Origin of the sequence: Vibrio breoganii (assembly GCF_001677275.1) — a bacterium.
Taxonomy (GTDB): Bacteria; Pseudomonadota; Gammaproteobacteria; order Enterobacterales; family Vibrionaceae; genus Vibrio; species Vibrio breoganii.
Window position 1 is genome coordinate 1,497,367 of the sequence record NZ_CP016177.1, and the last position, 57,671, is coordinate 1,555,037.

The following is a 57,671-nucleotide window of genomic DNA, read 5'->3' on the forward strand; positions in this document are numbered from 1 at the left end:
GTCTAGATATTCTAGATGAGCGTATGATTGCTATGGGTATCGACCCTGAGCACATGAGCTGGTACCGCGACCTACGTAAATACGGCACAGTGCCACACGCTGGTTTCGGTCTTGGTTTTGAGCGCTTAGTATCGTACGTAACTGGTATGGGCAACGTTCGTGACGTGATTCCATTCCCACGTACACCACGCAGCGCGAACTTCTAAGTCGACTGCTGTTATAAAAAACCGCCGTTTGGCGGTTTTTTTGTGTCTAGATTTCAGGAAAAGTTGATATCAGACAGGTGTTACGGATTACATTGCTAAATTAATTACAAATCTGTTGTTTTGCCGTTTTTCTACAGGTATAAAAGAAGACAGTCACATTCCATTAATTCACTTTAACACGGACGATTCTCATGTTTGAAAAAGTAGTAGCTGCTCCTGCCGACCCTATCCTAGGTTTAACTGAAGAGTTTAAAAAAGATACTCGTGATACCAAGATCAATCTTGGCGTCGGTATCTACAAGAATGAACAAGGTTCAACCCCTGTTCTAGCCACTGTAAAAAAAGCAGAACAAGCGATTCTTGAGACCGAAACCACGAAGTCTTACCTAACGATTGAAGGCACAGCGGAATACGGCCTAGCAGTACAAAAGCTACTATTTGGTGACAACAGCGCTATTGTTTCTGAAAAACGTGCGAAGACGGCTCAAGCACCAGGTGGTACCGGTGCTCTTCGTGTGGCGGGTGAATTTATCAAGCGCCACCTTAACGGTGCAAAAATTTGGATCAGCAACCCTACTTGGGCGAACCACAAGGGTGTGTTCACCGCTGCAGGTATCGAAATTGCGGAATACCGTTACTACAACGCAGAGACTAAGGCGAAAGACTTTGACGCAATGCTTGCAGACCTTGAGCAAGCAAATGCCGGCGATATCGTTCTTCTGCACGGTTGCTGTCATAACCCAACAGGCATCGACCCTACTGCTGACGAGTGGCAAGCACTGGCTAAGCTAGCAGCAGACAAGAAATTAATTCCATTGTTTGACTTTGCGTACCAAGGCTTTGCTAAGGGCGTAGAAGAAGACGCTGCAGGTCTACGTGCGTTTGCTGAACAAAATAGTGAAATCCTAGTCGCGAGTTCTTTCTCAAAGAACTTCGGACTGTACAACGAGCGCGTGGGTGCCTTTACTCTAGTAGCGGCTAACGCTGAAGTTGCACAGACGGCTTTCTCTCAAGTTAAAGGGATTATTCGTTCAATCTACTCTAACCCACCGGCTCACGGTTCTGCGGTAGTGACTCACATTCTAAACAACGCCGAACTGCGTAAAGAGTGGGAAGCAGAAGTGAAAGAGATGCGTGACCGTATTCAAGAGATGCGTACTCTGTTTGTTGAAACGCTGAAAGCACAGGGCGTTTCTCGCGACTTTAGCTTTATTGAGCGTCAAAACGGTATGTTCTCTTTCTCTGGCCTAACCAAAGATCAAGTAACACGCCTTAAAGATGAATTTGCTATCTACATCGTAGGTTCAGGCCGTATCAGTGTTGCTGGCATGACCAAAGACAACATGTTGCCACTATGCAAAGGCATCGCAGCCGTACTTTAACAGCCGTACTTTAAGTACTCTCAAGCAGACAAAAAGGCTGGTGTTTACCAGCCTTTTTTTATTTCTATAATTGGGTTTCTCTCTCTTACATCAAAAGCGAAGTTTAGCCACTACCCCACCCTGATCTAGTGTTGAGTCATCATTCCAAATAGTTCGGCCATACGCCCCAAGGGAAAAGTTTGTCGTAAAATAATAATCTAAAGAGAGCTCAAAAGAAGACTCATGAGTGAGGTCGTACTCTAGGTACTCAAGAACCATATTCCCTTCTAACGCTTCAGTGAATCCGTAGTTGACCCCAGCAAACAGCCCTAGTAAGAAGTCTTGTTCTTTCGCAATCGTCGAGCCATTACTGTCTCGAATTTTAACGCTAACCCCGCCAAGCTTTACACCCGCATAGAGATCGCCGTTATCCATTACCGCAAAGCGCCTTGCTCCAGACACAGTGACATAGTCAGCCCTGTCGTTCTCATCGCCGTGATGAGTAAAGCGGCCCTTGTATTGAATGTTGGTAATCCAATACTCATTCACTAAAAATCTCAGATTGATATCACTGACCGTGACACCATCCCTGCCCTCAAGCACATCCGAGTTGAGTTTACCTCCACCGATGGCCACACTTATAAAGTTGTAATTTACCGGTGCATCATACGATCGAAAGCCCCAATCGTACGCTTCGCTATCTACAGCGAATAATGAACCTAAACTAAACAGTGCAATCGATGAGTATTTGTTCATGCGCTCTCCCTGTCATGAAAAAAGACAAATAAATGCCGATATTCAACCATAATAGTAGACAATAAATGATGATAGTTTAGTGACTTAACAATGATTTAGCGCCAAACTACTATTTATATCCTCTTTTTTTCGTTTTACGATGAACGATGCACTCAATCGCGATAATTAAGGCGCCTCATGGAAGTTGAACTACTCGAAATAAAACAGTTTCTCGCTCAGTACCCACCCTTCACAGACTTGCCTGATGAAGTACTCAGTCAGATATCACTTGAAACTGAAATATCCTACATCCGTAAGGGCGATGCAGTGGTTTCCTTAGGCGAGGCGATCTCTGATTTCTTCGTGGTGCGCAGTGGCGTCGTTGAGATCTCCAAACGTAACGGTTCTTTGTTCAACCGATTGGATGAAGGGGCGGTATTTGGGCAACTGGCATTATTAAGTAATGGCAAGGTGATGTTTCCAGCCAAGGCAATTGAAGACTGCCTGCTCTATTGCATACCCGCTGAAACCTTTCAAAACCTGTATGACTCTTATGACTCATTCGCTGATTTCGTTGCAGCAGAAGACAGTACACGACTGCGTCAAACCATTGCCAACACCGATGATAATGACCTCACAACGGCAAAAATCACCGCAATGATCAACCGTCCTCCATCAACCATCTCTGAATTTTCTTCTATCCGAGATGCGGCGATACAAATGGACGACGAGAATACTTCTTGCCTTCTTGTCGTCGACGATGAAGCGCACAATAGCGACAAACTGCGCGGCATACTCACAGACCGAGATTTATGCACTCGGGTGGTAGCTCAAGGCGTATCACCCGATGACACGGTGAAATCGGTGATGACCCAAGACGTTATTACATTAGACAGCAACGCTTATGTCTACGAAGCCATGTTAACCATGCAGCGCTTCAACGTTCATCACTTACCTATTCTTAGAAAAAACAAACCCATCGGCGTTATCGAAGCCAGTGATATCGTGCGTTACGAATCGCAAAACTCTTTGCTACTAGTGAGCTCTATCTTCCAACAAAACAGCGTTGATGATTTAGTCACTCTTTCTGAGCAGGTTAATGATAGTTTCGTCAGATTGGTCAACGAAGATGCTAACTCTCACATGGTGGGAAGTGCGATGGCCATCATAGGGAAAAGCTTTAAACAGCGCATCATTGAACTTGCTGAAGAAGAACTTGGTCCCTCGCCTGTTCCCTATTGCTTCCTTGCCCTTGGTTCAATGGCACGTGACGAGCAACTGATTGTGACCGATCAGGATAACGCCATCATTTTATCCAACAGCTTCGATAAAGAAAAACACGATGAATATTTCGCTACCCTTGCTCAGATGGTCAGTGACGGATTGGATCGTTGTGGCTACCCATACTGTACCGGTGACATTATGGCAACCAACCCTATTTGGCGAATGACTCAAACCGAATGGGAAGAGTGCTTTGCAGACTGGATTGACAACCCTAATGCTAAGGCCTTGCTAAATGCGTCAATATTCTTTGATTTAGTGGGCGTTCACGGACAAATCAAGTGGGCAGAAAAGCTCAATCGTTTTATTACTGAACGCGCTAAAAACAATTCGAAATTCCTGTACTGCTTGGCGCGAAATGCACTCAACCGTACGCCCCCATTAGGCTTTTTCAAGAGCTTTGTGATGGAAAAGGATGGTAAGCATAAAAACTCAATAAACCTTAAGCGTCGTGGTACTGCGCCACTGGCCGACCTTATCCGCGTTCATGCGCTGGCTGTGGGTTCAACCCAGCAAAACTCTTTTGAACGCCTAGATGACATCCTTGATGCTGGAATACTGCCAAGAGGAAGAGCCCAAGATCTCAAGGATGCACTCGAATTTATTTCTCTGGTGCGCATACGACATCAAGCCATTGATATCAGTGAAGAGAGAGAGCCCGATAACAACATAGAGCCTGAGAACCTTTCTGATTTTGAAAGACGTAACCTTAAAGATGCTTTCCAGATCTTGAGTAATGCTCAGAATTTCTTGAAATTTCGCTATCAAGGCACATCGTTGAAATAATATTATGTTTAAAAAAACAGATGACAGTCAGGTGCCTGTGACGCCGACCAAAGATTGGCAAGCGCATTTCAATGCCTTGCTCGAGGAGAGTAAACACGGGCATATTAAACGCTTCTACGAGGCGGGCACTATTGACCAAAAAACAGCACTGAAAGACGTACCCTTTTTAGCGTTAGATTTTGAAACCACTGGGCTTAATTCAGACAAAGATGAGATCATCTCCATTGGATTGATCCCTTTTGACTTAAATCGAATCTACCTTAGGCAAAGCAAGCAGTGGCTTATCAAGCCACAAAAAGCCCTTAATGCAGACTCTGTGGTGATCCATGGTATCACTCACTCAGAGCTTCAATACGCTCCCGATATCATGAACGTCCTACCTGAGTTCCTCGATGCAATCGCAGGTAAGGTGTGCGTGGTTCATTATCGACAGATAGAGCGCAGCTTTTTAGACAGTATCCTTAGGCGTAGGGTCAACGAAGGCATTCAATTTCCGGTGATTGATACCCTACAGATCGAATGGGAAGTACAACAAGAATACGCTGCTGGATTTATGAATCGCTTAAAGGGTAAAAGGCCTGGATCTGTGCGTCTTGCTAAGAGTCGCAAGCGCTACAATCTTCCGACGTATACACCCCATGATGCGCTAGTGGATGCCATTGCCACAGCAGAGCTTTTGCAAGCACAAGTGGCTCACCATTTCAGCCCTGATACTGCAGTCGAGGAGTTGTGGCTATAGGGCTTGGGGATTAGGGATTAAGCAATCTCCTTAGCTTAACGCTGTGCATAACACCCAATGCTGAGGCTCAGCGTCAGCGTTGGGTACCGTCTGCCAGCCAAGCCGAGTGTACAGAGTTGGCCGATTCGTGTAGACGTAGAGGTGCTGTTGATTTAGGTCGCCACACTGGCGCGTTGCTTCCTCTATGAGCTTCGAGCCTATCCCGCTGCCCCTGCAATCAGGTTTAACCAAAAGTGCATTTATCCAAACCACTTTCTTATCAGTAAACGGCTGCTCAAAGAGAGAAAATGCCATACCCCCCGCTAGTTCCCCATCACACAAGGCAAATATTGGCTGGGGAACATCAGGTGATGAGATAACAATATCTTGTGACCATTCATTGATACACCAAGATCGAAATTGAGAGCACTGTGGTTTGGATGACTCTACAATCTGCACATGCTTCATCAATCGACCAATTGGTATTCAATCACGAACAACTGGGAAACATCGGGGTAAATATCGGAGATCACCTGTTTAAGCACAGGCAGGGTCATATTCTCTTGAACAGCATGGAAATCCGTAAGGTCTGCAAACTGTATCGGCGTCACCGACTTGATCTGCAATCGACAAAACCCACGCCCCTGTTCAAAGGTTGCCACATCAACGATAGAGCCCGGCGCATAGTCACACTCATTGGCATCTCGGATGGTGATGGTTTTCTTTCCCGCCAAGATGTCATTTTCAAAACGTTCAAAGAACGTCATGGTTGATAAACTCATTTTATTTCCTTTTGTTCACAAAAAAGGCCTGATGAATCAGGCCTTTTACTCATACTTGGTCTTTCAACTGTTAAGCTTAGCGCTCTTCAGTAGCCATACCCATTAGCAAGCTCACACACATGGCAAGCAAGACAAAGGTAAATGGCAGAGCGGTAGAAATCGCACCGGCCTGTAGGGCCTGTACTGCTTCTGAGCCACCAACCCAAAGCATCGCAACCGCGATTGCGCCTTCCATAAATGCCCAGAACACACGTTGTGGCATAGGAGCATCTAGCTTACCACCAGCAGTAATACTATCAATGACCAAAGAACCTGAGTCAGACGATGTTACGAAGAACACCATAACCAAGATAATCGCGATGATAGATAGCATGTTTGCCATTGGCATAGCGTCAAACATCTCAAACATTGCTAGAGAGACGTCGGTTAGACCTTTAGTACCTAGGATACCGACATTGTTGATCACTTGGTCAATCGCCAGGCCACCAAACGTAGACATCCAAATCAGAGTCACTGTTGTTGGTACAATTAATACTGCAGTCATAAACTGACGAACGGTACGGCCCTTAGAAACACGAGCGATGAACATACCTACGAATGGGGACCATGAAATCCACCAAGCCCAGTAGAATACAGTCCAACCTTGGAACCACGCCTCATCATCACGACCGTGTGGGTTACTTAGTGGAATGATGTTCTCAACGTAAGACACTAGCGTTGTAGAGATGCTAGCGAAGGTAACGTGGTAGCCAATGATCAATACAAACACGAGCAATACAAACGCAATGATCATGTTGATGTTAGAAACCAGTTTCACACCACCATGCATACCGCGCATTACCGACACAATAGCAAGCAAGGTAACAAAGCTGATAACCGCAACCTGCATACCAAAGCCAGCTTCAACACCAAACACGTGTTGAATACCACTTGCCGCTTGCTGAGCACCAAGACCGAGCGATGTAGCAAGGCCAAAGAGTGTCGCGAGTACCGCAAGAATATCAACAAGGTGACCAGGCCAACCCCAAGCGCGATCCCCTAAGATCGGGTAAAAGATTGAACGGATAGAAAGCGGCAAACCTTTGTTGTACGCAAAGAATGCTAAAGAAAGCGCTACAACACCATAAATAGCCCAAGGGTGAAGACCCCAGTGGTACATAGTCGCACCTAGAGCTAGCTTCGCGGCTTCTGCCGTGTTCGCTTCCACATTAAGCGGAGTCTCATACCAGCCAGTGAAGTAAGCAACTGGCTCAGCCACGCTCCAGAACATCAGACCGATACCCATACCGGCAGCAAATAGCATTGCTATCCATGACAGAGCAGAGTATTCAGGGACTGCGTCTTTACCGCCTAAGCGGATTTTTCCATAAGGCGAAACGATTAGCGCTAAGCAGAAGACAACAAAAATGTTACCCGCCCAGATAAACAGGGCATCGAAAGAGCCAATGATCTGCCACTTTAAGCCATCAAGTGCTGTCTTTGCGGTATCCGCATCAAGAAACACCATCGCCAGTAGAAAAAGAATGGTTAGGCCGGCACTCGCGGAAAATACCGCATTGTGCACATCAAAACCCCATTTTTGGACATTATCTTGTCCAATCTGATAATCAGTACTATCAATACTGTACTTATCAATTCCCTTGGTCATTCGATCTCCCATGTTTGTACAAAAAGCGTACCGATTACGATTACATCATGTAATTAACTTTCAATTATAACTGAACAAGACTCTTTTTTCGATAAATCAGGGAATTAAGTTACATAGTCAGCCCATACATACCCGGAAACAGCAACAAAGTAGCCAGCACCACTACCTGAATGGCGATAAACGGCATGACGCCAGCGTAGATATCTCTTGTTGTCACCTGTTTAGGCGCAACCCCTTTCAGATAGAATAAACTGAAGCCAAATGGCGGTGTTAAAAAGGAGGTCTGCAAGTTCATCGCTACCAGTATGGCAAACCACACCATATTGATGCCCAGAAGCTCAGCAACCGGCGAGATCATAGGAACAATGATGAAACAGATTTCCACAAAATCAATGAAGAAGCCCAACACAAGAATGACTAACATCACTAAGATCAAAAAGCCCCACTTCTCGCCTGGAAGTTTAAGAAGCCATTCTTCTACTAAGTAATCACCGCCTGTGTAGGTAAATGCCATAGAGAATGCGGTCGCACCGAGTAAGATGGCAAACACCATAGCCGTAACCTTTACGGTTTCTTTCGATGACTCATACAATAGGGTCCAGCTAAACTGTCGATACAGCAGCGCTAATACGATTGCCCCCGCACCGCCTAGTGCAGCAGATTCCGTGGGCGTTGCAATGCCAGCAAAAATAGAACCAAGCACGACGACTATCAGCGCTAAAGGCGGCACTATTGCTTTCAAGGCCGCAATCACCTCTTGTTTACGACTTTGATCATCAAGTTTAGGGATGGATTGAGCGGCCTCTGGCTTGAAAAACGCGTAGATAGCAATATACAAAACATAGGCAATCACTAGCACTAAGCCCGGCCAAAGTGCAGCTTTAAATAAGTCGCCCACCGGAACACCCAGTACATCGCCCAATAGTATAAGGACAATAGAAGGCGGGATAATCTGACCTAGCGTTCCTGACGCACATATGGTGCCACAGGCAAGTTTCTTATCGTAGTTGTACTTCAACATTACAGGCAGGGAAATCAAACCCATGGCCACTACCGATGCTCCCACTACCCCAGTCGATGCCGCAAGCAGTGCACCAACTAAGACGGTTGAGATAGCAATCCCCCCTCGTACTCCGCCAAACAGTCGCCCCATGGCCTCTAGTAACTGTTCCGCCAAGCGAGTTTTTTGCAGTACCAAACCCATAAATATAAACAGTGGCACCGCCATCAATACAGTGTTCTGCATGATGGACTCTATGCGGTAAGGCATGAAGGCAAACATGTCCCAGCCTTCTGACCACACACCAAATATCAGCGCTATACCTCCAAAGGTAAACGCCACTGGGAAACCGAGCAATAGCGCGAACAAGGCTACCGCAAACATAATAATCCCTATCATGCTTGTTCCTTCTTATGAGTATCCGCGTTCAACAATTGACTGATAGACTTACACAACAGTCCTAAGCCACTTGTCGCAATAAAGAAAAATGAGACAGGGATTACCGCCTTGATTATCCAGCGGTAAGGCAATCCACCAGGGTCACCTGACTGCTCGCCAATATCGTAAGCCTGATAGGCAAAATCAATGCCATACCATGCGACTAATAAACTGAACGGCAGTAACCAAATGAAGATTCCAAGAATATCAATAATGGCCTGTACCTTGGGTGAGAAGCGTTCGTAGAAAATATCCACACGAACGTGGCCATTGGTTTTTATGGCGTAGGGTACGCCGAGCAAGAATACCGCAGAAAACAGATGCCACTCTAGCTCTTGAAAAGCGATAGATACGTCATTAAATACATAACGCATCACAACATCGTAAACAACGTTTGCTACTAAAAGCAAAAACAACACACTGGAGATGTGCCCCAGTGCGTCGCTGATTCTATTAAAAAATCCCTCTAATGCAGTCAGCAATTGACCTCCCTGTCTGCTGAAACTAAAGATTTTTGTGGACCTTCAGTTCGCACTGAAAGTCCACGGCTTGTTTACTGATCGGTCGTAGCACTATTTAGGTAAGCTCGTTTAGAGATATCACTCCAAGAACGAGTTTGCTCTAGATACTGTGCTTGAGACATTTGAATCTTCTTCGCCATCTCATCTTCAGCAGCGTGCTCTGCCAGTAAACGGTCATTCACTGCGCGAAGCTCTTTCATTACTTCTGGCGGGAAGTTCTTCACCTGTACATCAGGATATTCGGTTCTGATACTTGCCCAGTTCTTGCCACTTTCATGGGTTGACTGAATATACATATCGTAGGCTGCGGTGCGCATAGCCACGCGTAAGATCTCTTGCAGATCAGCAGGCAGCTTGTCCCACGTGCGCTTGTTCACTAGGAATTGAAGCTCTGTTGCTGGCTCATGCCAACCTGTGTAGTAGTAAGGTGCGATCTTATGAAAGCCCATGCGAAGATCGAGAGAGGGACCCACCCACTCTAGTGCATCGATGGTCTTTCTTTCCAATGCGGTGTAAAGCTCACCCGGTGCAATGTTAGTTGGCTTAGCACCAAGCTCAGCAAGGACTTCTCCGGCAAAGCCCGGAATACGCATTTTTAGACCTTGTAAGTCATCAACGCTGTTGATCTCTTTTTGGAACCAACCGCCCATTTGAACATCGGTGTTACCCCCAGGAAAAGACATAAGATTGTGAGGGGAGTAAACCTCTGCCATCAGTTCCATACCACCACCGTGATAGAACCATGCATATTGCTCTTCAGCCGTCATACCAAAGGGCATAGTGGTAAAGTAAAGAGTATTTGGAACCTTTCCTTTCCAGTAATACGAAGCCGAGTGCCCCATGTCATACTGGCCTGATTTCACCATATCAAAAACACCGAATGGCGCTTTATGTTTGTTTGACGAGTCAACGCGGATTTGCAATCGACCGTTTGACATTTTTTCCGCCATAGCGGCCATGTTTTTTGTCGCATCGCCGAAGATTGGGAAGTTAGGGCCCCAAGTTTCCGCAAGCTTTAACTTGTATACCTTGTCCGCAGCAACTGCTGTGCCTATGCTCGCCACCCCAATTAGGACCGCTAAACTACGCACACATGCCTTTGCCCATTTTGATTTCACTACCATGTTATTTGCTCCTCGTGCAGTCATAAATGTCTACAAAATCAACTAACTATGGACCAGTTTTATATAGGATGCTAAATAGTTGTTAAAAGTGTGTGTTACTCGATCTTCTTTAGGAAGTTATTACATTTTTTATCAAATAATGTCTAAGCTGAATGATCAGCTAAACATGGACTCTCGTAGGTATGTTAAAGCCACAGTTTGATCGTTATGTCATCACTTCAATTAACCAATGAAAAATTCATTCTAGGAAGAACCAGTCGAGGTCTATTGCTCGCCTGCTACCTGCTCATGTCGGTTTGGCTAAGCTCCTTCTCCAATAGCACCCAAGGAACCATTGGCATCTTTTTGATTTGTGCTTGTGCTCTCGCAATGGTGATCTACACCTACAAGCGAGGCGTGGTACGTTTCACCATTACCGACACGCATCTTCAACAGCATACGTTTAAGGGAGGTTGGGTTGTGAAGTGGCAGAACGTGTCGTCCCTTGGGCTATGCCGCAGTCACCAACCCACTCAAAGCTCCGAGCTACCTTGGATTGGCATACGACTTAAAGACCCTGTTCCATTCGTAAAGCAAGCCTGCCCACGATTAATCACCAATCTACTCCTAGAACAAAGATCGCTCTTGTACCTAGGTGCAAGAGAAACAGAAAAAGAACACTTGTTCCAAGACCAGGTATTAGATTCATCAAGGGTCGAATTGAAAGACGGGGAAACCATAAAAGGGCTACAGGCATGCTTGTACCACAGAATGCATTATCAAAGAGACTATTGGGGGTACGACATCTTTATCTCAACAGCTGATTTAGATAGAGATGGAGAAGAGTTTGTGGGTTTGTTACGGAAGTATTTGGCAGGGTCAGGAAGATCAACCTAGGACCTAGATTCTGGGCCCTAGGTCCTGGGTTCTAGGTCCTTAAATCCCTTAATACAACGGCATCTCGTCTGCGACGAATGGATTGCTCACTCGCTCAGAACCGAACGTTGACTCTGGGCCGTGGCCAGGAACGAATCGAGTTTCGTTTCCTAGAGGCCATAGTTTGCTCTTAATAGAGTCAATTAAGGTATTAAAATCACCCTTAGGGAAATCTGTACGGCCTACTCCGCCCTTGAACAGTACATCACCTACGAAAGCAAGTTTTGCAGACTCACTGTGCAACACAACGTGACCTGGGGTATGACCTGGGGTGTGAATAACATTCAATGATTGATTACCAAAAGTGACAACGTCACTCTCATCTAGCCATTGGCTAGGCTCAAACGCTTCAGTCAGAGGAAAGCCGAACATTTGGCTTTGTCCTTCTAGCCCTTGTAGCCAGAAGTTATCATCTTTGTGCGGGCCAACGATCGGTTGATTCAAGGCTCTTGCGAGTTCTTCACTGCCACCAACATGGTCTAAGTGACCATGAGTCAGCACTAATTTCTCTACCTGTACTTGCAACTCTTCGATCATCATCAGTAGTTGCTTAACATCACCACCTGGGTCGATAACAACCCCTTTCATCGTCTCATCACACCAAACGATAGAACAGTTTTGTTGGAAAGGGGTTACTGGAACAACTTGATACTGCAACGCCATGAAAAACCTTTTATTTATAATGAATATTTAAATGAAATTTTGTCGAAACACTTCAGCAGAATATGACAGTTTCTAACCCTAAACTCAAGCATGAGCGTGCCAAGAGCGCTCGCCATAGGTGTCTATATAAACAAACAAGCTTGTTGAATCGCGATCTATTCTACCGCTTGTCGTTGAATCGCTAAGCTAGGGGACTTTGGGCGTGTGTCGTATCCATAAATGTCATCTCTAAAATAGATGCGGCCTGATTCTACCCAAGACGTCTTATAAATAAGATGGACAGGAAGCCGTCTTTTAAGTGGTATACGGGCATTCGCCTTTTGTCCAATTGGCGAAATGTTGCTTTGTCTAAAGCCCTGTGTCTTTGACAAGGTATAGGCAAACTTGTCGGCATGCTGTACCCGAATACACCCTGAACTGAACGCTCTTGATGATTTATCAAACAGGTATTTGGCAGGGGTATCATGCAGGTAAATGGCTCGGCGATTGGGTGTATTGAACTTATACGCGCCTAGCGCATTGTAGCTACCTGACAACTGTCTCATACGAAACGGAAATGTCTTAGCGTTTACTCGACTCCATTGAATAGCGCCATGGTCTATGACCACAGGATCCGCCCACCCTTTGATGACTTGAATCCCCCTTTCACTAAGGTAGCCAGGGTTGTAACGCAAGATTGGGATAATATCTTCGCGCATGATTTTAGGTGGCACGTTCCATGTCGGATTCAACACTAACGAATCCATCTTTATTTCTAGCATAGGGGTTTTGCGTTTTTGTTTACCGACAATCACCTTAGATGAGAATGCCACCTTGCCTCTAAAGTAATAGTTCAAATCGAAACTCGGTAAGTTCACAACGACGAGTGCACTTCGCTGCATTGGCCATAGACGGCTTCTTTCTGCATTGAGAGCCAACCTATGGATGCGATCTTCAATGGGATAGTTCAGCCATTCTATGGTCTTAGGTCCAATGACACCATCCGCGTTTAAGCCGTGTTGAGATTGAAATCTCTTAACGATGTTTCTCAACTCTTTCCCATACCAATCTTGCTCTTTTGTCGATAAAGGTATGCTTAACCCTGATAGCGTTAGGCGGGAAAACAAAATCTCTTTGTCAGTAATGGGGTCCCCCACTCTAATAAGGGCATCGGATGAATAGAGCGCTAGGTCATCGTTGATGACTAATTGCATCTTATCAATTGCAGATTGGTAATCTCGATAGCTCTGAGAGTTAGGTCCTAAGGTCATTAGAAACTCGGTTAACGCGCTGCTCTCTACAGAGGTTTCAAATTCGGCGATAACATTTTCCGGAGGGTCGGCCCAGTCGGACGGTAGACCCTGCCCGTATAACCAAGTATCTTTGTTCTCCCTCAACAGTTCTCGGTAACTGAGAAACGCCAGCATTAGGTCTGTTGCCAACAAGTCGTACTGGTAGTATTGCTCAGAGCTTCTTAGTTGGTGAAGTGTTTGCAGTCGCTGATCGAAAAACGGGCTAAGTTCGGCTAATACCACCATCTCTATGATGTCTTCAAACACCTGCCTATCATGCGGCTGCAACCATATCAGTTGATGGCGATTATTGGAGTAGATGGATTCGGTGAGTTGCGGATAACGAAAGGTCTGTTCTACTGACGATGAGGAGCTAATCCAACCTAAGGTATGGAACATGCTTTGTGAATAGGCAGGGACTGAAAGGACGAAATAGACAAGCAAGCCTGCCCATATCGTCCCTTTCTTGCACAAGGTCATAGCTTACACTCAATACCGATACTGGCTTAAGTATGGCAAACAACCTCTGTTTTAACGAAATATTTTAGTGCGGAAATTCTCGCTAGACATCGAGGTCGTGTTTGCCGTGAGAGGCTTTGGCTTTCAGATAATTTTCATTGCCACTTTTTACATGTGCCATCGTATTGATCACCTCGTCTATACCAATGCCATGCTCTTTCAATTCACGAATTTTCTTAGGGTTATTGGTCACCAAACGAATACGTTCAACATCAAGTGCAGCCAACATTTGAGCCGCCTCTTCGAAATCACGCAGATCATCAGCAAAGCCTAGATGATTGTTCGCTTCATAGGTATTCAGGCCTTCGCTTTGAAGTTTGTAAGCATCAATCTTATTGTAGAGCCCAATGCCACGACCTTCTTGACGCAGATACAGAAGAATTCCGCCCTGGTCGGCCATCTTATTGATCGTTTCGTCCAGCTGCTCACCACAGTCGCAACGAGACGAGTGGAACACATCGCCAGTCAAACATTCAGAGTGCATGCGAACGATCGGCGCCTTTTGAGTCTTATCAGCCGATTGAAAGACCATAGCGACATGTTCTTTGTCCGTTTTTAAACCTTGAAAAGAGAGAAGCTCAGCATCAATATCGCTTTTTGTTCCAACTTTTAAATGTACGCGGGCTCTTACTTCTGCCATAACTCTGTCTCTATCTTAACATTGTGGTCGATCCCAACCTTAGGATCAGTAACTATAGGTTCTATATTGGGTTAAATGACATCTTTTCAAGCCTTTGACCTGCATCAATTTTTCAAATAAACACTCAAAGATCTGAAAAGACTCCACCTGTATACGACAGGTATAAAAAAACCGAGCTATCTAAGCTCGGTTTTTATGCTAACCAAAGAAAACGTTATTCTTCGCTAGCTTCAGAATCGTTAGAGTCTGTTGGTGTTTCTGTCGCTTCTGAAGATTCAGCGGTTTCAGACGAAACGCCCTCTGCATCTTCTTCAACTAGCTCTGCTTCCTCGATTTCATCGATGCGCTGCAGCGCCACTACATTCTCACCTTCCATAGTACGGATCAAGGTAACACCTTGGGTGTTACGTCCTACTTGGCTCACTTCGGATACACGGCTTCTTACCAGTGTGCCACCGTCTGTGATAACCATGAACTCGTCGCCTTCTTCGGTTTGAACTGCACCGACAACGCTGCCGTTACGCTCAGAAACCTTAATAGAAACAACACCTTGAGTTGCACGGCTCTTCGCTGGGTACTCAGAAATAATCGTACGCTTACCATAGCCATTTTCAGTAATGGTTAGAATGTCGCCTTCGTTATGAGGAACAATCAAAGAAACCACTTGGTCACTGTTAATCAGCTTGATACCACGTACACCAGCTGCTGTACGACCCATGCCACGAACTTGTGATTCGTTAAAGCGAACAACCTTACCTGATTTCGAGAACAACATGATGTCGCTATCGCCGTCAGTAATGTCTACACCAATCAAAGAATCTTCGTCACGTAGGTTAACGGCAATCAAGCCATTGCTACGTACGTTAGAGAATTGGTCTAGCGAGGTTTTCTTAACCGTACCATCTGCGGTTGCCATGAAGATGAACTTATCTTCACTGAACTCAGAGACAGGAAGAATAGCAGTGATACGCTCACCCTCTTCCAACGGTAAGATATTCACGATTGGCTTACCACGAGCGGTACGGCTTGCCAATGGCAATTGGTACACCTTCAAGCGATAAGTCTTACCGCGAGTGGAGAAACATAAGATGTTATCGTGGGTATTCGCCACTAGAAGACGCTCGATATAATCTTCGTCTTTCATCTTGGTTGCACTCTTACCACGGCCACCACGACGCTGTGCTTCGTAATCGCTTAGGATTTGGTATTTCACGTAGCCTTCGTGAGATAGGGTCACTACTACATCTTCTTGAGCGATAAGCTCTTCCATGTCGATGTCATGGATAGCAGCAGTGATCTCAGTACGACGCTCATCGCCGTAGCCTTCACGAATCGCTTCTAGCTCTTCTACAATCACTTCCATCAAACGTTCAGTGCTTGCAAGAATGTGCATTAGCTCTGCGATTTCGTCTAGTAGCTCTTTGTATTCGTCTAGGATCTTCTCGTGCTCAAGACCGGTTAGCTTTTGTAGACGAAGATCTAGAATGGCTTGTGCTTGTTGCTCAGTCAGGAAGTACTGACCGTCGCGGATACCAAATTGTTCTTCTAACCACTCAGGACGCGCAGCATCAGTACCAGCGCGCTCTAACATGGTGGAAACAAGACCTAGGTCCCAGCCACGAGCCACTAGGCCCGCTTTTGCTTCAGAAGGCGTCGACGCTTTACGGATAAGCTCAATGATCTCATCAATGTTAGCCAGTGCGAGTGCAAGGCCTTCAAGGATATGAGCGCGGTCACGTGCTTTACGCAGTTCGAAAATAGTACGACGTGTTACTACTTCACGACGGTGATCAACAAACGCCTTCAGCATCTCTTTAAGATTGAAGTGTTTTGGCTGGCCTTTATCAAGAGCAACCATGTTGATGCCGAAAGTTGTTTGCAGCTGTGTATGTGCGTAAAGGTTATTCAGAACAACCTCACCCACTGCATCACGCTTACATTCAATAACGATACGCATGCCGTCTTTATCAGACTCATCACGAAGCGCACTGATGCCTTCTACTTTCTTGTCTTTTACCAGCTCAGCAATCTTTTCGATTAGACGAGCCTTGTTAACTTGATATGGGATCTCAGTAACGATGATGGTTTCTTTGCCCTTGCTATCAGCTTCGATATTAGCTTTAGCACGCATGTAAACCTTACCGCGACCCGTATTATAAGCGTCAATAATACCCTTACGGCCACTTATCGTCGCCGCTGTTGGGAAGTCTGGACCAGGAATGAAATCCATCAACTGTTCAATAGTGATGTCTTCATCTTTGATAAACGCCAGACAGCCATCAATAACCTCGGTTAGGTTATGAGGTGGAATGTTTGTCGCCATGCCCACTGCGATACCCGACGAACCATTCACCAAAAGGTTAGGCACGCGAGTTGGCAGTACTGCAGGAATTTGTTCTGTACCATCGTAGTTCGGTACGTAATCGACTGTCTCTTTCTCAAGGTCTGCTAGCAGCTCATGAGCAATTTTAGACATACGTACTTCGGTGTAACGCATTGCCGCTGCAGAGTCACCATCGATAGAACCAAAGTTACCCTGGCCATCCGCTAGCATGTAACGCAATGCAAAAGGCTGCGCCATACGAACGATGGTGTCATAAACCGCGCTGTCACCGTGTGGGTGATATTTACCGATTACATCACCAACGACACGCGCTGATTTTTTGTAAGGCTTGTTCCAATCGTTACCCAATACATTCATCGCGAACAAAACGCGTCTGTGTACAGGTTTCAAGCCATCTCGAACATCAGGCAGTGCACGACCCACGATGACGGACATCGCGTAGTCAAGGTACGAGCCTCGAAGCTCGTCTTCAATATTTACCGGTGTGATCTCTTTCGCTAGATCGCTCATAGAGCCATTATCCCTCTATTATTAGATCGTCTTTTCGATTCCTATAAGAATAAAAAAATATAACACAATTTTCGAGGATTCTGCATTACTTTCACTATCAGATCCCCCCTGTGTGATGTGCGTTCTTGCCTAGATGGACATAATTTAAACTATTCATTAATTATGGTTTAAAAAACAATCAGTTCGCCCTGTAGATAGCTACAGACATCTCATCGGCATTAACGGAAATGCATTCCATGAATAGTTGGGGTTATAATGTAGAAAATTTCAAAAAGCGTAGTGACTATGGAACAAGGAAAAAACGTCGATCCTGCCGAGATCAAAAAATTTGCCGATATGGCGTCTCGTTGGTGGGACAAAGAGGGAGAATTCAAACCGCTGCATCAAATTAATCCCCTTCGATTGCAGTACGTTCAGGACTCTATTGGTGGTCTGTTTGGCAAAAAAGCCCTAGATGTGGGTTGCGGTGGCGGCATTCTTGCCGAAAGCATGGCCCTTGAGGGTGCACACGTCACAGGTCTTGATATGGGGCGTGAGCCACTGGAAGTTGCTAGGCTTCATGCATTAGAGACAGGCGCAAAGCTTGACTACATCCGTATGACGGTAGAAGAACACGCCACCACTCATGCAGGGCAATACGACGTTGTCACCTGTATGGAGATGATAGAACACGTACCAGACCCACAATCGGTGATTACTTCCTGTGCCGCTTTAGTGAAACCCGGTGGTCACGTCTTCTTCTCGACCCTTAATCGCAATCTTAAATCTTATTTGTTCGCGATTGTTGGTGCTGAAAAGGTATTGAAGTTGCTTCCGCAAGGCACACACGACTACAACAAGTTTTTAAAGCCTTCTGAGCTGATAAAAATGGTGGATGCCACACCACTTCAAGAAAAGGGCATCACTGGCCTTAACTACAACCCTCTGTTTGATTCCTATTCATTGGGACGCAATGTAGATATTAATTACATTGTTCACACCCAAAAAGTCGACAAAGCGTAGTACTTTTCTCTCATTTGCTCTCTGGTTTGAAACTTGATTAAACGGAGAGCATTTTGGGTAGAACTAATCCGACTTTCATTCAGTTTTTAAGCAAGTTGCTCCCTGTTTAAGCGGAGCATTTTTTCAGCACAAATCGATCCATTTCTTTGATAAAGATCAAGTAAATTTTTTTTTGCCTTGTTTGATTTTAAGTCACCCACAAGCTGTGCAAAACCCCAAGCCAATTTCTCTATAAACTCATAAGTAAGTGAACGCTAACAGAGAAAATTCCATACACCGTTTATCCACAGAAGATTATTACGCTTAAACTTGAAAACTCCCCCCAACCGCACTATCTTGTAAGTCGTTAAAGGGAACACCCCTATATGTAGTGTTTCTATCTCACGAAAGAGGTAGATATGGATCACAAAGCCGTCAATATTTTTCTGCAAAAGTTAAAAAATGTGGCTTTAACCATTGATGTTATGGATATCTAACAGAATGAATCAAAAACTTACCGTCACAAAGCGTCACGGACGCAAAGAAGCGATAGATCTAGAAAAGATCCACCGCGTGATCACTTGGGCTGCAGAAGGCCTAGATAATGTCTCTGTTTCTCAGGTCGAGCTGAAATCACAGATTCAGTTCTATGACGGGATCACCACCTCAGATATCCATGAAACCATCATCAAAGCTGCTGCCGATCTGATCTCTGAAGAGACCCCTGATTATCAGTTCCTTGCGGCACGCCTATCTGTGTTCCATCTACGTAAAAAAGCGTACGGCCAATACGAGCCACCGACGTTATTTGACCAAGTTTCTAAAATGGTTGATGCGGGTAAATACGACAAGCACTTGCTTGAAGATTACTCTCGAGAAGAATTTGAACTCATGGATTCTTTCATCGACCACAGACGTGATCTCAACTTCTCTTACGCCGCTGTAAAACAGCTTGAGGGCAAGTACTTCGTACAAAACCGCGTAACCAAAGAGATCTATGAGAGTGCGCAGTTCCTATATATGCTGGTTTCTGCATGCCTGTTCTCTAAATACCCAAGAGAAACTCGTCTAGATTACATCCGTCGCTTCTATGACGCCGTATCTATGTTCAAGATCTCGCTACCTACGCCAATCATGTCCGGTGTACGTACCCCTACTCGCCAGTTCAGCTCATGTGTGTTAATTGAGTGTGGCGATAGCCTTGACTCTATCAACGCAACAGCAAGCTCAATCGTGCGCTACGTTTCTCAACGTGCTGGTATCGGCATCAATGCGGGTCGCATTCGCGCACTAGGCTCAGAAATCCGTAATGGTGAAGCGTTCCACACAGGTTGTATCCCATTTTACAAATACTTCCAAACAGCGGTTAAATGTTGTTCTCAGGGCGGTGTACGTGGTGGTGCAGCAACGGTTTTCTACCCATTGTGGCACGGTGAAGTTCAAAACCTAATGGTTCTTAAGAACAACCGCGGCGTTGAAGAAAACCGTGTTCGTCACATGGACTACGGCGTTCAGCTAAACAAACTGATGTACCAACGCTTAATTGAAGGCGGCAACATCACCCTATTCTCACCTTCGGATGTTCCAGGTCTTTACGATGCCTTCTTCGAAGACCAAGATGAGTTTGAGCGTTTGTACACTCAGTACGAGGGTGACCCTAGCATCAAACAAGAGCAAGTTAAGGCGATTGAGTTGTTCAGCATCTTGATGCAAGAGCGCGCGTCTACTGGCCGTATCTACATTCAAAACGTTGACCACTGTAATACGCACAGCCCGTTTGACTCTAAGGTTGCGCCAGTACGTCAGTCGAACCTATGTCTTGAGATTGCACTACCGACTAAGCCTCTTTCTAACGTCGATGACGAGACTGGCGAGATAGCGTTGTGTACGCTGTCTGCGTTTAACCTAGGTGCTATCAATGAACTAGACGACCTTGCTGAGCTTTCTGAGCTTGTGGTTCGTGCACTTGATGCGCTGCTTGATTACCAAGACTACCCGCTACCTGCAGCTCGTGTTTCAACAATGAATCGCCGTACTTTAGGTGTGGGCGTCATTAACTACGCTTACTACCTTGCGAAAAACGGCGCTAAGTACTCTGATGGTTCAGGTAATGCGCTAACACACCGTACGTTTGAAGCCATTCAGTACCACCTACTTAAAGCTTCGGTAGGACTGGCTAAAGAGCAAGGCGCATGTCCTTCATTCCATGAAACGACGTACGCTCAAGGTATCCTACCAATCGATACCTATAAGCGCACTCTAGACAAGACTTGTGAAGAGCCACTTCACTACGACTGGGAAACATTGCGTAAAGAGATTAAACAATACGGTCTGCGCAACTCAACATTGACGGCCCTTATGCCATCTGAGACCTCTTCTCAGATCTCTAACGCAACCAATGGTATTGAGCCACCACGCGGTTACGTTTCAGTTAAGGCATCTAAAGATGGCATCCTGAAGCAAGTAGTACCTGAATTTGCACAATACAAAGATAACTATGAGCTACTTTGGGATATCCCAAACAACGATGGTTACCTAAACCTTGTAGGCATCATGCAGAAGTTTGTAGACCAATCTATCTCTGCAAACACTAACTATGACCCTAACAAGTATGAGAGTGGCAAGGTACCAATGAAGCTATTGCTTCGTGACCTACTTAACGCGTATAAGATGGGCGTTAAAACCCTGTACTATCACAACACACGTGATGGTGCGAAAGACGACCAGAAAGATGTGGTTGTTGAGCAAGAAGACGACTGCGCAGGCGGCGGTTGTAAGATTTAATTTTTTAAGCTGAAGGGGTGTGCATTCGCCCCTACTTTGCTGTTTAACTTATGGAATAATTGAGGTTGAGATGACCTATAGTACTTTTACTCAAAACAAAAATGACCAGCTTAAAGAACCTATGTTTTTGGGACAGCCGGTTAACGTTGCTCGCTATGATCAACAAAAATTCGAGATCTTCGAGAAGCTAATCGAAAAGCAACTGTCGTTTTTCTGGCGCCCAGAAGAAGTGGACGTATCAAGCGACCGTATCGACTACAACAAGCTTCCTGACCACGAAAAACATATCTTCATCAGTAACCTGAAGTACCAAACACTGCTTGATTCGATTCAAGGTCGTAGCCCGAACGTAGCGCTACTGCCACTAGTCTCTCTCCCAGAAGTAGAGACTTGGATTGAAACGTGGTCATTCTCAGAAACGATTCACTCACGTTCATACACGCACATCATCCGAAATATCGTGAATGATCCTGCCACTGTATTTGACGACATCGTTGAAAATGAGCACATCCTAAAGCGCGCAAAAGACATTGCACACTACTACGACGACCTTATTCAAGCGACTAATGACTACCATCGCTACGGCGAAGGCAAGCATGAAATCAAAGGCGAAATCGTAGATGTAAACCTTCATACATTGAAGAAAAAGCTTTACGTATGTCTAATGTCAGTTAACGCCCTAGAAGCCATTCGTTTCTACGTGAGCTTTGCCTGTTCATTCGCCTTCGCTGAGCGCGAGCTTATGGAAGGTAACGCGAAGATCATCAAGTTGATTGCACGTGATGAAGCCCTTCACCTTTCTGGTACGCAGCATATGATCAACTTGCTACGTAACGGCCAAGATGACTTTAGCTTCATGCAGATTGCTGAAGAGTGCAAACAGGAGTGTTTTGACCTGTTTAAAGAAGCGGCAGAGCAAGAAAAAGAGTGGGCAGAATACCTATTCAAAGACGGCTCTATGATCGGTCTTAACAAGGATATCCTGTGCCAATACGTAGAATACATCACTAACATTCGCATGAACGCGGTTGGTTTGGAGACAGCTTACCCTGAAGCTACAAACAACCCTATCCCATGGATCAATGCTTGGTTATCGTCAGACAACGTTCAAGTTGCACCACAAGAAGCTGAAATCAGCTCTTATCTTGTGGGTCAGATCGACAACGAAGTGTCTGCGGACGACTTTGAAGATTTCGAACTTTAACCAAGAGAGTCAGGCTTAAGCGATGCACAAGGTTACAATTAACAAGGTTACCCAATTAGTTAATTCTAAAAATACGACACTGCTAGAATCAATGGAGATGTCGGGGTTAAAGCCTGAATTTAACTGTAGAGATGGTCATTGTGGAGCCTGTCGCTGCAAGATAAGCTCTGGAGAAGTTGAATACATCGGCTTTGCCATGGCTTACTTAAAAGAAGATGAAATCCTGCCCTGCATTTGCCGCGCAAAATCAGATCTTAAGCTTGAAGATGTTAATGTTCATAACGACATACGTTCAGCGTCTTAGATAGCAGAACAGTTCTCTGAACAGTTCCTGGACAGTCCCTGGACAGTAAAAGGCCCCAAACATTCGCATGTTTGGGGCCTTTTTATATTTGAGCTTTTAACACTTCAAGATAATCAACCGGCCACAACTGGTACCCAAGTATACGGAGCCTCTGAGTTGCTAAAGCGATTGCGACTTTGACGTACCATCCAGTGATTGTTTCCTAGTACAGTCTCAGCATCGTTTTCACTGACATCTTTGCTGCCCATTAAATGTCCATCATCGTCAAACAATTTGAGTCTATAGTTCGCGGTTTGTTGAACTCGATTATTGAGATTTGCACGGTTGAGAATAGAGACGCTTCGCCACATAGCCAGCAAATTGATTTGATCTGAGTGATCAACCTCTCCGAGCAACACCTGATCCGTGCCTACTTTGTACCAGATCTCAATCCTTGATTGGTTTTGCATAACATCCTCCCTAGCCGTTAGTGAGCCAACCCTTTTTCAAGAGCGAGCCACCATTATAAACCTCGTTGCACCGTAGAGAAGTAGTGAATTATTCTGAATTAGAAACACCTAGATATTATCATAATTTACAACCACTTAGCCTTTAGAACAAAAGGTTATATTGTAATCAAAGGGCTAAAAGTGCTGGTCATGCCTGTTCATGAAAAATGTCGAAAAGATCACAAAATCGTTATGCTGGACGCGACTCTGGTCACACTTCCGTAGTCTACAAACATCTCTTCATCCTTTAAGTGACGGCGTAGCATATCGATAGCGATAGCAGAAATCACTATATTCCGCGCCTTGAAACTGTAATCTCTTTTAAATACAACGGATTGGGATAGGATCTTATCCTGCGTCTCCAATATAAATTGCACGCCACCTGACTCTGTATTCGTTATCATTAGCGCGTTACTGCCTGATCTTTCGAGTAAAAATCGCTCATACAAGCCATCAATTTTGTTTAAATAATCACCAGGCTCAGAATCACTCAATAACGTGGAAATGTTCACCGAGTTGATATCGACATGGTACTTAAGGGAAGCGTCTGACACCCAATGATGAAAATATCCTTGGGTTGCATAATCAAACACATTAAGTCCAATGCCCTGCTCTTTCATCAATGACATCGTAAAGTCACGAACTTCTTGGTTTACCGAGAGCGTATTTAATGACAGTTCTTGCTCGACACTCGCAATAAACTCACTGATCTGTTTATTGGTGTCACTGTAGAAAATCTTCACTTCAATAAAAGGTAATGCCGAGCGATACCCTAGCGACACGCCAACGGGCAAGTCTAGGGCTTCAATCTGATTGGCAATGCCAGATTCTGATAAGCCGAATGTATAGATGCGATGAACCTGTTTCTGGCTTACTGAAGAGAAGTTTTGCTGAATGTTAGGGAGGATCTCCCCTGCCACCATGGTCTTAAATTCGTGAGGAACCCCTGGCGTGAAATAGCAGAGAGCACCATGAATACGCACCATAAAGCCACAAGCTGTGCCTCTAGGGTTATCTAGAATCGCACTGCCCTTAGGCAGCATAGCTTGCTTGATATTCGACGAAGGCATAGGTCTTTGCCACTGCTGATACATAAGTTCTAAACGCTCAACCCACTCGCTATAAAGCTCTAACTCTACGCCGGCACATAAGGCAGCAGCTTCAGCGGTCAAATCATCACTGGTTGGCCCAAGACCTCCGTTCACGATAACGATGTCATGATTATCAGCTAGAGTGGATATTCCCTCAGAGATGGCTTGTAGCGAGTCTCCGACCGTGGTGCGAGTCGTCATTTGAAAACCACGTTCAAATAAAAATGCAGACAACCAACTGGCATTGGTATCGACTATGTCACCAAACAGCACTTCTTCACCGGTACTAAGCATTGCGATTCGAGGCGTTTGCACTGCGCGTGCCTCATCTTTTTTTTCTTGAGTCATAATCTATGTCTTTAATTGCAGATAGGAATTTAAAATAAAATAGTGTTAGGTTAACAAAAAGTTAACTACACTTCGTAGTGTTTACGCCGTGCCGTAAAACAAAAATGTAATAATCGTAAGTCACTGTTTTATTTAGCCATAAAATAATAGATAATTGTGAAATGGATCTAAAAATTTTGCATGGGAGCATCTAGTGCAGTTTAAAAAAATTGCCATGTCGTTGTTAGGCCTTTTTAGCACTACCGCTGTTGCTGAGTATGACACAAGTAAACATATTGAGTTTTCATATGTCCCAAACTGTGAGAACTCATATCAATATTGTGCCAATAAATCGGTGAATTACTCAGCCTTATCATTAGATGATCATGAGCCTGATCTAGAGTTAGACGCTGCCAAAACTCCTATGTACCTCACTATCTCTGATGGTCGAGACTGGGATTACCTTGCAGAACAAACCTACACCATTTTAGGTTTGAGTGTCGCGACGGTAGGCCTTATGACTCTTCTTCCTGAAAGCATCACCAAATGGGAAGACGATGATAGAGACCTGAGTAAATTGGGCGATAAGTGGGTAGAGAATGTAAAAGCAGGCCCAGTATGGGACCGAGACGAACACGTTCTAAACTATATTATGCACCCTTACTTCGGTGGTGTTTATTACACCGCGGCAAGGCACGCAGGATTTAATGAGTTCGAATCATTTGCCTACTCCTTCACTATGTCTACTTTCTTTTGGGAGTACGGTGTAGAGGCATTTGCAGAAGTACCATCATGGCAGGACCTTTTTGTAACACCCGTTTTTGGTGCTGTGGTTGGTGAACTCATGTTGCAAGGCGAGCAGGAAATCTTGGCCAGTGGCGGTCGTGTTTGGGGCTCAGAAACCATGGGGGGTATCTCTCTGTTTTTCTTAAACCCTGTGGGCAAGATTCACTACTGGATAACGGATGCCTGGGGTGGAGACACAGAAGCAAGTTTTGTGACCAACCCATGGTTTGGTTATCAAGATGCGGCTGTATTTGCGTTAGATGCTGGTGCACCTTATGACAGGCAGTTCATTGGTATGCAGGTCAGTTTAAAATTCTAACCTAAAGTTCAAACGAAAAAATCGCGCCTAGGCGCGATTTTTTTTACTGCTTTTTCTACTACGACTTAGAGTTACGCAGCATCATCGTTTACTGGGCGAATGCCCTGTGGTCTTTCGGTACGCACTTCCTCAAAGTCATGGCTAAAGTGATCCACTTGGATAGCACGGTAGCGTAACTTATCCGCTTCAAGCACCTTATTGACCTCTTCTTGAGACAAGATCCCCAGCTCTTTCGCTAAGCTAAGTTTCTGCTGCAGAGGTTGTTTCTTGTCAATGCGTCCATCACGAATCGCCTTGGTCACCTTTTTCTCAATAGGAGCAACAGACAACATGGCATCAAACGCTCTTTCCATGATACCAACGGCGTCGTCTTCCTTATCACTCACATAACAAAGCTTGGTTAAACGCTCTCTATGCTCACCCTGCTCCATCAACAGCTGCGCCACTTTTAGTGTCACCGCATCACTTGGTGGTTGGAAATGATTGCCGATCGGGAACACCAACGCCTTCATCGCGTATTTTGCCCAACCTACAGGGAAGTTGTCATACGCCTGTTGCAGAGCTTTCGCACCATTGTGCAAGCAGTGCTCTACGGCATACTGAACAAATGCGAGATCTTTTTCTTGCTCGCCTTCGTCGTGATATTTCTTCAGCGCCGCTGAAGCAAGATATAGATAGCTCAACAGATCACCCAAGCGCGCTGAGATCAGCTCTTTGCGTTTAAGGTCTCCACCCAACGTCAGCATGGCAAAGTCAGAGCTCACCGCAAGCGCACGGCTCAATCTCGTCATGTGCTTATAGTAGCCTTTTGTTTTGCCGCTCACTGGTGAAGATATAAGGTGAGAGCCAGTTAGGGCAGCCCCCAGAGCGCCTAAGCTGTTCTTAGTCGCATGGGTAATGTGCTTAAACAGTAAGGTATCAAATTTACCCGCAGCCTTATCTGTATCCGCCTCTGAGGCCAATTCCATCTCGCTTAATACATAAGGGTGGCAACGCGTTGCCCCTTGTCCAAAGATCATCAAGTTACGAGTTAGGATATTGGCGCCCTCTACCGTTATCGCCACCGGAATACCGTAGTAATGGTGAGATAAGTAGTTCATTGGGCCTTGTTGAATAGCGCGTCCCGAATGGATATCCATAGAGTCATCAAGAATAGTACGCGCCATCTCGGTCATGTGATACTTAGCAATTGCTGTCACAATGCCTGGTTTCTCTCCGCTATCAAGTGCTGTAGTAGTTAAGGTGCGACTTGCTTCTAATAGATACGTTAGCCCGCCTATTCGACCTAGGCTCTCTGCCACGCCTTCAAAGCGACCAATAGACAAACCAAATTGTTTGCGAACCAACGAATAGGCACCCGTGGTTTTCGCTGTTAGATGCCCCACTGCTGCGCCAAGTGCGGGCAATGAAATGCCTCGACCTGCTGATAGACATTCAACCAGCATACGCCAGCCTTTACCGGCGTAGTCGGCGCCGCCAATGAGCCAGTCAATTGGAATGAATACCTTCTCACCACGAGTCGGCCCGTTCATGAACGCAAGCCCTAGAGGGTCGTGCCTTTCACCGTTTTCCACCCCAGGATGTGAGGTTGGAATGAGCGCACAGGTAATGCCAAGGTCTGTGCCCTTGCCTAATAGATTTTCAGGGTCTTGAAGTTTAAACGCTAAGCCTAGTACCGTAGCGACGGGAGCGAGAGTGATGTATCGCTTATTCCAACTTAGCTCGATGCCTAATACGGTCTCACCATTATGCTCTCCATAACACACATGACCACTATCAGGGATCGCACCCGCATCGGAGCCTGCTTCTGGGCCTGTTAATGCAAAACATGGGATGTCTTGACCATCGGCTAATCGAGGAAGCCAATAGTTTTTCTGTTCATCAGTACCATAGTGTGACAACAGCTCACCAGGGCCTAGGGAGTTAGGCACCATTACCGTCACCGCAGCACTTAAGCTTCGCGAAGCAATCTTGGTCACTATGGTAGAGTTTGCAAGGGAAGAGAATGCTCGCCCGCCATATTCCTTAGAGATGATTAAAGAGAAGAATCGCTCTTTTTTTAGGTAGTTCCACACTTCCTCAGGAAGGTCTCTGTCCTTTTTGACCACTTGATAGTCATCAATCATATCCAAGAGTATCTCGACTTGGTTATCGACAAAGCTTTGCTCTTCAGCGGTTAAGGTAGGTTCAGGGTAAGCGTGCAGTTTCTCCCAATCTGGCGAGCCGGAAAAAAGGTCTCCTTCCCACCAAACACTACCCGCTTCCATTGCCTCTCTCTCAGTGTCTGACAGTGGCGGCAATACTTTCTTGAACATCTTAAATGCTGGGTCACTAACCCATTTCCTTCTATATGAAGTCATAACCTTCCCCTTCCCTTAATGGTTAATCTTAATCTGCACACATACCCGAGGCTAAAAACGGAACGATTTGATCGAACATAGCTTCAACATCGGTATTTACTTCAAACTCACTGTTGGCGATCTCTAATAGCGCTTCGCTTGAGGCCATAGTGAAAACACAGGTCCCCAAGGTAAAATGCAATCGCCAAAATAATGTTTCTTTGTCTAGATTTGGATTCGCTTGAATAACAGCCTGAGTGAACCTATCGAGCACGTGTCCATAACGCGTTGTGATGAACCATCTAAGATGACCTTGCACATCGCTATAGCCTCTGCCTACAAGCAGTAAGAAGCGACTCGCTCCCCTATCAAATTCTTTATCTAGATTGGTTAATGGGGCCTTTAGTGCATAGAAAACGTCTGTCATTGAAACGTTCGTAGAAACATTCGTACGCAAGTCTATGGACTCAAGTTCACGTTCAAGCTGCGGCATAAACTCTTCTAAATATCGATCGAGTACCGCTCTGATCAGCGTTTTCTTATCCCCAAAGTGATAGTTCACCGAGGCAAGATTGACATTGGCTTGGCTGGTTATGGCGCGCAAAGACGTGTCTTTAAAGCCTTTCTCTGCAAACAAAGACTCGGCGACCTCTATGATCTTTTGTTTTGTTCCCAATCTTGCGCCCATATTCAATCACCCGTATTAAACACTTGTTTGAATTTAACAAGAGCGCAACATGAAAGCAACAACAAAAACAAAAGAGATCTGACCAGATCACATTTTAAGCAACCCGATAGGAATTTAGTTATTTAAAAACAGTGCGTTAAGAAATCTAGGCAAATAGTCAGGAAGGATCACAAGAAAAATAGAAATTTAATTGAACTCTTTCAGTGAGTCCCAGTCTTATATTATGTAAGCAACAGAGCAGTATGAATTAGCTTTGAATGAATTCGATTTTTTACTGTTGATTACGACCACTGTTATTTCTTTTGACTCCTATGTTTTGTATAAGCCCAGTCCGATTTGATTGGGCTTTTTTTTGTCCAAATTTTACCCATAAAAAAAGGGAGAGCTTTTCAGCTCTCCCTTTCTAATCGTCAATTCTTACTATTAAGACTGAGCTTCCACTGTTGAAGCTTCGTTCTCAGCCTCTGCCTTCTTTGGGAGCGATACGCTCAGCAAGAAGTAACCAATCACAGCCGCTAGAGTTGAGCCCATCAGGATGCCCAATCGTGCGTGTGTGTTGAAGTCAGCATTAGCACCAGTAAAGGCCAGTGATGCAATAAACATCGACATGGTAAAGCCGATACCACACAACACGGATACTGCGAAGATATGGCGGAAGTCGATACCCGCTGGAAGCTTAGCAACGCCCGCTTTAACCGCTAACCAGCTGAAGCTGAAGATACCCAGTGGCTTACCAATAAGAAGGCCAAGTGCTATACCCATAGGTAGAGCTGAGCCTAAGGTCGAGAACGAGATACCTTCTAGTGATACACCTGCATTTGCAAAAGCAAAGATAGGTAGAATCATGAACGAAGACCATGGGTGCAGTGCATGCTCCAAATGCTTCAGTGGAGAGTGCTCGCCCTTCTTACCTTTTAGAGGGATAGCAAAACCAATTACAACACCTGCTAGTGTAGCGTGTACGCCAGACTTAAGCACCGCGAACCAAAGAATCGCGCCCACTAATAGATACCATTTCAATGGAGTCACTTTCTTGTGGTTCATGAAGAACAGCAAAGCTGTCATCGCAAAACCGACAGCCAAAGCTGATGTAGAAAGATCACTGCTGTAGAACAGAGCGATAATAACAACAACACCAAGGTCATCAATAATAGCCAGCGCTAGTAGGAAAACCTTTAGGCTTACTGGTACACGTTTACCAAGTAGTGCCATGATACCTAGAGCAAAGGCGATATCTGTAGCGGCTGGAATAGCCCAACCCGCGAGTGCATCAGCATTGCCCATGTTAAACAGTACGTATACTAAAGCAGGTGCAACCATACCACCTACCGCTGCAATAGCGGGGAAGATAGCTGTTTCACGAGACTTTAGAGCTCCTTCTAGGAGTTCACGTTTTACTTCCAAACCAATGAGTAGGAAGAATAGCGCCATTAGACCGTCGTTTACCCAATGTTCAACAGACATGCCTAACACGTAAGAATGAAGAGCGCCTTGATAAGCTTCGTTAAGAGGAGAGTTCGCCACAATCATCGCTAGCGCAGCTGCGATAACAAGGATGATGCCTCCGGCTGATTCCATCTTAAAAAAATCTTTTAGCATTTGACTCATATTTAAACCCATACATTTGTGATTGAAATCACACAACTAAGTGGCAGCTAGTCTACCTATTGTTACTCAAAACAAAATTCGATTGTTCAAACCAAACACTTCGGAATATACGAACTAATAAGTAGAATGCCTATAGTTGAACCATAATAAAAGGCAAAAAAAAGCCTCTGAGATACTAAAATAATACAAAATGAATTTAGTCTAACATCCCCCCGGGCAACACAGCCTAGCCTATATAGCGTAGACCAATAAGTCAGTAGCCGATCAGTTGTAGGTAACCTGAGGCATTGATACTGCCGGAGGCTTCAATTCGACCTGACCATGACGGTATAGAAAGATTTGCCCACTGCTCAAGACGCGACGTCTTAGCTGTCAGAAAAATATTATACTCAGGCACATTCACCACCCATTGCAAAGGCAGGGTCTTGCCGTTACTTAAGGTGCTAGAACCAATAGCGTGGATCTCGATATCATCATGCTTAAGTGCCACGTGACCGCCATCGGGTGTGTAAATGTTGCCATAGTGATAGGCGTCTATATCTCCATGATGACGAGTTTTCGTCACAGACAGCACTCTTCCATCTTGGAGCCTAAACATAAACTGGTTATAGCCTTTTTGATCCTCACCAATGATGTCCGTTCCCCATACCTGGTTAAACACCGCCATACCGGACACCTCTATCGCTTGATTGCCTATAGTCAGTGTACCTGAGCTCTTAACGTAAGGCGCCGCGTAACCATAGAGTGCCCTCGACATCAGCTCGTGTGTTACCTGATAGCCACTTTCTCCCAGCGGGATATAAGGCGTATCCAAGCTATTGGCTAGATTAATATCAAACTGATCTGATGAAATGGACAGCCGACCCGGCATTGGAAAGCCGGAGAAAGAGCGCAGAGTCCAATTATCAATTGAAAGCTGGTATGGACGCTGGCGCATACCGACCAAGCCTATCCCACCTCTTGCAAATCGTTGGTCACGAAACACTTGATCTGGTGTGGTGACAATGGCTTGAGAGGTATAAATTTGTGGAGACTCCCAGCCTGTTCCCTCGTCTTCAGACATAGAGATTCGAAATAAAAACCACTGCACTAGGTATTCATTGCCTTGGTCGTCATTAAGCATGGCAATGTATCGCCACACTTCATGCTGAAACTTAGGATGTATTCGAAAATCGTTGGGGAAATTAATTCTAGGACCAGGCAATACCGGCTCAAAGGTATCATCAACCTCACTCTCAAGATCTTCTATGGTCAGCAGAGGCTGCTGCTCAGCGCTCCAAAGTTTATAAATCACTATCCCCGCACCAATAGAAAGTGTCACAAGAATAGTGATTATCAACAATAGACGTTTATTAAAGGTTATTTGCATTCTTTCGCTCTATAACGCATCACGCAGCGACTTCATCGGTGTACGACGAATCACTTGCAATACAGGTATGGCTCCCGCCAACATTAAGGCTCCAACAGTGAGTGCCAATGTACCTAAATAATCCCACGGAACCACATGCAACTGCATACTCCAACCAAAGGTTTTCTTCAAAATAAGTTCAACAACATTACTCGCGAGCGCCATGCCAAGGGGAATAGCCACACATGACGACACTAAGCCGAAGGCGAACAGTTGTGCCCCGCCAACAAACACCAGTTCTTTTCCTGAGACCCCAAGACAGCGAAGCAAGGCAACATTGCGCAATCTCGATGCCTCGCCGGCAAGAGTCGCGAAGAAGATACCAAAGACGGCGACAATCAAGGTTAGGTTGCCTAAGGTATCGGTAATGCCAAAGGTTCTGTCAAAGATCTTCAGCGCCTGCTCGTGAATGGTATTGTTATTGACCACCCGCTCTGCCGGCGTTCGATAGATAGAGATCAATTTCGAGGTCAGGCTATCGGCTTTGGACTTATCGTTGAGCACGACCCCAAGCCCAATGCTTCCTTGTCCTGGCAGTAACAAGCGCCAGCTGTTTTCCGACAACAAGACCTGATCATAGGGGTTTCCATAATCATAGTAGACCCCCACCACACGCCATTGCTGACCCACAGGGGCAGGCAGTGAAATGTAATCTCCGACTCTAATGTTTCGTTTCAGAGACATAGACTCACTGATCATCACGCTACGAGAATGATGTAAGTGATGCCAATAATCTGGAATGGTGACCTTCTCAGAGAGCGAACTTTTCTCTCCAGCACTATTACCAGTACTGACAAGATTAATGTTGCTATCAAGGGTCACCAGTTCCGTTTCCCAGCGCTGCCAAACTTCTTTCACTTCTGGCTGTTTTTCAAGCCAAGCGGTCATTCTAGGGGCAGCATTGACCGTAGGATGAATATACACATCCGCCGCTAGGCGCTGAGATAGCCACTTATCCGTGGTTTCTCTAAAGCTTCCCACCATGGTTTCAACGCCGACGTTCGCGGTTATCGCTAACATAAAGGCCATTAACGCCACACCACGGTAACTCATAGAGGCCGCAGCATCGGCAAAGAACCAACGTGCTCTCACCCAGCGTAATCGATAGGAAAGATAGGTGAATAGCTCAAAGATGACATACGGAACCACTAAAGCAACGCCCACCAGCATAAAGGCAAGAATGCTAAACCCAGCATAAACCCCTTCACCAAACTGAAGAATAAATACGGCGGCAAAGAGACAAACAGCAGACAGTACCGCTTGCCAGAAAAATTCTTTTCCCGCAAAACGAACCAAAGATAAACGAGCCGTCAGACGAATTGGCTGTGAGCGTATCAAACGGACTAAAGGCCAAGTACAAGAGAGTAATACCCCCAAGATCGCCATACCTAAACTCTTAAGGCTCCATGTCCAGCTCCAATTGATCACAAGATCGATGCTTGCGTTATAAATAGCGCCAATACTCATAGATACAGCAGGCAGTAATTGATTGGCGAGCACTAAGCCTAAGACATTACCCGAAAGCCAACTCACCACTACCAGAATCACCAACTCTAAACACAAAGCGGCAACCAGCTGCCCGCCGGAAACGCCTATTTGGCGCAATACGCCAACAACGGTTTGTCTTTGAATGAACGACAGCGACATGGCTTGATAAAAGATAAACAAACCAATTAAGAATGACAGCATTCCCATTGCAGTGAGATTGAGGTGGAAGGCTTCAGTTAAGGAGACCAATTCAGCGCGAGTATTTTTACGCAAGCTCATACCCTCAGGGAGCATACCGCGAATCTTATCCAGCTTTTCTTGGCTCATATTTCCGCAGCCAATCAAGGAAAAGCCTGTGCCTCTTCTTAGATTACGAGTAACCGCCATATCAACGATAAGGTTAGAGCCCTTAACTAACTTTTGGTTATCCACCACAAGAGGGCCTAGCTCTTTACCATCATGCAACTTAAGGCGTTGACCCTCTTCCCATCCCATGTACTTCATGTAGGTGTGATTCACCAACACAGGATAAGGGGGCTGCATCATTTTGAGTATTGGGTTTTCTAGAATATCCGAGCGGAAAAACACCTCAGCGGTTGCCAAAGCGTCGATGCCTAGTAATTGAACTTCGCTCCCCTCATCGGTTCGGGTGCGGTAAATATCAAACGGAATACATTGATTGAACCCTTCACGACGCATCTGGACATAGAAGCCCTGAGGGATGGTATTAGAATTACTCTTAGATTGAATACGGTAAGGCAAAGGGTTTGAGAAAAGGCGTTCACCGTGTGTATAGGAGAGCTTGGCATGTTGGTTAATGGCTAAAACACCCACCAATACCGATATACCAAGGGACAGCCCCAGCCAGACTAAGATCATCTGCAATGGGTGCCGCTTGTAATGACCGAGTAGCGCTTTAGCTATGGGCCATAACATGCAGTTGCCCTCCTTGCAGACGCGCGGTCTTTTCCATATAGGCTGCGACTTTCTCACTGTGTGTCACCAGCAGTAAGGTGCAGTTAAATTCTTTGGTCAATGAAGAGAACAAGCGCATCACCGCTTCTGCATTCTTTTCATCTAGGCTACCCGTTGGCTCATCTGCCAAAAGAATCGACGGTTCCATATACAAGGCTCGAGCGATAGCGGCACGTTGTTGCTGTCCACCAGATAACTCTTCTGGATATCGGCCTAACAGAGGCATTAGGTCTAAGGTAGCTAGTATCTGACGCCACAATTGGCTGTTTTCAGGTAGGCCCTTCAACTGGCGACAAAAGCGAATATTGTCGGCAACGTTAAGTGTGGTTAAAAGGTTATATTGTTGAAAAACATGACCAATGTGATTGCGACGATAGCGAGTACGATTATTCTCTTTGAAATTATGCATGTCGTAATCGTCAAACCAGATTTCGCCAGAATCGACTTTATCTAGGCCCGCGATCAGGTTCAGAAGTGTACTCTTACCTGCGCCAGATTCTCCCATAAGTGCTATTTGCTCACCTCTGCCAATCGTTAGATCAGCACCCTGTAATACCGGGTGAAATTCTCCACCGTCAACAAATCCTTTGCTAACACTTACCAGTTTCAACATTAATGGTTACCTTTTACCCATCTTAAGCTCACCTAAATATTCAATCTCGATAATGAGAGGTGTCTTTTGAAAAATATGATGTATTTTTCAGCAAGATCATGAAAAAGTGAGGGTTTTCTGCAAATAGTATACTCTTATCTATAGGATAGAACCAAGCAGGAATCAGGATGAACTCAAAAAAGGTATTGGTGGTTGGCGCGTCTGGCTATGTAGGCTCACAACTTGTACCACTGTTGCTGGAAAAGGGACACCAAGTTACTGCTAGTGCTCGAAACCCTACACTGTTGAAAAGTCGGATTGCCAGCCACCCTGATCTCACGTTTGAAGAGCTAGATTTAGCCAATAAACAGCAGACGTTGGATGTGGTTAACGATTACGATTTAGTGTTCTTCTTAGTGCATGGCATGAACCATGGCCATGACTTTCTTGACTATGAGTTGTCACTGGCTCATCACTTTGCCGATGCACTCAACCAGAACCCTATTGGTCAGGTCATCTACCTAAGTTCTTTGCAGCCTCAAACGGGTGACTCTGAGCACCTTAAAGCGCGTCGAGAAACAGGCAACATTTTACGCCAAACCCAAGTGCCGATTATCGAGCTTCGCGCAGGGGTTATTATCGGGCCTGGTTCCGCCGCCTTCGAGATCATGCGCGATTTTGTCTACAACCTACCCGTGCTCATTACGCCAAAGTGGGTAGATTCGCGAGCCAACCCCATCGCACTGCAAAACCTTAACCATTATCTCCTGTCTTTGGTCAATGAAACCCCAACCAAGAGTGAGTTTTATGAGGTAGGTGGCCCAGACACCCTAAGCTATCGAGAGCAGTTTAAGCATTTATGTAAAGCCACCAACAATCGATACCGCCTATTTGCCACTCCCCTACTAACTCCGGGTATGGCCTCAGTATGGCTAGGTTTGGTGACTTCTGTACCCAGCAACATTGGGCGCGCATTACTCTCGGGCCTAAGTCATGATTTCGTTGCAGACTCTCAAGCAATACGCACTCGCTTTCCTCAGACCCTTCTGTCGTACCAAGAGATGATCACCGATACACTCAGCCACGAAGATGAGTTTGCTCGCGGTAAAGTATGGGGATTCGATCCTGCAGCTCTAAAACGATGGCAACCCGGCTATGGCTACTTCCCGAAGCAAGCAGGCGCTAGCATCACCACTTTAGAGAGCTCTCAGGACCTATGGAACGTGGTGAAAAAATTAGGGAGCCCAGAGGAAGGTTACTTCTTTGCCAATATCTTGTGGCGCACTCGAGAATGGTTAGATCTGTTTGTCGGGGGCGGCCGTCCTAAACGGCGAGTGCCTGAAGGCCCAACCTTAAAGGTCGGTGACAAGATAGATTCTTGGAAGGTGATTCGTATTGAAGAAAACCAGTTTCTTTCACTGCTGTTTGGCATGAAAGGTCCCGGACTCGGACGCTTGGAATGTACCATTGTTGACCATGGCGATCACAGAGAATTAGACGTTAGAGCCTGGTGGCACCCAAAAGGCTTTTTTGGACTGCTCTACTGGTATGCAATGTTTCCAGCGCATCTGTTTATTTTCAAGGGGATGGTGAAGGCGATTTGTCGTAAATCGCAGGCAATAGGTCCTAGGTCCTAAGCTTAAAGCGGTCAGCTGTCAGCTACAAGCTGCAAGCTACAAGCTACAAGCTACAAGCTACAAGCTCCAAGCTCCAAGCTCCAAGCTACAAGCTACAAGCTACAAGCTACAAGCTACAAGCTACAAGCTACAAGTCAGTCTGAGCTTCATGCACAAATAAGGTTGGTACGGATACTGGATTGTGGGTTGGTATTAAAGAACAGTTGCAAAGAAACCATCGTCCCCAAGGGCCAAACAAACCGTCGGCCCCGAGGGCTTTTATCGGGGACCTTTTATAGAAACAGATGCCCGACCAGAGTGCTGGCCCAGAAAAGCACTCGGGCATGACTGAATACTCTAAAGTATGACTTGTTATTAAGAGGTAAGCTATCAGCTATCAGCTATCAGCTATCAGCTTTAGGTTGGTATTCTTCCAGTGAAAACCCAAGAGGGATTTCAGCAAGAATTGGGCCTTGGTTGCTTGGGTAGATCAAATACTCACCGTGGTATTTAACCTTAGATTTATAATCTGTCTGCTTGTGAAGAATCATGCCACAGCGCAGTGCTTGTTGAATGAATTGCGCGTGGTTGCCGCGAACATAAAAGCTCATTGGGCGCACGAGCTCTTCGCCACCATCAAAGCAGGATTCACATTGATCGGCACACAGTACAAACGAGCTTTCACCGTCGGTAAATACCTGGCTTTTCGCAGATTCAGTCAGGTCATACTCGTTGGTCACGCTCCAACCTAGTCCTTCCATATCGTCCATTAACTGTTCGATTTGCTTGTCTAACACAGGCTTCACTTGTACGTCTTTACCAAAGAACATGCCATAGAAGTCTGATAGGGTTTGAAAGCGCGCAAAGAGCCCCGTGTTGCTTCCTTTACTTCGGCCCTGTTTCTGCCACACAATCAGGTCTTTTGCCATTAAGGTAGCAAAGCGTTTTTCCTTGATGCTCTTGGTAATCCAACGCAGCAAAGAGTTAGTATTGCTTACTGGCGTATCCGCCAATTTTCCAGATTTATGCTGTTGGTCTATGTCCAACAAAGCTGCATCGACTAACTCAAGCATTTGTTCTGCGTAGCTTTTCACTGTTTAGATTCTCCGTACACTTTATAGATTACGATAGATAACACGGCGCAAAGCGCCATCATAGTCAGCATTGGCCAACTTTCATCGCCCGGTAAATGAGCCACAATAAAGCCCATTAAAGAGCCAATACCAAAACGTAAGGTACCCGCAATGGATGAGGTTGTGCCGGCCATGTTCGGGTATTTATTTAGCAATAGCGCCATACCATTACTACCAATAGTGGAAATGGTACCCACATAAAACATCACACAAGGCACGATAAAGACCAAACCAAGATCAGCCACCCAACAGATGAACAGACCTATCCCTGCCAGTAGCTGAATTGTCAGCCCAAACATGATCATCTTGTTTGAGCCGTACTTCTTCACCACCCTGCCATTTAGCGTAGTAAACATCACTAAGGTTAAAACATTCAGGCCAAATAAGTAGCCGAAGTCTTGTGGCGCTACGCCGTAGATGTCGATATACACAAAGGCACCTGCGGTTAAGAACACGAACATGCCCGAGAATGAAAACGCGCCACACAAAACCAGTCCCATCGCTTGGCGGTTTCTAAGCAGGCCTGCGTAGTTTCGTAACGAGGTCCGTAGGTGGAAAGGCTGCCGATTTTCTTTCGCCAACGTTTCTGGAATTTTGTAATAAATCGCCACCAGCATGATGACAGAGAACACCGCTAGGATACCAAAGACCGCTCGCCAGCCTGCGATAACAGAAACGTGGCCACCAATCAGAGGAGCAACCAGCGGGGCAACGGTCATCACTAGGGTAATAAATGACATGGTGCGAGCAAAATCTTCTGCCTCAAACATGTCCCTAACCACAGCTTGAATCACTACAGCAGCCGCCGCGCCCGCAAAGCCTTGCAGTAGTCTTACCCACACCAGCATTTCAACTGAATGAGTAAAGGTACAGCCAATCGCGCCGACTAAGAACAGCCCTACGCCACCAAGCAATACTGGCTTTCGACCAATACTATCGGCTAATGGGCCATAGAATAACTGACCCACGGCAAAGCCTAAGGTGTATATAGTTAGCGTGATCTGCACGTCCCCTGGCATTACACCAAAGTCTTCGGCAATCGCAGGCATTGCAGGCAGGTACATGTCTATCGCAAGGGGGGTTAATGCGGAGATCGCCCCTAATAGCACAAACATCATGAAACTCAGCTGAGTCGCTGATGGTTTCGTCATAGTGTTTTTATCCTAGTGATTATTTTTTGAAGATGGAGTCGATCTCTTGTTGAGTCAGATCGCGATACTCGCCAAGCTCCAGTGTGTCATCGAGTTCGATAGCACCGATGCGCTCTCTATGAAGCCCCACAACCTTGTTACCTAACGCGGCAAACATGCGCTTCACTTGGTGATACTTACCTTCGTGTATAGTCAGCAGTACTTCTTTCTCATCCACTACTTCCATTTGCGCAGGCAAGGTCGGCTCACGCTCATTGCGAAGTAGTATGCCTTCGGAAATCTGTTGCTGATAATGTTCTTGCACAGGATCTGCCAGCCACACTCGATAGGTCTTATCACATTTGTGTTTCGGTGAAGTAATACGGTGCGACCATTGCCCATCATCGGTAATCAGCAGCAAACCGGTAGTGTCCACGTCTAGGCGACCTGCAAAGTGCAAGTCTTCATAGCGAACCTCGTCAATAAGAACGAATACCGTGTGATTGAAACCATCTTCATGAGAACACACCACACCCTCTGGCTTGTTCATCATCAAGTAACGCGGTCCTCGAAGCACAATAGGACGATCTTGCCATTCAACGGTTTGCCCGTCTTTGACTTTAACTGAGCCAGATTTCACTACAGCGTCATCAACCGTTACATCACCACTTTTGATCAACTTAGTGGCGTCTTTACGGCTAATGCCCAACCCATCACACAAATACTTATCTAAACGCATCTTAACCTAGGAGTTTTTAAAAGGTTTGAAATATCGCCCTACCGCGTCATAGCGAATCTACGACCCTTGGTACGAATACCAATAAAAGAAGAAAAGTTAAGCCTAGTGGGGATATTCCTTTTTAAGGAAGTCGGATAGTATAACTGGTTTGAATGATTCAAACTTCAATTTTTTTCAGGAAATAGTATCCAGTCATGTACCAACTGAGGCCCTATCAAGCCGACTCTGTTAAGGCGGTCGTCCACTACTTTAGAAAGCGCAGCGAACCAGCAGTCATCGTCTTGCCTACGGGTGCCGGCAAGAGTCTAGTCATTGCCGAACTTGCTCGCCTTGCTAAAGGAAAAGTGTTGGTCATGGCACACGTAAAAGAGCTCGTTGAACAAAATCACGCCAAGTATGAAAGCTATGACCTCACTGGTGCGATCTTTGCCGCAGGATTAGGCCGAAAAGAAACCGAGCAACAAGTGGTGTTTGCCTCAGTGCAATCCGTAGCTCGAAATCTAGAGGCCTTTAATGACCCTTTCTCTTTATTGGTCATTGATGAATGCCACCGCGTACCAGAAGATAAAAACAGCAGTTATCAAAAGGTCATCAGCCACTTAAAGGCGCTTAATCCTAACCTAAAGATATTGGGACTGACTGCAACGCCATACCGCCTAGGTCTTGGCTGGATATATCAATACCACACTCGCGGTCAGGTGCGCTCTGACGAGGCAAGGTTCTTCAGAGACTGCGTGTTTGAGTTGCCTATTCGCTATTTATTGGACCAAGAGTTTCTGACTCCGGCAAAGATCATTGATGCGCCTCTATTCAGTTATGACTTCTCAGAGATCTCTCCTACACACATGGGACGATATCGAGAGTCGGATATGGATTTGGTCATTGAAAAATCAAAACGCGCTACCCCGCAGATACTCAACCAAATCGTTACGCTTGCCAAAAATCGCAAGGGCATAATGATATTTGCCGCCACCGTTAAGCATGCCCAAGAGGTGTACGAGTTATTACCGGAAGGGGAAGCGGCCATCGTGATTGGTGATACCCACACCAAAGAGCGAGACCGAATCATAGAAGAGTTCAAACAGCAAAAGATCAAATACCTGGTGAACGTCTCAGTACTCACCACTGGATTTGACGCCCCGCACGTTGACCTTATTGCTGTATTGCGCCCAACCGAATCTATTAGCCTGTATCAACAAATCATCGGTCGTGGTCTTCGCCTTTCAGAGGGTAAAAGCGAGTGCTTGGTTTTGGAGTATGCAGGAAACTGCTACGACTTGTATCAACCAGAGGTAGGCGCTCCCCAACCGGATCCTGACAGCGAGATCGTCACTATTCCCTGCCCCGCTTGCGGCTTTAACAATAATTTCTGGGGCAAAACCGCTGAAAATGGTTTTGTTATCGAGCACTACGGCAGAAAGTGTCAGGGCTATCTTGAAGATGACGATGGTGAGCGAGAACATTGTGATTATCGCTTTAGAGCAAAATACTGCCGGGAATGTGGCGCGGATAACGATATCGCTGCGCGCATTTGTCACGAATGCGATGCCGTACTGGTGGATCCAGATAAAAAACTCAAAGAAGCGTTAAGCCTTAAGGATGCTCTGGTGTATGAATGCACGGATCTTGAGTTTTCCGTCATGAAAGACAGTAAAGGAAAGAACTTTTTAAGAGTGGTTTACCTAGGAGAAAGTGGCAATAAGGTGGGCTTGAATTTCTATCTCAATACCCCTGCGCAGAAGAAAAGCTTTTACTCACAATTTGTCAAATTGCACCTGGCTGACAAACATCAAGAGTTTGACGGATTGTCGCCAACCAAGGTAGTGAATCAACAGCATAGATTTCGACTTCCCAAGTTTGTTATTGCTCGAAAAGAGGGCAGATTTTGGAAACTCAGAGATGTGATATTCGACAACGAGTTTATGCTGTAACTATTGCCTACTCATCTGGTAAAATGGAGCAGAATCCTATTGCTCGATTTTGTATTGAGTGGTAGTATCCGCGCTCGCTTTGACGATTTATCGTTTTGAAGCGAATCATATCGAAGACTAGGTCGCTAAGTCTTTGATGAAAATCTTTTTATTTTACTAATTTGAGAGTAAATACTATGAAATTTGAAGCAGTAGTACGTACTGAACTAGGTAAGGGTGCGAGCCGCCGCCTACGTCACGCTGGCCAATTCCCAGCAATCGTTTACGGTGGTGAAGCAGCGCCAGTATCAATCGCGCTAGTTCACTCTGACGTGATCAACCAAATGGACAAGCCAGAATTCTACGAAGTTATCACTCTAGTGATCGACGGCGCTGAAGTTAAGGTTAAGCCACAAGACGTTCAACGTCACGCGTTCAAGCCAAAAGTTGAGCACATGGACTTCATCCGCGTTTAATTCCCTACCAAGGAATTAATTCGGATTACATCCAGCCTTTTGCATATATAAAGAACTCGGTCTTACCAACTGTAGATTCTTAAAAATTAGAAAGCCCGATTGCTACCAACAATCGGGCTTTCGCCATTTCTGGGGTTTGGGAATTGGGTAGTACTTAGTAAGAAAGTATTGTGCTATCTAAGATACTGGCGTTCGCCAGCATGACGGTTTCCACTCAGTCGATAATGGTAAAGTGTTATCCAGGCCGATAACGCAGTCATCCCGGCCTTGAGCCGGGATCTTAGGACTTGCAAACTTCAAGCTAGGCAACAAAAGGCTTATTCAAACGTCCCTTTCACTACAGCCTCACCGCCGGACACCATTACTCGACCTTTAGCGATAGTATGCGTTAGTGCTAGCTCATCATTAAGAAGCAACACATCTGCATCATGACCTACCTGCAACTCGCCTTTTAGAGCACTTAATCCAAGCTGCTTTGCGGCATTCTTAGTAATTGGCACCAGCATATCTGACAGACTCAGCGAAAACTCGTTCACGCCTCGGCGGATCTCTTCAAGCAATGAACTTGGCGTGCCGACGCCCATACCCACGATGCGAGTACGATCTTCGTTCCATTTAGGCAACGAGCCACCCGCATCAGAGCTAAAGGTAAAGTTATCCTTAATACCGAGTTCAATAGAAAGTTGAGTTGCCTCGGCGCATGAGAGTGCCTTGCGACCTGAATCAAGCATATCTTGCGATAATGCAGTGCCATCGATGATAGCGCCACGTTTTGCCAGCTCCACTGCCTGCTCCCAGACATCCTCACGGTTTATGTGGGTCGGCACAAAGCGCTCGGCTTGATAATCGGTTTCGTCTAGCACATCCAAAAGCTGGGTTAATCCTTTTTTACCCGCACCTGCATGAACGGTAATAATGCCGGCTTTACCCGATACCAGTGCTGCGTTGCGTACCTGCGCTACCAAGTCCGCTAAGCCCTCATGAGTAATGTATGGGCCGCGATGATCCGACACGGCCAATTTCACGCCAACAACCGGGTCAATAAAGGCGATATCTCGCATCACTGAGCCGGTAATGGTGGGCGATGGCAGGAAATAAGAACCGGTGATCATGTAGGTACTGATACCCTCATCACGAAAACCCATGGTCTTGGCAAACAGGCTCTCTACATGACGAGATAAATCATCGGTGCCAAGCAAACCAAGAGCTGTGGTCACCCCATTTAGGGTTTGGTCAGTCAACTTTAGTTCAGGCGTACGCGTTGCATAACCGCCCTCGCCTCCGCCGCCGATAAAGTGCTGATGAGTATCCACAAATCCAGGAACCACGTTCGCACCCTTGGCATCAATAACTTGATACTCTCCCGCTAATGAAGATTCATCAATAGTGTCTTCAATGGCGATGATCTTGCCTCCCGCACACAGAAGGTCTTTTTTACCTAGATACTGCGGTGCATGCACTGAGCCATTCTTGATTAATAACTGCATAATGATTCCTTAATTCTTAGGGTCTAGTGCCGAGCGAATGCCATCGCCTAAGACGTTGCATGAGAGCACCGTCAAGAAGATACATAGGCCAGGGAAAAGCGTCAGATACATATAGCCATCAACGGCCATGAAGTCTCGGCTTGAGGCCAACATAGCCCCCCACTCTGGCGATGGCGGCTGAGCGCCAAGCCCTAAAAAGCTCAAGCTGGCAGCGGTCAAAACAGAGGTGCCCACACGCATGGTGAAATACACCAGTACACTACTGATGGTGGAAGGAATAATGTGCTTAAACATGATTCTTGGCGTACTTGCACCCATGGTTTTTGCAGCGCGAACGTATTGAGAGTTCATCACAGATAAGGTCTGTGAGCGCACGATACGCGCAAACATTGGGGTACTGAAGATAGCAATGGCAATAATCACATTCACAATACCGCCGCCAAGTACCGCAACAATACCGATAGCTAGCAGAAAGCTTGGGAAAGCAAACAACACATCCGCAGCACGCATGATGATGGCATCGGCAATACCGCCGTAGTAACCACTGATCACACCAAGCACCGTACCCGCTATTACGCCTATAGTTACCGACACAAAGCCAACAGAAAGTGAAATACGAGCACCATACACAAGGCGTGCAAAGTTATCACGACCATACAAATCCGTACCAGCCCAATGCTCCCACGAAGGAAGACTCAAGATATTGTTGTAATCCACATCTGTAGCGGTGTAGTGCAAAAATATTGGCGCGGCGATGGCCATTACGACCATGGTCAGCAAGATGCACAAGGCAACAATTGCTGTTTTCTCTCGCTTAAAGCGAATCAAAAACATGGCAAAAGGAGAAAGAGTTTTACTCGAATTAGTATCCATAATTCCTACTTCATTTTGATCTGTGGGTTCACGACGGAATACAAGACATCAACCACGAAGTTGATCAGCACGAAGTGAAACGAATAAAGAATCAATAGCGCCTGCACCACCGGGTAGTCCCTAGCATTCACGCTGTCGATTAAGAACGAACCAAGCGCGGGCAAACCAAAGATGCTCTCAACCACAATCGAGCCGCTCAATACAAAACCAATCTGCAAACCAATCACGGTAATGATGGGCAACATGGCATTACGAAATGCATGTTTGATCAGTACTCTACTCTCCATCAAACCCTTGGCTCTGGCCGTTTGGATGTAGTTTTCAGACAATACGTCTAAAAATGCGGAGCGAGAGAAGCGCGCAATGATTGCTGTGCCCACAGTTCCCAATGTTAACGATGGCAACACGAGATCGTGCAAGCCTTCATAGCCCGTGGGGTTAAACCAGCCGAGCTTAACGGCGAACACCTGGATCAGAATCAATCCCAACCAAAAATCCGGCACCGAAATCCCCGAAACGGCGACAACCATGCTCACTCTGTCAGGCAAGCGAGATTGATAAACCGCAGCGATAACGCCCAGCAAGATACCTACAGGGATAAACCACAAAGAAACCAAAGCAAGAGTAGCGGTGACCTTGTAACGCTCACTGATAAGGCTGACCACAGAGTCACCATTAATCATGGACTTACCAAGATCAAGATGCGCAAGGCTCACTAAGAAATGCTGAAACTGGACCAACAACGGAAGGTCTAGGCCCAATTGATGACGAACGGCTGCAATGTCCTGACTGCTGGCATCTAAGCCAGCAATCATTTTCGCAGGGTCGCCAGGTAACATGTGAACGAACAGGAATGCAATCACGGCAATGAGGAACATTACCCCGATCATGCCTAATAGTCGTTTTACAATATACTGCGACATGCTTTATTACTCGTAGTGAACGTCAGTGATAGCTAAAGAACCGTCTGGCAACATATTGATGCCCTGCACGCTCTTAGATTTAGCCCAAAGTTGGGTATCGACTGTTGTCCAAATGCCAGCAGCGTCATTCCATATGGTGGATTGAACGTTTTGGTAGATCTTAGCTTTTTCCGCTTTATCTAATGTTTTTTGGCCATCAGCCAACCATTGATCAACCTTGGCATTTTTGTAGTAGCTGTAGTTAGATGTTCCTTGTGAACCGAACAGTGGACGGATTGCCCAGTCAACGGTGGCTGATGATGAAGACCAACCTGAATCAAAGATCACCGGCGGAGTACCATCGTTGTTAATGCCGTCACCTGCCGAGTAGTGGCTAGCCACGTCACGAGGAACAATAGTGGTGTTAACACCGATTGCTTTTAGTTGCTGCTGAATAAACTCAGCACTGCGCATGCTGGTTGTTACGTTCTTCGCCCAGATAACTGCATCAAAGCCATCGGCATAACCGGCTTTCGCCAAAAGCGCTTTCGCTTTTGCTACGTCATAGGTGTATGGCGTTTGCGCCGCAAAGGTTTCAATCTTCTCAGGGACAATTGAGTTCAGTGTGCTGGCATCGCCACCGAAAACAACTTTCTTATAAGCATCCTTATTGATGGCAAAGTTCAGTGCTTTACGTACATCGGCATTCGCCAAGATCTCATTTTGGGTATTCAAGGCGTAGTAACGAGCGATGATAGAAGGAGATGCGACCGCATCGAGTTTTTTGTCACTACTTACTGCTGGCTTCATGGTGTTTGGCAACTGAAGCATTACCTGAGCTTGGCCACTCTTTAGCATCGCAAGACGCGAGCCTGCTTCTGGTACAGCGCGAAATTCAAGGTGTTCAACCTTAACCGGGTCACCCCAATAGTTTGGGTTTGCATCCATAGTAATTTTTGAGCCACGGATCCATTTGTTCAGTACAAATCGGCCCGTACCCACTGGATGCGCCTTGATGTCATCACCGTATTTTTCAATAGCTGCAGGGCTAATCATGCCCTGACTTGGGTGCGTAATATTATTGATAAAGGTGTTAGAAGGCGTCTTAAGCTTAACTTCTAAAACATTTTCAGACACGACGTTGAAGCTTTCTACGTTTGATAGAAGCGATGCACGACGTTGCTTTTTATTAATTTCGTCTTGGAAATTGTATTTAACTGCTTCGGCATTAAACGGTGTGCCATCGGTAAATTTCACGCCTTCACGCAGTGTAATAGTGTACGTTTGACCGTTGTCGCTGACTTCATAGCCGGTTGCTAGGTTTGGCTGCACCTGCATGTTGTCATCAAATTTGAACAGGCCATCATAGATTGCGTTTGCCACACTCATATCAAGTGTCACACCCGCGTTGTGTGGGTTCAATGTCTGCACTGTGCTCGTGGAAGCGACAACCACTTTATCTTGTGCGGCAAATACGTTTGCACTAAGGCCTAGAGCCACGGCAAGAACCAAGGTTTTCTTTGTTGTGTTCATAGTCATTCCTTTGTAATTATTCGGTAGCGGAAAAATGTGTTGTTGTGTGTTCAACCAATTTGATTGGTAAGGGGGATTCTCCTACGGGGAAAATAGGATCTGGGATATCGTCTGTGAGAAGCTCAAACTGCTTAGGGGCCGAACGCTCGGTATCGATGGATGGAATCGCTGCCAGTAGCTTTTGCGTATAGCTATGTTTGGTATCCTCAAACACCTCTTGGCGATGACCAATCTCCACCAGCTGGCCCTTTGTCAAAACTGCAACTCGATGACATACACGCTCAATGACCGCCATATCATGGGAGATAAAGATGAATGAGATACCAAACTCTTTTTGCAGCGCTAGCATCAGGTTTAAAACCGTGGCTTGAACAGAAACATCGAGCGCAGATACAGACTCGTCGGCAACGATGATCTTAGGTTGCGTAGTCAGGGCTCGCGCAATGTTGACTCGCTGCAGCATGCCACCTGAGAATTCATGGGGATAATGGCGATAAAGCTCTGACTTAATGCCTACTTTATTGAGCAGTGCCTTAGCTTGTTTCTCTCGCTCCGCTTTTGACATTTCAGGGTGGTGTATGATGAACGGCTCTTCGACACACTCCCCTATGGTCATCTGCGGGTTTAGCGAAGCCAATGGGTCTTGGAAGATAAACGAGATGTCTCTCTTTACTAATTTTCTTTGCTCGCGAGTGGGGTCTAATAGATCAATGCCTTGATACGATATACCTCCTGTGGCCTCTTCAAGAAGACCTAAGATGGCATTACCAATGGTTGATTTTCCTGAGCCCGATTCGCCAACAATGCCCAAGGTTTCGCCCTTCCACAGCTTAAAGCTGACATCGTTTACCGCGTGAACTTGATGGGTCACTTTGCCAAAGAAGTTGTGCTTTCTTGGAAACACCACGTGTAAACGGTCAACGTCCAATAAAGGGGCTTTGCTGTAATCCACTGGAGAACCTGGGATTTCAACTAAAGTGGTATTGCCCTTTAGCTCCTCTTCCATCGTTAAAACCGGAAAGCTATGTGGCACTGCACGTCCGCGCATAGAGCCTAATTTAGGGGCTGCTTTCAACAAGGCTTTTGTGTAAGCATGTTTGGGTTCTAGAAAGACTTGATTAAGGGTGCCTGTTTCTACGATGTCACCGTGATACATCACCGCGACTCGGTCTGCTACTTCGTGGACTACCCCCATGTCGTGGGTAATGAAGATAACGCCCATGCCCAGCTCTGTTTGCAGCTCACGAATCAAGCCTAAGATCTGCGCTTGAATGGTCACATCGAGTGCCGTGGTTGGTTCATCGGCGATGAGTAGCTTCGGCTTACAGGCTAACGCCATGGCAATCATTACACGTTGGCGCATGCCACCGGATAGTTGGTGCGGATAAACCCCAAGCACCTGTCTACCAGAGGGAACGCGCACAAGATCTAGCATGCGTCCTGCTTCTTCTATAGCTTCTGCTCGAGAGGTTTTTTGGTGAATTTGCACCGCTTCTGCAATCTGGTTGCCTACGGTCATAAGGGGGTTTAGCGATGTCATCGGGTCTTGAAATATCATTGATATTTCATCTCCACGAATTTGCTGAGCCTGTCTGCGACTCATGGATACCATCTCTAATGGTTCATCGCTTAACTTGCTGTCATGAAGGTATATTTGACCTGATTTAGCTGCTTTATTGCCAAGCAATCCCATAATGGCTTTACTCATTACGGATTTACCTGAACCCGATTCCCCCACTACAGCAAGAATCTCATTCTTGCTTACATCAATGTTGACGTCGTGAAGTACGCCCTTTTCACCCTGCATGGTTTTAAAAGAGACATTAAGATCGCTGATCTGCAGTAGTCGGCTCATTTTTTCCCTGCCTAGATTGTTCAATAAGAGCATCTAGCATAAGGATTTACAGCGTCATGATTAATATGAAAAAGTGGAAACTATCTTTTCAACAGCCAGTTAGATATGGGGATTGGGTGAATTATTTTATGCAGATATGAAAGCTTTTCTTTTTATTATTAGTAACTTATAAAATAATTTCAGGAATAAAAATGCCGACACCGAAAGGAATCAATAAATAATACAAGAACACTTATTAAGAAAGTTGAGATCAGATATGTTCCGCTTATTATAGAGGTTTTGTGCTTCAGCTATCTCTGCTTTATTAAAACAGGTCACCTTGTGGGCTCGACACCTCGTCTTCATTGGGTTTAAGGGGCTGCTTTCCTTTTAACATCTTACGTCGGTATCGCTGGCGGCAAAGTTTGATAACGTGTTTCTTATCTGTTGAAGAAAGTGTTTGCCATGCAAAGCGTTCATCTCGATTGCGCATACATCCTTTGCAGTAGCCTCGCTCATCGGAACTGCACACACCAATACAAGGGCTAGGTACATCAAAAAAATCTAATTGTTCCATTTACGCCCCCATATTCAACCCTTGAATTAATACCCAACAGTATTCATCAAATAGGTCTATTATTCAATGAATGTCACTGCAATTACTGACGTATAACTGACATATTTCTCTTTATTTGTTATACACTTGGACCATCATCTTCAAATATCTGGAGTCTTTAAATGTACAAAAAATTAACGGCAATATCAGCTGCACTGCTCATTTCAGCTTGTTCAAGTATGGGCAGTAATGATGCGGATAAGCAAGCTATGGATAGCAAGGCTGAAATGGAAATGAGTGCCGAAACTTTGCAAGTCAATGAGCAAGCACTACAGCATCACCATTGGGTATTAACTCACATTGACGGTAAAGCGGTAGAGGTTGATGAGAACTTCAAAGCTCCTACCCTAGAAGTTGGCGAGAAGATGACGACCAACGGCAACGCCGGTTGTAATAACTTCTTTGGTCAAGGTGAACTTAAAGACGGTAAGTTCCGCATCCAACAGATGGGAATGACAATGAAGATGTGTCCAGAGGGTGTGATGAACACTGAGATGGCATACTCAAAAGCATTGTCTGAGTGGAATGACGTTGTTCTTACTAAGCAGACAATGGAACTAAAAAGTGCAGAACATACTTTGACGTTTCAACTGAAAGACTGGGTAAACTAAACCCAAGTGTGTGAGTCGTCTATAGACGGCTCACAACGTTACCTTCCACAACTCTTCATCAACACACTCAATTTTCACTTCTGCACGAGCGCAAATAGCCTCAATTTGTTCTTGTTCAAACGAGTAAGGCAAAGAAATCTCAAGTGATGCGATGTTTTCCTGTTTTGCAATTCTCAGCAGCTTAATCAAATTCTTCTCATCACTGTGCGTGGACGATAACTGATTAAGGGCACTCTCCCACAATTTTTGTTCTGAGTTCTGTGCTTTATCAATTTCCTGCAGCCACAGCGTGCCAAAGATAGGCGCTATGCTGTGAATGACATCGACAAAACGCCAGCGATGACCACGGCTACTCTCACCCAAAAAATGGGTGTAGTCGAAGCGAACAGCGTTACTTTGCATCTGGCTAATGGTCATTATTCCCACAGAATTTGCGTTAGGATTAGCCAGAAATTGGCTATGTTATTGATAACTATCAGCCGATACTCACCACAGTACAAGACTGTATGAAATAACGTTCCACTACATCAACAATCAATTCCTAATTGATATATATGTAACTGGTTGTTAACAGTCTAGTTAACTATTTCGACACTTATTTGTCCTACGGGGAAACATTTGACAAAAAATGATCACTGCGTCATTCAATTTACAAATGGGATAACTTACAATGCCCTTCGCTGAACTCTTCTCTACTCTCCAACTAGGTTAAACGATGAAAAACGACAAAAGACCGCTTTATATACCACACGCAGGGCCTGCACTTCTAAGTACCCCACTGCTCAACAAAGGAAGCGCATTTTCCGCTTCAGAACGGTCCTACTTTAACCTAGATGGTTTGTTGCCTGAGACAACAGAAACGATTGCCGAACAAGTTGAACGTGCTTATCAGCAATATCAACAGTTCGACAATGATATGGATCGCCATATTTACCTGCGAAATATTCAAGATACCAATGAAACCTTGTTTTACCGCTTAGTACAAAATCACATCTCTGAGATGATGCCTATCATCTATACGCCGACCGTTGGCGCGGCATGTGAAAAGTTCTCTAATATCTATCGACGCGGTCGCGGCCTTTTCATCTCATATTCTAATAGAGACCGTATCGATGACCTTCTCAATAATGCCTCTACGCATAACGTTAAGGTGATCGTTGTCACCGATGGCGAACGTATTCTAGGTTTAGGTGACCAAGGTATCGGCGGTATGGGTATTCCTATTGGTAAGCTTTCTCTGTATACCGCCTGTGGTGGCATCAGCCCAGCTTACACATTACCGATTGTTTTAGATGTGGGCACCAACAACCCGCAACGCTTAGCCGATCCTATGTACATGGGATGGAGACACCCTCGCATCACTGGCGCTGAGTACGACGAATTTGTAGAAGAGTTCATCCAAGCGGTTCAGCGCCGCTGGCCAGAGGCTCTAGTTCAGTTTGAAGACTTCGCACAAAAGAATGCAATGCCACTATTGAAGCGTTATAAAAACCGCATCTGCTGTTTTAATGATGACATTCAAGGCACCGCTGCAGTGACCGTAGGCTCACTCATCGCAGCCTGTCACGCTGCAGGTAGCAAGCTGTCAGACCAGCGCGTTACCTTTGTGGGTGCGGGTTCTGCAGGTTGTGGTATAGCCGAAGCTATCGTCGCTCAAATGCAAGATGAAGGCTTACCTGAAGACGAGGCTCGCTCACGCATTTATATGGTAGACCGCTGGGGTCTACTCCAAGAAGGTATGCACAACCTTCTCGACTTCCAAAAGCCATTAGCCCAAAAGTCTGAAAATCTCAAAGAGTGGCAGGCAGAAGGACAAGACTACTCCTTGTTAGATGTAGTAGAGAACGCTAAACCGACGGTATTGATCGGTGTTTCTGGAGCGCCAGGCATCTTTAGCCAGCAGGTGATTCAAACCATGCATAAGCATTGCCCTCGCCCAATCGTTTTTCCGCTATCGAACCCAACCAGCCGAGTAGAAGCGGTGCCAAAAGACGTTCTTGATTGGACCGATGGCCAAGCCCTAGTCGCTACAGGTAGCCCATTTGAGCCTGTACTGGTCAATGGTAAACGCCTTGAGATTGCTCAGTGTAACAACAGCTATATCTTCCCAGGTATCGGCCTTGGGGTACTGTCTGTCTCGGCCTCTCGTATTACCGATGAAATGCTAATGGAATCCAGCCGAGCGCTTGCTGAGTGTTCACCACTGGCTATCAAAGGTCATGGCGCATTGCTGCCACCTCTAGAAGAGATTCATTCGGTATCGAAGAAAATCGCTTTTGCTGTTGCAAAACAAGCGATTAAGCAAGGTGTGGCGCTAGAGATCACCGATCAAGCCATCAAAGAGTCCATAGACAATCACTTCTGGCAACCGGTTTACCGTCGTTATAAGCGTACTGCCTTCTAGTGAGTAAACTGAGTTGGACTGAAATTAAGGGCTATTGGCGCGAAACTTCGATTTGGCACTTAGCCCTTAGAGCTCTGAAAATGTTGATACTGCTGGGTAGCGGGATCACGCTGTGCGTTATCCTGCTATTAAGCTCAGTAGACTTTTGGATGAGCTATCAGGCCCAAGGCCGAATCCATAAAGAGGTGGAATCGGCACCCGCGAGAGACATCGCCCTAATCTTAGGTACGAGTAAATATATAGGTAGAACCTTAAACCCGTATTACACCTACCGTATTGACGCCGCCATTGAGCTGTATAAGCAGCAAAAAGTGCGCGGTTTCTTACTCAGTGGCGATAATGCCCATCGCTCATACAATGAACCTTGGACTATGAAGCGAGACCTTTTAAGGGCAGGTATCCCTGAAGAGCTTATCTTCCTAGACTATGCAGGATTTAGAACGCTCGACTCTATTGTACGCGCCAAGCAGATCTTCAACCTCAACGACTTCACTATCGTTACCCAAACCTTTCACTGCGACAGAGCTCTGTTCATTGCCAATTACTACAAAGCGGATGCCATTTGCCTAGGGGTTCCCTCCCCTAAACCAAGGTCTTGGTTCAATGTCAGGGTTCGGGAAGTCTTTGCCCGCATTAAAGCCATGCTCGATGTCTACATCATGAACACCCAACCCAAGTTCTTAGGCCCGCAAGAGCCGATATTGGATATGCTACCGAAATACGAATACGGGCCAATCATGCCTCGATTCGTTCCCAAGCCGGTAGCTGAAAGCGAATAGCAATCAGCTATCTGCTGTTGTTAGGTCCTCATTTCGTGCCCTATCCTTGATTTCTCCGCTTTCACACCAATATACCTTTAATCATCATCTTCAATTCGTGGCCTGAATTACATACAATCGAGGCAGAATTACAAAGGATCAAACAGTTATGAGCAATGTGAAGCACTGTAAACTACTTATTTTAGGATCAGGCCCTGCTGGATATACGGCGGCAATCTATGCTGCGCGTGCAAATCTTAATCCAGTTATCGTGACAGGGATGCAACAAGGTGGTCAGCTCACCACCACTACGGAAGTAGAAAACTGGCCAGGAGATGCCAGTGACTTAACCGGTCCTGCATTGATGGAGCGTATGCAAGCTCACGCTGAAAAGTTCGAAACCGAGATCATCTTCGACCACATCAACAAGGTTGACCTGAGCCAAAAGCCATACCGTTTATTTGGTGACAGCACAGAATTTACCTGTGATGCATTGATCATCGCAACAGGCGCTTCGGCGAAGTACATCGGATTAGACTCTGAAGAAGCATTCAAGGGCCGCGGCGTTTCTGCTTGTGCCACTTGCGATGGTTTCTTCTACCGTAATCAAGAAGTCGCCGTTGTCGGTGGTGGCAATACTGCGGTTGAGGAAGCACTGTATCTTTCAAATATCGCCTCAAAGGTACACTTAGTCCATCGCCGCGATTCATTCCGCGCTGAGAAGATCTTGGTGAAACGTCTAATGGACAAGGTTGAGTCAGGCAATATTGTTCTGCACACCGACCGCACACTTGATGAGGTGGTTGGCGACGATATGGGTGTCACTGGCGTCCGCGTTAAGGATACAAAATCGGATGCAACAGAGCTGATTAATGTCATGGGTGCGTTTATCGCTATCGGTCACCAACCGAATACCGGCATTTTCAAAGAGCAGTTAAAGATGAATCACGATTACATCGTGGTAAATTCCGGCCTAGAAGGTAACGCAACACAAACCAGCATACCGGGTGTGTTTGCCGCAGGTGATGTTATGGATAATCAGTATCGTCAAGCCATCACTTCAGCCGGTACTGGTTGTATGGCGGCGTTAGATGCTGAACGTTATCTCGACGAAATTGATGCGTAAACAAAATTAATTACCTCTCATATTGAAATCTTAGCGTCCACAGAGTACATCTGTGGACCTTTTTCGATATACTCTCCCAAATCAAAATTATTCGCATTTAATCATATTCATGGATAAGAAAACCCAAGGCGAGTTGAGCCGCTGGCTTAAACAGCAAAGTAAGCTAGCAAAGCGATGGTTGACCCTGACAGTTGTCGCAGGAGTTGCTTCTGCCGTTGTGCTCATCATTCAAGCCTCACTCATCGCTCAGATCCTACATAGCCTCATCATTGAACATGCCGACAAGTATGATTTAGTCCCTCACTTCATTGGCCTTGGTGCGACAGTAATACTGCGCAGCGCCCTCGCTTGGGGCAGAGAGATTGCAGGGTACAGAAGTGGCGAACAGGTTCGCATCTATATCAGAGGCTTGGTGGTCGATAAAATGCGTCGCTTGGGGCCTGGCCATATTAAAGGTAAAACCGCCGGCGCATGGGGCACCATGCTGATCGAGCAGGTAGAAGAGATGCAAGATTTCTTCGCAAAATACCTACCGCAAATGGCACTCTCAGCGCTAATTCCTTTTATGATCTTGGTGGTGGTATTCCCACTCAACTGGGTCAGCGGACTGATATTTTTGATCACCGCACCGCTCATTCCGTTTTTCATGGCACTGGTTGGCAAAAAAGCTGCCGATGCAAACCGTAAAAACTTCAAAGCACTGCAACGCTTGTCAGGGCATTTTTATGACCGCTTGCAAGCGATGACAACCATTCGTTTATTCGACCGTGCAAGAGATGAAAAAGAACAGTTACATGCTGCGTCAGAGGTGTTTCGCGAGCGCACGATGAGCGTATTGAAGATCGCATTTTTGTCTTCTGCGGTATTAGAATTCTTCACTTCAATCTCCATTGCCCTCACCGCGGTTTATTTTGGTTTCACCTTTATCGGTGAGCTTAACTTTGGCCACTATGGCACCAGCGTTACCCTATTTACAGGCTTGTTCATCTTGATACTCGCACCCGAGTTCTACCAACCTCTTCGCGACCTTGGTACCTTTTATCACGCCAAGCAGCAAGCCATTGGTGCGGCAGAAAGCATTGTTGATTTCTTGAATATTGAAGAGCCTAAACAAGAGAGCAACAAGCAGGTTATCACTAGTGAAGAAAACTGCGTGATAACAGCCTCTGATTTAATCGTTACCAGCACAGAAGGCAAGGTATTGGTTGGCCCTGTCAGCTTCACTCTAGAAACGGGCAAGAAAACAGCTTTGGTAGGCCCAAGCGGCGCAGGTAAAACCTCAATAATGAACGCCCTTCTTGGATTTCTTCCTTACCAAGGCAGTCTAACCATTAATGGCACAGAGTTATCTGAGGTTGATCTAAACAGCTACCGTTCAATGGTGAGCTGGGTAGGTCAAAACCCATTACTGGTTCATGGCACCATTGCCGAGAACCTTAACCTTGCTGAGAAAACCTTTAGCTCGCAAGAGTTACAAGACAAAATCAAACAGGCTCACGCCGATGAATTTATCGATAAACTGGGTCTAGATCATGCCATTTCGGATCGCTCTGGAGGCCTGTCTGTAGGCCAAGCTCAGCGTATTGCGCTAGCCCGAGCCTTGTTGCAAGATGGCCAATTTTGGCTGCTTGATGAGCCTACCGCTAGCTTGGATGCCCGCAGTGAATCGTTAATCAATGAGAGCCTGCAATCGGCTCTAGTGAATAAAACCGCGCTTATGGTCACTCACCAATTAAGTAACCTGCAGCAAATGGATCAAATATTAGTGTTGGAAAATGGCGCTCTTACTCAGCAAGGTAGCTACAGCGAACTAGAACATCAAGGCACCTTCAAAGCGATGCTGAATCAGCAGCAAACACTAGGAGGCGATATCGATGCGTGAGTTACTTCCTTACCTCAAACTGTATAAAAAGCATTGGTTTGGTCTATCCCTAGGCATGATTTTGGGCTTTCTTACCCTATTTGCTTCTATCGGTCTACTGACTTTATCTGGCTGGTTTTTGTCCGCTGCTGCTGTGGCAGGACTCACTATAGCCCGAGAAACCTTCAACTACATGCTTCCTGGTGGCGGCGTTCGTGGCCTTGCTATGGGTCGTACTGCTGGTCGTTGGGGCGAGCGCGTCGTGTCACACAACGCAACCTTTAAGCTGCTTACGGATTTGCGTGTTTACTTCTATGAGAAACTCACCCCGCTGATCCCTGGTCGTGTGGGTGGATTGCGTGATGCCGACCTGCTCAACCGCTTAGTCGCGGATGTATCAGCCATGGACCACGTCTACCTGCGTCTTGTAAGCCCAGTAATACTCAGCATTCTAGGTATCACCTGCCTAACGGGTTTCTTGGTGTGGTTTGATAGTGATATCGGTCTAACACTTGGCGCTATCTTGATGGCTCTTGTTTTGATCTGGCCTGTACTCTTTTATAAATTGGGTAAGGGTAATGGGCATAGACTGACGCAAAACCGCGCAGACCTTCGTATCCGCGCTCTAGATTGGGTTGAAGGCCACAGCGAGCTTTTATTATTTGGCGCGGAAAAACGCTACAGAGAAAAGATCGACCAAGCGCAAATGGCACTGATGAGCAATCAGGCAGTCAACGCTCATATTACCGGTCTTGCCAACGCTTTACTGTTATTGGCCAATGGCATGACGCTACTGCTGATCTTATGGATGTCAGCAGACGGAATTGGCGGATCTGTACCTAGCCCACTTATCGCTCTGGTGGTATTTGCAACCCTAGCCAGTGTAGAGTTATTAATGCCGATTGCTGGGGCGTTCCAATACCTAGGGCAAACGCTGGCATCTGCACGACGTCTCAATGAGATCATCGGCGCTGAGCCTGATGTACAATTCCCTACCTATACCAACAACAAAGTCATCGGTACTAATAATAAAGTTGCCGTCGAGTTTAGCGATATTTCATTTGCCTACGAAAGCAATGCACCCCTTGCTGTAGACAATCTATCACTGAGCGTGCCAGCAGGCAGTAAGCTTGCCATTCTCGGTAAAACCGGCAGTGGTAAATCAACGCTGCTTCAATTGCTGACCCGCTACTGGGATGTTCAGCAAGGTGATATCAAGATTGGCGGACAGGCACTGACCGAGCTCTCTGAATCAGAGCTTCGCAGACTTATCTCGGTAGTGAGCCAGCGTGTTGATGTGTTAAATGGCACCTTGCGCGACAACCTATTAATTGCAAAATCTGATGCCGACGACAGTGAATTAGCCGGAACGCTATCAAAAGTTGGCCTTGAGTACTTGATGGATGCACCTGGGCTTGATCAATGGCTAGGCGATGGCGGAAGACAACTCTCTGGCGGCGAGAAACGCCGTATCGGTATCGCTCGCGCCGTATTGCACAACGCCCCTATCCTTCTACTCGACGAACCTACAGAAGGCCTAGATCGCTCTACTGAGTCACAAATCATGTCGCTACTCGAGCAGCACTATCAAGACAAAACCGTGGTCTTTGTAACCCACCGTCTGGTAGGCCTAAGTAAGATGGATAATGTTGTGGTACTTGAGCAAGGCAAGCTAGTAGAACAAGGCGAGCACAGCGAGCTTTTAAAACAAAAAGGGCGCTATTTCCAATTGCATCAAGCGATCTAGTGGATTAGTCGCAGACTTTGGACTAACCAACAAAAAGCCCCGCAACGTAAACGCTGCGGGGCTTTTTACTT

48 protein-coding genes (1 of these 48 running past the window's edge) are annotated in these 57,671 nt (G+C 45.9%); 19 read left to right on the top strand and 29 right to left on the bottom strand.

The genetic code is table 11. From position 1 onward, the window contains the following. Both asnS and A6E01_RS07015 read left to right on the top strand, forming a co-directional pair. Positions 1 to 206: the final stretch of an asparagine--tRNA ligase gene (asnS, locus tag A6E01_RS07010; RefSeq protein ID WP_017030036.1), read on the top strand. Its footprint begins 1,195 nt before the window's first position; only the last 206 of its 1,401 coding nucleotides appear in the window; the start codon falls outside the window, past its left edge; its stop codon occupies positions 204 to 206. A 191-nt stretch (positions 207 to 397) separates the two neighbouring features. Then, entirely contained in the window at positions 398 to 1,588 is a 1,191-nt protein-coding gene (locus A6E01_RS07015) for an amino acid aminotransferase (RefSeq protein ID WP_017030037.1), read from the top strand. Positions 1,589 to 1,678: 90 nt separating this feature from the next. Here the strand turns inward: A6E01_RS07015 and A6E01_RS07020 are convergent, their stop codons facing one another. Next, the gene (locus tag A6E01_RS07020) at positions 1,679 to 2,323 is read right to left on the bottom strand and encodes a hypothetical protein (RefSeq protein ID WP_017030038.1); all 645 of its coding nucleotides are present in this window, start codon (positions 2,321 to 2,323) and stop codon (positions 1,679 to 1,681) included. Positions 2,324 to 2,500: 177 nt separating this feature from the next. On the opposite strand from A6E01_RS07020, the gene A6E01_RS07025 reads away from it, so the two are divergent. Together A6E01_RS07025 and A6E01_RS07030 are read left to right on the top strand one after the other, a co-directional pair. Then, positions 2,501 to 4,369, top strand: coding sequence for a putative nucleotidyltransferase substrate binding domain-containing protein (locus A6E01_RS07025; RefSeq protein WP_017030039.1), 1,869 nt, complete (start codon positions 2,501 to 2,503; stop codon positions 4,367 to 4,369). 4 nt (positions 4,370 to 4,373) lie between these two features. Beyond that, the gene (locus tag A6E01_RS07030; protein ID WP_017030040.1) at positions 4,374 to 5,108 is read left to right on the top strand and encodes a 3'-5' exonuclease; all 735 of its coding nucleotides are present in this window, start codon (positions 4,374 to 4,376) and stop codon (positions 5,106 to 5,108) included. Between the two features lie 30 nt (positions 5,109 to 5,138). Here the strand turns inward: A6E01_RS07030 and A6E01_RS07035 are convergent, their stop codons facing one another. The 6 genes from A6E01_RS07035 to A6E01_RS07060 all read right to left on the bottom strand — a co-directional run bounded on the left by A6E01_RS07035 (position 5,139) and on the right by A6E01_RS07060 (position 10,600). After that, positions 5,139 to 5,555, bottom strand: coding sequence for a GNAT family N-acetyltransferase (locus A6E01_RS07035; RefSeq protein WP_017030041.1), 417 nt, complete (start codon positions 5,553 to 5,555; stop codon positions 5,139 to 5,141). Further along, the gene (gene yqfB / locus A6E01_RS07040; RefSeq protein ID WP_026012693.1) at positions 5,555 to 5,854 is read right to left on the bottom strand and encodes a N(4)-acetylcytidine aminohydrolase; all 300 of its coding nucleotides are present in this window, start codon (positions 5,852 to 5,854) and stop codon (positions 5,555 to 5,557) included. The genes A6E01_RS07035 and yqfB overlap by 1 nt, the downstream gene beginning before the upstream one ends. Positions 5,855 to 5,945: 91 nt before the next feature. Then, entirely contained in the window at positions 5,946 to 7,517 is a 1,572-nt protein-coding gene (locus A6E01_RS07045) for a BCCT family transporter (RefSeq protein WP_017030043.1), read from the bottom strand. A 109-nt stretch (positions 7,518 to 7,626) separates the two neighbouring features. Beyond that, complete coding sequence (locus A6E01_RS07050) at positions 7,627 to 8,916, bottom strand: TRAP transporter large permease (RefSeq protein ID WP_017030044.1); 1,290 nt, start codon at positions 8,914 to 8,916, stop codon at positions 7,627 to 7,629. Next, on the bottom strand, positions 8,913 to 9,437 hold the full coding sequence (locus tag A6E01_RS07055) for a TRAP transporter small permease subunit (RefSeq protein WP_017030045.1): 525 nt from the start codon (positions 9,435 to 9,437) through the stop codon (positions 8,913 to 8,915). The genes A6E01_RS07050 and A6E01_RS07055 overlap by 4 nt, the downstream gene beginning before the upstream one ends. A gap of 71 nt (positions 9,438 to 9,508) precedes the next feature. After that, positions 9,509 to 10,600 (bottom strand): TRAP transporter substrate-binding protein, encoded by a 1,092-nt coding sequence (locus A6E01_RS07060; protein ID WP_017030046.1) that lies wholly within the window; start codon positions 10,598 to 10,600, stop codon positions 9,509 to 9,511. 207 nt (positions 10,601 to 10,807) lie between these two features. On the opposite strand from A6E01_RS07060, the gene A6E01_RS07065 reads away from it, so the two are divergent. Then, positions 10,808 to 11,476 carry a DUF2982 domain-containing protein gene (locus tag A6E01_RS07065; protein WP_017030047.1) on the top strand — a complete coding sequence of 223 codons (669 nt, stop codon included), beginning with the start codon at positions 10,808 to 10,810 and terminating at the stop codon, positions 11,474 to 11,476. Positions 11,477 to 11,524: 48 nt separating this feature from the next. On the opposite strand, the gene A6E01_RS07070 is transcribed toward A6E01_RS07065, so the two are convergent. From A6E01_RS07070 to gyrA, 4 genes are all read right to left on the bottom strand, one after another. Further along, positions 11,525 to 12,178 (bottom strand): MBL fold metallo-hydrolase, encoded by a 654-nt coding sequence (locus A6E01_RS07070; RefSeq protein ID WP_065209923.1) that lies wholly within the window; start codon positions 12,176 to 12,178, stop codon positions 11,525 to 11,527. Positions 12,179 to 12,333: 155 nt separating this feature from the next. After that, entirely contained in the window at positions 12,334 to 13,929 is a 1,596-nt protein-coding gene (locus tag A6E01_RS07075) for a L,D-transpeptidase family protein (protein ID WP_017242891.1), read from the bottom strand. A gap of 82 nt (positions 13,930 to 14,011) precedes the next feature. Next, on the bottom strand, positions 14,012 to 14,608 hold the full coding sequence (locus tag A6E01_RS07080; protein ID WP_065209924.1) for a GTP cyclohydrolase II: 597 nt from the start codon (positions 14,606 to 14,608) through the stop codon (positions 14,012 to 14,014). A gap of 214 nt (positions 14,609 to 14,822) precedes the next feature. Further along, positions 14,823 to 17,462, bottom strand: coding sequence for a DNA gyrase subunit A (gyrA, locus tag A6E01_RS07085; RefSeq protein WP_017030552.1), 2,640 nt, complete (start codon positions 17,460 to 17,462; stop codon positions 14,823 to 14,825). A gap of 285 nt (positions 17,463 to 17,747) precedes the next feature. Between gyrA and ubiG the strand changes: the two genes are divergently transcribed. From ubiG to yfaE, 4 genes are all read left to right on the top strand, one after another. Beyond that, positions 17,748 to 18,464 (top strand): bifunctional 2-polyprenyl-6-hydroxyphenol methylase/3-demethylubiquinol 3-O-methyltransferase UbiG, encoded by a 717-nt coding sequence (gene ubiG / locus A6E01_RS07090; RefSeq protein WP_065209925.1) that lies wholly within the window; start codon positions 17,748 to 17,750, stop codon positions 18,462 to 18,464. Positions 18,465 to 18,944: 480 nt separating this feature from the next. After that, positions 18,945 to 21,227, top strand: a complete 2,283-nt coding sequence (gene nrdA / locus A6E01_RS07095) for a class 1a ribonucleoside-diphosphate reductase subunit alpha (RefSeq protein ID WP_065209926.1) — start codon at positions 18,945 to 18,947, stop codon at positions 21,225 to 21,227. Positions 21,228 to 21,297: 70 nt separating this feature from the next. Next, positions 21,298 to 22,431, top strand: a complete 1,134-nt coding sequence (gene nrdB / locus A6E01_RS07100) for a class Ia ribonucleoside-diphosphate reductase subunit beta (RefSeq protein ID WP_017030054.1) — start codon at positions 21,298 to 21,300, stop codon at positions 22,429 to 22,431. A 22-nt stretch (positions 22,432 to 22,453) separates the two neighbouring features. Then, on the top strand, positions 22,454 to 22,735 hold the full coding sequence (gene yfaE, locus A6E01_RS07105) for a class I ribonucleotide reductase maintenance protein YfaE (RefSeq protein WP_017030055.1): 282 nt from the start codon (positions 22,454 to 22,456) through the stop codon (positions 22,733 to 22,735). Between the two features lie 113 nt (positions 22,736 to 22,848). Here yfaE and A6E01_RS07110 read toward each other — a convergent pair whose 3' ends face one another. Together A6E01_RS07110 and A6E01_RS07115 are read right to left on the bottom strand one after the other, a co-directional pair. Beyond that, positions 22,849 to 23,184, bottom strand: a complete 336-nt coding sequence (locus tag A6E01_RS07110; RefSeq protein ID WP_017030056.1) for a hypothetical protein — start codon at positions 23,182 to 23,184, stop codon at positions 22,849 to 22,851. A gap of 218 nt (positions 23,185 to 23,402) precedes the next feature. Next, complete coding sequence (locus A6E01_RS07115; RefSeq protein WP_065209927.1) at positions 23,403 to 24,662, bottom strand: molybdopterin-binding protein; 1,260 nt, start codon at positions 24,660 to 24,662, stop codon at positions 23,403 to 23,405. A 214-nt stretch (positions 24,663 to 24,876) separates the two neighbouring features. On the opposite strand from A6E01_RS07115, the gene A6E01_RS07120 reads away from it, so the two are divergent. Further along, positions 24,877 to 25,746 carry a DUF3943 domain-containing protein gene (locus tag A6E01_RS07120; protein WP_050988797.1) on the top strand — a complete coding sequence of 290 codons (870 nt, stop codon included), beginning with the start codon at positions 24,877 to 24,879 and terminating at the stop codon, positions 25,744 to 25,746. Between the two features lie 71 nt (positions 25,747 to 25,817). On the opposite strand, the gene A6E01_RS07125 is transcribed toward A6E01_RS07120, so the two are convergent. The 6 genes from A6E01_RS07125 to A6E01_RS07150 all read right to left on the bottom strand — a co-directional run bounded on the left by A6E01_RS07125 (position 25,818) and on the right by A6E01_RS07150 (position 34,865). Next, positions 25,818 to 28,106 (bottom strand): acyl-CoA dehydrogenase, encoded by a 2,289-nt coding sequence (locus A6E01_RS07125; protein ID WP_065209928.1) that lies wholly within the window; start codon positions 28,104 to 28,106, stop codon positions 25,818 to 25,820. Between the two features lie 28 nt (positions 28,107 to 28,134). Continuing rightward, positions 28,135 to 28,773 (bottom strand): TetR family transcriptional repressor PsrA, encoded by a 639-nt coding sequence (gene psrA / locus A6E01_RS07130; protein WP_065209929.1) that lies wholly within the window; start codon positions 28,771 to 28,773, stop codon positions 28,135 to 28,137. 423 nt (positions 28,774 to 29,196) lie between these two features. Further along, positions 29,197 to 30,381, bottom strand: coding sequence for a Na+/H+ antiporter NhaA (gene nhaA / locus A6E01_RS07135; protein WP_065209930.1), 1,185 nt, complete (start codon positions 30,379 to 30,381; stop codon positions 29,197 to 29,199). Positions 30,382 to 30,634: 253 nt separating this feature from the next. Continuing rightward, complete coding sequence (locus A6E01_RS07140; protein ID WP_065209931.1) at positions 30,635 to 31,750, bottom strand: lipocalin-like domain-containing protein; 1,116 nt, start codon at positions 31,748 to 31,750, stop codon at positions 30,635 to 30,637. Between the two features lie 9 nt (positions 31,751 to 31,759). Beyond that, a complete protein-coding gene (locus tag A6E01_RS07145) occupies positions 31,760 to 34,213 on the bottom strand; it encodes an ABC transporter permease (protein WP_065209932.1) in 2,454 nt (817 codons plus the stop codon). Next, positions 34,194 to 34,865: an ABC transporter ATP-binding protein gene (locus A6E01_RS07150; protein WP_017030064.1), complete on the bottom strand. Its 672-nt coding sequence runs from the start codon at positions 34,863 to 34,865 to the stop codon at positions 34,194 to 34,196. The genes A6E01_RS07145 and A6E01_RS07150 overlap by 20 nt, the downstream gene beginning before the upstream one ends. A gap of 167 nt (positions 34,866 to 35,032) precedes the next feature. Here A6E01_RS07150 and A6E01_RS07155 point away from each other — a divergent pair, with 167 nt between their 5' ends. Further along, entirely contained in the window at positions 35,033 to 36,481 is a 1,449-nt protein-coding gene (locus A6E01_RS07155) for a DUF2867 domain-containing protein (RefSeq protein WP_065209933.1), read from the top strand. A gap of 383 nt (positions 36,482 to 36,864) precedes the next feature. Here A6E01_RS07155 and A6E01_RS07160 read toward each other — a convergent pair whose 3' ends face one another. Genes A6E01_RS07160 through rsuA form a run of 3 tightly spaced genes read right to left on the bottom strand, consistent with a single transcriptional unit; the run spans position 36,865 to position 39,462 of the window. Beyond that, on the bottom strand, positions 36,865 to 37,554 hold the full coding sequence (locus A6E01_RS07160) for a DUF2913 family protein (RefSeq protein ID WP_065209934.1): 690 nt from the start codon (positions 37,552 to 37,554) through the stop codon (positions 36,865 to 36,867). After that, complete coding sequence (locus A6E01_RS07165; RefSeq protein WP_017030067.1) at positions 37,551 to 38,744, bottom strand: Bcr/CflA family multidrug efflux MFS transporter; 1,194 nt, start codon at positions 38,742 to 38,744, stop codon at positions 37,551 to 37,553. Before A6E01_RS07165 ends, A6E01_RS07160 begins: the two co-directional genes overlap by 4 nt. A gap of 19 nt (positions 38,745 to 38,763) precedes the next feature. Then, positions 38,764 to 39,462 (bottom strand): 16S rRNA pseudouridine(516) synthase RsuA, encoded by a 699-nt coding sequence (rsuA, locus tag A6E01_RS07170; RefSeq protein ID WP_017030068.1) that lies wholly within the window; start codon positions 39,460 to 39,462, stop codon positions 38,764 to 38,766. A gap of 194 nt (positions 39,463 to 39,656) precedes the next feature. Here rsuA and A6E01_RS07175 point away from each other — a divergent pair, with 194 nt between their 5' ends. Further along, positions 39,657 to 41,393 (top strand): DNA repair helicase RadD, encoded by a 1,737-nt coding sequence (locus tag A6E01_RS07175; protein WP_017030539.1) that lies wholly within the window; start codon positions 39,657 to 39,659, stop codon positions 41,391 to 41,393. A gap of 176 nt (positions 41,394 to 41,569) precedes the next feature. Continuing rightward, positions 41,570 to 41,848 (top strand): 50S ribosomal protein L25, encoded by a 279-nt coding sequence (gene rplY, locus A6E01_RS07180; protein WP_017030070.1) that lies wholly within the window; start codon positions 41,570 to 41,572, stop codon positions 41,846 to 41,848. Between the two features lie 317 nt (positions 41,849 to 42,165). On the opposite strand, the gene iadA is transcribed toward rplY, so the two are convergent. The 6 genes from iadA to A6E01_RS07210 all read right to left on the bottom strand — a co-directional run bounded on the left by iadA (position 42,166) and on the right by A6E01_RS07210 (position 49,054). Further along, on the bottom strand, positions 42,166 to 43,335 hold the full coding sequence (gene iadA, locus A6E01_RS07185) for a beta-aspartyl-peptidase (RefSeq protein WP_065209935.1): 1,170 nt from the start codon (positions 43,333 to 43,335) through the stop codon (positions 42,166 to 42,168). 9 nt (positions 43,336 to 43,344) lie between these two features. Then, positions 43,345 to 44,208, bottom strand: a complete 864-nt coding sequence (locus A6E01_RS07190) for an ABC transporter permease (RefSeq protein ID WP_017030537.1) — start codon at positions 44,206 to 44,208, stop codon at positions 43,345 to 43,347. Between the two features lie 5 nt (positions 44,209 to 44,213). After that, a complete protein-coding gene (locus A6E01_RS07195; RefSeq protein ID WP_017030536.1) occupies positions 44,214 to 45,131 on the bottom strand; it encodes an ABC transporter permease in 918 nt (305 codons plus the stop codon). Positions 45,132 to 45,137: 6 nt separating this feature from the next. Then, positions 45,138 to 46,643: an ABC transporter substrate-binding protein gene (locus A6E01_RS07200; protein ID WP_065209936.1), complete on the bottom strand. Its 1,506-nt coding sequence runs from the start codon at positions 46,641 to 46,643 to the stop codon at positions 45,138 to 45,140. A gap of 16 nt (positions 46,644 to 46,659) precedes the next feature. Beyond that, on the bottom strand, positions 46,660 to 48,498 hold the full coding sequence (locus tag A6E01_RS07205) for an ABC transporter ATP-binding protein (RefSeq protein WP_017030075.1): 1,839 nt from the start codon (positions 48,496 to 48,498) through the stop codon (positions 46,660 to 46,662). A gap of 304 nt (positions 48,499 to 48,802) precedes the next feature. After that, positions 48,803 to 49,054: a DUF1289 domain-containing protein gene (locus A6E01_RS07210; RefSeq protein ID WP_017030076.1), complete on the bottom strand. Its 252-nt coding sequence runs from the start codon at positions 49,052 to 49,054 to the stop codon at positions 48,803 to 48,805. Between the two features lie 161 nt (positions 49,055 to 49,215). Between A6E01_RS07210 and A6E01_RS07215 the strand changes: the two genes are divergently transcribed. Then, positions 49,216 to 49,704, top strand: coding sequence for an META domain-containing protein (locus A6E01_RS07215; RefSeq protein ID WP_017030077.1), 489 nt, complete (start codon positions 49,216 to 49,218; stop codon positions 49,702 to 49,704). A gap of 30 nt (positions 49,705 to 49,734) precedes the next feature. On the opposite strand, the gene A6E01_RS07220 is transcribed toward A6E01_RS07215, so the two are convergent. Further along, positions 49,735 to 50,121, bottom strand: coding sequence for a hypothetical protein (locus A6E01_RS07220; protein WP_017030078.1), 387 nt, complete (start codon positions 50,119 to 50,121; stop codon positions 49,735 to 49,737). Between the two features lie 298 nt (positions 50,122 to 50,419). Between A6E01_RS07220 and A6E01_RS07225 the strand changes: the two genes are divergently transcribed. The 5 genes from A6E01_RS07225 (at position 50,420) to cydC (ending at position 57,600) form a co-directional block, all read left to right on the top strand. Beyond that, the gene (locus A6E01_RS07225) at positions 50,420 to 52,108 is read left to right on the top strand and encodes an NAD-dependent malic enzyme (RefSeq protein WP_017030079.1); all 1,689 of its coding nucleotides are present in this window, start codon (positions 50,420 to 50,422) and stop codon (positions 52,106 to 52,108) included. Positions 52,109 to 52,188: 80 nt separating this feature from the next. After that, positions 52,189 to 52,887, top strand: a complete 699-nt coding sequence (locus A6E01_RS07230) for a SanA/YdcF family protein (protein WP_237334456.1) — start codon at positions 52,189 to 52,191, stop codon at positions 52,885 to 52,887. A gap of 148 nt (positions 52,888 to 53,035) precedes the next feature. Beyond that, entirely contained in the window at positions 53,036 to 53,992 is a 957-nt protein-coding gene (trxB, locus tag A6E01_RS07235; RefSeq protein WP_017030081.1) for a thioredoxin-disulfide reductase, read from the top strand. A 109-nt stretch (positions 53,993 to 54,101) separates the two neighbouring features. Beyond that, on the top strand, positions 54,102 to 55,874 hold the full coding sequence (gene cydD, locus A6E01_RS07240; protein WP_017030082.1) for a heme ABC transporter permease/ATP-binding protein CydD: 1,773 nt from the start codon (positions 54,102 to 54,104) through the stop codon (positions 55,872 to 55,874). Next, entirely contained in the window at positions 55,867 to 57,600 is a 1,734-nt protein-coding gene (gene cydC, locus A6E01_RS07245; protein ID WP_065209938.1) for a heme ABC transporter ATP-binding protein/permease CydC, read from the top strand. The genes cydD and cydC overlap by 8 nt, the downstream gene beginning before the upstream one ends. The last annotated feature ends 71 nt before the right edge of the window (positions 57,601 to 57,671 follow it).

Bases quoted from the DNA above. Each gene is read 5' to 3' on its own strand.
- yfaE (WP_017030055.1), top strand. From the start codon at position 22,454: ATGCACAAGGTTACAATTAACAAGGTTACCCAATTAGTTAATTCTAAA.
- trxB (WP_017030081.1), top strand. From the start codon at position 53,036: ATGAGCAATGTGAAGCACTGTAAACTACTTATTTTAGGATCAGGCCCT.
- A6E01_RS07070 (WP_065209923.1), bottom strand. From the start codon at position 12,178: ATGGCGTTGCAGTATCAAGTTGTTCCAGTAACCCCTTTCCAACAAAAC.
- A6E01_RS07015 (WP_017030037.1), top strand. From the start codon at position 398: ATGTTTGAAAAAGTAGTAGCTGCTCCTGCCGACCCTATCCTAGGTTTA.
- A6E01_RS07120 (WP_050988797.1), top strand. From the start codon at position 24,877: ATGTCGTTGTTAGGCCTTTTTAGCACTACCGCTGTTGCTGAGTATGAC.
- nrdB (WP_017030054.1), top strand. From the start codon at position 21,298: ATGACCTATAGTACTTTTACTCAAAACAAAAATGACCAGCTTAAAGAA.
- yqfB (WP_026012693.1), bottom strand. From the start codon at position 5,854: ATGACGTTCTTTGAACGTTTTGAAAATGACATCTTGGCGGGAAAGAAA.
- A6E01_RS07060 (WP_017030046.1), bottom strand. From the start codon at position 10,600: ATGGTAGTGAAATCAAAATGGGCAAAGGCATGTGTGCGTAGTTTAGCG.
- gyrA (WP_017030552.1), bottom strand. From the start codon at position 17,462: ATGAGCGATCTAGCGAAAGAGATCACACCGGTAAATATTGAAGACGAG.
- A6E01_RS07155 (WP_065209933.1), top strand. From the start codon at position 35,033: ATGAACTCAAAAAAGGTATTGGTGGTTGGCGCGTCTGGCTATGTAGGC.
- A6E01_RS07025 (WP_017030039.1), top strand. From the start codon at position 2,501: ATGGAAGTTGAACTACTCGAAATAAAACAGTTTCTCGCTCAGTACCCA.
- nhaA (WP_065209930.1), bottom strand. From the start codon at position 30,381: ATGAGTCAAATGCTAAAAGATTTTTTTAAGATGGAATCAGCCGGAGGC.
- A6E01_RS07035 (WP_017030041.1), bottom strand. From the start codon at position 5,555: ATGAAGCATGTGCAGATTGTAGAGTCATCCAAACCACAGTGCTCTCAA.
- A6E01_RS07110 (WP_017030056.1), bottom strand. From the start codon at position 23,184: ATGCAAAACCAATCAAGGATTGAGATCTGGTACAAAGTAGGCACGGAT.
- cydC (WP_065209938.1), top strand. From the start codon at position 55,867: ATGCGTGAGTTACTTCCTTACCTCAAACTGTATAAAAAGCATTGGTTT.
- A6E01_RS07140 (WP_065209931.1), bottom strand. From the start codon at position 31,750: ATGCAAATAACCTTTAATAAACGTCTATTGTTGATAATCACTATTCTT.
- cydD (WP_017030082.1), top strand. From the start codon at position 54,102: ATGGATAAGAAAACCCAAGGCGAGTTGAGCCGCTGGCTTAAACAGCAA.
- A6E01_RS07215 (WP_017030077.1), top strand. From the start codon at position 49,216: ATGTACAAAAAATTAACGGCAATATCAGCTGCACTGCTCATTTCAGCT.
- A6E01_RS07125 (WP_065209928.1), bottom strand. From the start codon at position 28,106: ATGACTTCATATAGAAGGAAATGGGTTAGTGACCCAGCATTTAAGATG.
- A6E01_RS07190 (WP_017030537.1), bottom strand. From the start codon at position 44,208: ATGGATACTAATTCGAGTAAAACTCTTTCTCCTTTTGCCATGTTTTTG.
- A6E01_RS07020 (WP_017030038.1), bottom strand. From the start codon at position 2,323: ATGAACAAATACTCATCGATTGCACTGTTTAGTTTAGGTTCATTATTC.
- A6E01_RS07030 (WP_017030040.1), top strand. From the start codon at position 4,374: ATGTTTAAAAAAACAGATGACAGTCAGGTGCCTGTGACGCCGACCAAA.
- psrA (WP_065209929.1), bottom strand. From the start codon at position 28,773: ATGGGCGCAAGATTGGGAACAAAACAAAAGATCATAGAGGTCGCCGAG.
- rplY (WP_017030070.1), top strand. From the start codon at position 41,570: ATGAAATTTGAAGCAGTAGTACGTACTGAACTAGGTAAGGGTGCGAGC.
- A6E01_RS07225 (WP_017030079.1), top strand. From the start codon at position 50,420: ATGAAAAACGACAAAAGACCGCTTTATATACCACACGCAGGGCCTGCA.
- A6E01_RS07200 (WP_065209936.1), bottom strand. From the start codon at position 46,643: ATGAACACAACAAAGAAAACCTTGGTTCTTGCCGTGGCTCTAGGCCTT.
- A6E01_RS07045 (WP_017030043.1), bottom strand. From the start codon at position 7,517: ATGACCAAGGGAATTGATAAGTACAGTATTGATAGTACTGATTATCAG.
- A6E01_RS07075 (WP_017242891.1), bottom strand. From the start codon at position 13,929: ATGACCTTGTGCAAGAAAGGGACGATATGGGCAGGCTTGCTTGTCTAT.
- A6E01_RS07175 (WP_017030539.1), top strand. From the start codon at position 39,657: ATGTACCAACTGAGGCCCTATCAAGCCGACTCTGTTAAGGCGGTCGTC.
- A6E01_RS07115 (WP_065209927.1), bottom strand. From the start codon at position 24,662: ATGACTCAAGAAAAAAAAGATGAGGCACGCGCAGTGCAAACGCCTCGA.
- A6E01_RS07150 (WP_017030064.1), bottom strand. From the start codon at position 34,865: ATGTTGAAACTGGTAAGTGTTAGCAAAGGATTTGTTGACGGTGGAGAA.
- A6E01_RS07145 (WP_065209932.1), bottom strand. From the start codon at position 34,213: ATGTTATGGCCCATAGCTAAAGCGCTACTCGGTCATTACAAGCGGCAC.
- A6E01_RS07050 (WP_017030044.1), bottom strand. From the start codon at position 8,916: ATGATAGGGATTATTATGTTTGCGGTAGCCTTGTTCGCGCTATTGCTC.
- iadA (WP_065209935.1), bottom strand. From the start codon at position 43,335: ATGCAGTTATTAATCAAGAATGGCTCAGTGCATGCACCGCAGTATCTA.
- nrdA (WP_065209926.1), top strand. From the start codon at position 18,945: ATGAATCAAAAACTTACCGTCACAAAGCGTCACGGACGCAAAGAAGCG.
- A6E01_RS07205 (WP_017030075.1), bottom strand. From the start codon at position 48,498: ATGAGCCGACTACTGCAGATCAGCGATCTTAATGTCTCTTTTAAAACC.
- A6E01_RS07195 (WP_017030536.1), bottom strand. From the start codon at position 45,131: ATGTCGCAGTATATTGTAAAACGACTATTAGGCATGATCGGGGTAATG.
- ubiG (WP_065209925.1), top strand. From the start codon at position 17,748: ATGGAACAAGGAAAAAACGTCGATCCTGCCGAGATCAAAAAATTTGCC.
- A6E01_RS07080 (WP_065209924.1), bottom strand. From the start codon at position 14,608: ATGGCAGAAGTAAGAGCCCGCGTACATTTAAAAGTTGGAACAAAAAGC.
- A6E01_RS07220 (WP_017030078.1), bottom strand. From the start codon at position 50,121: ATGACCATTAGCCAGATGCAAAGTAACGCTGTTCGCTTCGACTACACC.
- A6E01_RS07230 (WP_237334456.1), top strand. From the start codon at position 52,189: ATGTTGATACTGCTGGGTAGCGGGATCACGCTGTGCGTTATCCTGCTA.
- A6E01_RS07210 (WP_017030076.1), bottom strand. From the start codon at position 49,054: ATGGAACAATTAGATTTTTTTGATGTACCTAGCCCTTGTATTGGTGTG.
- A6E01_RS07065 (WP_017030047.1), top strand. From the start codon at position 10,808: ATGTCATCACTTCAATTAACCAATGAAAAATTCATTCTAGGAAGAACC.
- rsuA (WP_017030068.1), bottom strand. From the start codon at position 39,462: ATGCGTTTAGATAAGTATTTGTGTGATGGGTTGGGCATTAGCCGTAAA.
- A6E01_RS07165 (WP_017030067.1), bottom strand. From the start codon at position 38,744: ATGACGAAACCATCAGCGACTCAGCTGAGTTTCATGATGTTTGTGCTA.